Origin of the sequence: Hyphomicrobium sp., from assembly GCF_003987855.1 — a bacterium.
Taxonomy (GTDB): Bacteria; Pseudomonadota; Alphaproteobacteria; order Rhizobiales; family Hyphomicrobiaceae; genus Hyphomicrobium_B.
In genome coordinates this window covers 69,971-112,825 of sequence record NZ_RXIZ01000015.1, presented here as the reverse complement: position 1 = coordinate 112,825, position 42,855 = coordinate 69,971, and the positions used below count along the sequence as shown (strand labels likewise).

Genomic DNA, 42,855 nt, shown 5'->3' with positions numbered 1-42,855 from the left:
GGTGCGCCAACAACGCCTCGGCTGTCGTATGAACGCCCGCCTCGCGCGCAACCCGCGCGATCTGATCGGCGCGGCAATACGGCGTCGACGTCCATCCACCCTGCACATACTGGAAGTTTCCATCGCAGCGCGGCCTGCGCCCCGCTTCAGCCGACGACGCCCAAAGGCCGAGACACGCAGCTAAAACACAGGCGATGGCAAGACGAAGCATGATCGTTTCCAGGCTACCGCGTTCAATCGCAGACTAAACGCGATAGACCATTCGTATAAAGCTTTGATGTTGTCACGGGCACCGACATCAGGTCGCGTGTCACTTCCGGGACTCAGCCAGACGTCCTTGCCAGAAGCGCTTGCCTTCCGAGACATGCCAGGCGAGCAGTCCTGGTACGCCTATGATGACCTCTTTGGCGCGCTTCAGCAGGGAAAGCGCGAGCGCGACGTCCGGACCCAAACCGAACAGCGCTCCGACGACGACATAGCCGCCTTCCTGCACGCCCGCGGCCCAGGGTACGACGAATGCCGCCGTCCGTAATGCGAACACCAGGCTTTCGAGCGACAGAACATCGCCCGCAGACAAACTGTGGCCCATGAACCAGAGCGCGAGCCACGTTTCCAGTGCCCCGGCCAGCCAGCCAGCGACATGAAGGCCGATCGACGCGGCAACCGCACGCTTGTCGCTGTAAATTCCCTGAATAGCGGTATGGATCGTGCCGGTGTCCGACAGCCCTTCCCACGCACGGGTGAAACCCAGTTTGGCTGGAAGCGACTCCAGGAACAGGATGAGCCCGTGCCTCTGAGCGACGAGAAATCCTATCACGGCGATCGTCGCCACGACGAGGCCCCCAGCTGCCCACCAGGCGACGGGTTCGCTCGGATGATAGGCGAAAAGGAAGGCCAGTCCCATGAAGGTGTAAATGAGCTGACTCAGCATCTCGGTCGTCATGTCGACGATGGTGGTTGCCGCCGCGACGTTCATCCGCAGGCCGTGTTTCGTCAGCTCGCGGGCGCCCGCCGCCTCACCGGCTCCGGGCACAATGGCAAGAAGGTTGCCGACGCTATCGCGGATCCAGCGGGCCCAAAGGAACGTAGCGCCCCGGTTTTGCGGGTACTTCTCAATCAAAAGAACACGCCAGCTCCAGGCGCAGAACGATAGCGAAAGAAAATAGGCGCAGAGCACGGCCGCCATTCCACTGAAGCCTGCCGTGGCCATGGCATCCCAAACTTCGGAGATGCCAAAATAGGCAATGAGGCAGACGGCCAGCAGAATGCCCAGGGTCGCGGCAATGAAGAACGCGGTCCGCGACGCTCCCGATTTCGTGTCGACGTCAGCGCTCATCACTTCTCTCCGAGAGAGGTCGCGACGCGGTCGCCGCCGAGTGGGGTGACGTTCCGGCCGTCCGCGATGAGCTTCCGGAATGTCTCATAGGTGAAGATGTTTTTGCCCCATTTCACTTTGTTGCCGAACAGGCCGAATGCCCAAGCAAAAAAGCAGACGCACTCCCGGATTGGAACAAGCCACGGCTGCGCAGGCGTGTTCATCCTGAAGCTCCGGCGGACCTGATAGTGAAGCGCAATTCGGAGAACGATTTCGGTTGCGATGATGCCTAGTCCGACCACTGTCGGCCAGGGAAGCAATAGAACAAGCAGAAGGGGCAGCGGCCACGTGATCACCGACATGAAATGGTCGCCTGGGCGACAGAACCGCTCCATGCGCTGCCATAGGATTTCGTGACGGAAGAGTTCAGAGAAGCTTTTCTCGGCGACGATGGTGTCGCAACAGTATGACGACAGCACCACCTGATAGCCGCGCTGCGCCGTGAGGTTGCCCAGCGCAAAATCGTCGGGAAAGAAGTTCGCGAGGTGATTGAAGCCGCCGAACGATTCGAGCGCCTCGCGGCGAACGCTGCACATCGCGAATACGAAATCGATGCCGCGAAGACCGACGTCGACGAGTACAGATGGCGCGAACCAGTCGCTGATGTTCATGGTGCCGAAGTCGGCGGCAGCGGCTCCCCCGTAGGGCAGACCTTTATAGATCGAGGCCACCGCGCCGACCTTTGGATCGATCAGCGGTGCTGCGAGCGAGGCGATGCAATTGCGATCGACCTTGAGATCAGCGTCCGCAACAATCAGAATGTCGTAACGGGCCGCCCGGTAGATATTTGCAAGATTTGATGCGCGTGGATTTGGGCCGACGAGGCTCGCGTCAACGACGAGACGCAAATCGCGATCCGGAAATTCGCTCATCAGGCGCTTGACGACGGCCACCGCCGGATCACTTTCCGAGTGCGCGCCGAAGATCACTTCGTACTCAGGCCAGTCCTGATCGCAGAAAGTGCGCAGGCATTCGTAGAGGAAGGGTTGCGCACCGTGCACGGGTTTCAGGACGGAAACGGGCGGCCTGAACCCAGCAGCGGGTGTCACCGGCTTCTCGCGGAAGCGCCATGTGAAATAGAGCGCCAGCACCAAATAGGCGAGAGCTGCAAGACCGAGAATGACGCCGGCGATCACGAATGGGTTCAGAACGAAGATTGGCAGATCCATTCGTCAAGTGTCTCCAAGGCAAGTGCGCGAAGGGTGCTGCGGAGGTGGGGCCACAGCGTGACCGGCCTAGCACAAATGTAGCGGCATTCTAGATTTACGTTGCAAATGCGGCTTTGAATGTCAGCGGGTGCAGCCCGAGAGCCTCAACTTTAGCCCGGACTTCGGGGCTGATCAGACCTCGGTATTCCTCAAAGGAAGGATAAGCCGCGGGATCGCTCGCCGCCATGGCCGGGTGCGCGTAAACCTCGGTGATTCCATCGGGAAGATGGTCCAGATAGGCGAGCAGCCGCCCCTCGGTCATGCCTCCCGTATCCGTAACGCCGAAAACCTGATCGTTGAGAGCGAGGCCCGCCGATTCGAGTTTACGGCGCATGCGTTGCGTCAGACCCGCGTAGAACGCCCAGTTGAAAAAGCGCCGGATCGGCTTGTCGGCCCCTGCTCGCCATGACGGACCGAAGGGTTCGACGGGGAATCGCACCGGCGGCGAACCAAATCTCGGCGCCAGCTTGGCGATCGCGTCGGTGACAACGGGATGCATATGAAAATGGTGATGGCCATTAACATGGTCCATCACGAGCCCGGTGCGTGCGAAGCGCTCGAACTGCGCCGTGATCTCGGCTTCGGCCTGGCGGCGCATTTCAGGAGAGAAGAACAGCTTAAATCCGAAAGCTTCCGGATTGTTGGAGAAGTTGCCCTCCGGGTCGACGAGATCCGGTATCTGCTCCGGCGGCAGGACAGGGCGGCTATCCACCAAATGGATGTGAAGGCCGACGCCGAGATCGGGCAATCGCCGCGCCCGGTCCACAGCGTCTTCGAACGCTTCGCCGCCGGTCATAAGGCTCGTCGCCGAAAGAATGCCTTCCGTATGAGAGGCCTCGATGCCCTCATTGACAGGCAGCGACATTCCGAAATCATCAGCCGTCACGATCAGAGATTTCACGCGCCGATCTCCCTCAGAGCTGCGCCTCGACGGTCGACAGGGCGGAGTTTATGGAATCCTCCATGCCCACATAATCCCATAGCCCATAGCGGCCGATGGGATGTATGCCGACCTCATTGAGCCGGGAAAGAATGTCTTCCACAAGCCGGTCACGCTCGGGCGTGTGGTGAACGTAGGCGCAGCGTATCACGTGCGTCACGGAGCAAATGATGTCCTGGCTCTTCACCCATCCGAGCGATTCCAGGGATCGGATTACAGCGGCTTGTGTCTTAGAGACGATGTCGACACTGTCGATCTGCTCGCCCGGTACGCCGACCTCGACATAGACCGCGTTCAATCCGTGCGACGCCATTGCGGAGCTGATGTTCGAGTAGCAGCCGAAGCGGTAGAAAGGAATGTCGCGATCAGGGACGTAAACCCAGTGGGCGTCCTTCAGTGACTCAGGCAGCCTGCCGCGAACGCCGAAGTTGAAGCTGATCGTGGAACTGTGGCTCAGCTTAGATGCTGCATCCAAAAGCTCCGGATCGCCGGACAAACCGCAGAGCGCTTTCAACGGAATGCTGGGAAACATTTTCTCCCAGGCGACGCTCAGTCCCGAGCTGGTGGTCGCGACCCGGTTATGAAGATCGAGCCGAACGATCTCCTCGGTTGTTGCGACGTTTGTCAAACCTTGCGCCAGACCGCGCGTCAGAACGTCTATCCCGCCGCGCTTAGGATACCAAAAGGTCGAGTTGTACTCCGCAAACTGCTCGCCCGTGTTGGCGAAACCGGCACGAATGCGCTTCTCGTCCGGCAATGGGAAGAAGCGCTTGACCGCGCCGATCGACAAGCGCCCAAGCGGCGTCGCCATCGTCTTTTCGTTTTGCGGAATGAGAAAATTGTCGGCTACGACCTGGCCGAAACCTGAAACGATGAAATCACGAAAGCCGGTGACATCCCCATTCGGCGCCGGCCGTTGGTCGTAAGACGCTTCGCAGGCGTTGCGGAGGTCATGCGGCAACTCACCGAGGTGGTATTGGATCGGCGCCGTAATCAAACGGCCGCCGGCGTAGAAGTAGGACTTGCGTTCGACGGTTTCCCAATCGTCGTCGTTCAGATGCGCATACGGCACTTGCCCCGGCGAGGGATAGCGACGGAGATGGAGAAAGTGGCCGGTGTAGTCGAAGCAGAAATCTTCGACTTGGGTCGTCCGAGTTAGGCCGCCAACGGCGGGGCAACGCTCGAGCAGAACATAGTCGCGGCCGCTGGCTTGCAAACACTGGGCGGCGGCCAGTCCAGATATTCCCCCGCCGGCGACCAGCCATTTTCGTGACATTACTGCTCAATCCGGAATTGCCGCGACCCGTTCGCGTCACGACGGCCAAAACCACGCCAAAAGAACCTTCAACTGGCCCGGAAAGACCGCCCAGTGGAGCGATGCTTTAGACATGCATTAACGAATCCGCAAGCACGGGCGCATGCGGCGTAGGGGATGCGAGAACGCGCGATTTTTCAGAACGTTATGTCGATGTTGGTGCGGGCGGAGGGATTTGAACCCCCACGACTTGCGCCGCTGGAACCTAAATCCAGTGCGTCTACCAGTTCCGCCACGCCCGCAGCCATACATGAGCCCGGCTCATCGCCTTGGCTTCGAACCGGATGCGCATGCGCCGCCGGGAGGGCGTGTCATACTGAAAAGCGAAACCGAAAACAACGCGGAAACGATGTCGCCGGAGCCTCCAATCTTGGATCGGCCGTGCATTGCCCTAGAGCCGCAAAAACCCTACTTCAGCTTGCGGGGCCGAGTAGATTTGCCTATGTCCACACCCACCTCCACGAATGTCATTTTCGATAACCTGTAGGACCGTCCTTGCCTGACACCGCCAAAAACTGGATCGTCGAGACAGATTGGCTCGCTGATCACCTGTCATCGCCCGATTTGATAATTCTAGACGGCAGCTGGCATCTTCCGACCGAAAACCGCGACGCCAAGAAGGAGTATCTCGCCGAGCATATCCCCGGCGCGCTGTTCTTCGATATCGACGACCTGTCAGACGAGAAATCGTCCCTTCCCCACATGCTGCCCTCGACCGTGAAATTTGCGTCCCGCATGAAGAAAATGGGCATCGGCGACGGCGCGCGAATCGTCGTTTACGACACCACCGGAATCTTCTCGGCAGCGCGCGTTTGGTGGACATTCCGTGCGATGGGCCACCGGGACGTCGCCGTCTTGAATGGCGGCCTCAAAAAATGGAAGGCCGAAGGGCGGCCAACGGAAGACGGTCCGCCGCCGAAGCGCTCTGAGCGGCACTATACGCCGCTACAGAACACCGAGATCCTCCGCGATCTGGAAGACATGAAGGCCTTGCTCAAAAAGAACGGGGTCCAGATTGTCGATGCTCGACCCGCCGGCCGTTTCGAGGGCAAAGTTCCGGAGCCGCGCCCAGGTCTGAGACAAGGTCACATTCCAGGTTCCAAGAACCTGCCGTCGCAGAAGCTTCTGAACCCGGACGGGACCTATAAGTCAGCCGACGAACTCAAAAAGCTGTTCGCCGATATCGGCATAGACCCATCGAAGCCGGTGGTGACGACCTGCGGCTCGGGCGTAACGGCTTCGATGCTGGCGCTCGCCCTTGCCGTCGTGGGACAGACGAATGCTGCCGTCTATGATGGCAGCTGGGCCGAATGGGGTCAGGAGAACGGGCTTCCTATCGAGACCGGTCCTGCGAAGTAGTTTTGGCGCTCACCGACAAACGAAAGGGCGCGCCGACCGATTGGCGCGCCTTTTTCATTTTGGCCGGGCCAAGTGCCTCTCTATGCGGCAGCGGGCGTGGGTTGCTCGATCGCCTTTTCGATCCACGAGATGATCTCTGTCGACGTTGGCGAAAGCCTAGTCGAGAACGATCGCAGAAGCTGGCCGTCACGACCAACAAGGTATTTGTGGAAGTTCCACGTCGGCGCTCCTCCCGGCCCCACGGCATCAGCTGCCCACTTGTAGAACGGGTGCGCATCAGGCCCGATCACTGGCTGCTTTGAAGCAATCGGGAATGTGACGCCGAAAACGCCCTGGCAGAACGCGCGTATTTCGCCGTCAGCGTCAGGCTCCTGCTCACCAAAATCGTTCGACGGCACGGCGATGACGATGAGCCCCGCGGATTCGTAACGCCGCCAAAGCTCCTGCAAATCTCCGTACTGCTTGGTGAAGCCGCAGAGCGAGGCGGTGTTGACGATCAGAAGAGGACGACCGCGCCACGCTGAAAGTTTCAGCGGCGCGCCGTCAATGCCGGTGAACTCGAAGTCGTGTCCGTTCCCCGTGGGAGGATTGCTCGGCGCCCGGCTCGAAGGTGCCGTCAGCATCGAGAAGAGGTTCACGCCTGAATTCCATAGCTTACGCACTTTCACCTCGCTCCTTCGATGTTTTGCTACGTTGCCATGGAGAACTATACTACTCGGGCAACTTCGTGGTCGAGCACGCCAATTAAGCTTGTTCCACCCGGAACAGCCGGTACCCGGCTCCACATCTACAGTGCCTCCATCAAACACAGAGCGCGATGCTCATCTCAAGGAGGAACTAGAAATGACGAAATTCGCCAACGCCCTGACAGTCGCCGCTGCTTTCGCTGCAATCGCCTTCGGCACTTCCGCTGCCAACGCAGGTGGCGGCGCGAAGGAAGTGTTCATCCAGGACTACCAGTTTGCAAAGCCGATGCATGGCTATTCCGGCCACTCGGGCAACTACTATTGCGATTATCAGCGTCTGCCGAACCGCAAATGCATCATCACGGCGAGCGGCGCGGAAAGCTGCAAGATCGTGGGCTGGACCCTTCGCGAGATGTGCCAGTAGAGAATTAGGAAACACCGTTCGAAGAGGCGATTTCAAAAGCTCCGGGCCCCCGGAGCTTTTTTGTATTTATGCGGATCATTCGCTGTAAGATCTTGCCGCCATCGCCTTTGCGAGCATTTTTCATCACGTTTTTCACCTGTTCCGGCCGAAACAGCAAAGGCGGGTTAAAGTCTCTAATTTCGCTCGTGAAGTTGGTTCGAGATTTCGCTTGGCCAGCAACTGCATCTTTAAGGAGGATAGCAACATGAGCATCGATGAGAACGACCGTCCGCGACGCGGCGGCATCATAGCCAAAACATTTTTCCTGCTTTTGGCCGTAGGCGCGGGCGCTTTTGGCGCGATCGCGCTGACCCACAGCGACTTGCTCGTCGCAAAGGGCAGCGACGACGTCATCAAAAACGAGGTTTACGAGTCGAAGATCGACTGGGCTGCCGCAGCGCCTGGCCGCATCGAACCGAAGTCGGGCCTCGTTCGTGTCGGCGCGCAGTTGCTCGGCCGCATTGCCGAAGTCAACGTCAAGCTCAACGACAAGGTCGAAGAAGGTGAGCTTCTGATCCGTCTCGACGATGAAGAAGCGCGCGCGCGCCTTCAGGCCGCGGAAACGGAAGCTGCTTCACGCAAACGCGAGCGCGATGCTCAGCCGCTGGATAAGGCGCGCGATGAACTTCGTACCGCCGAAGACAACGTCTTCTCCGCTGAGCGCGCTTTGACCAATGCTCGGTTCGGACTCGAGTACGAGCTTCAGGCAGAACGGCAAGGAACCGGCAGCGCGGCTCGCGTTGCAGATGCTCGTGACGATCTCGCCAAAGCGAAGACGAAGCTGCAGAAGGCCCGCGCAACCTACGCCACCGCGCAAGCCAAACCCGATGTTCCTGCGCCAAACCGGCTGGAATCGGCACTTCAGGCGGCGCGTTCCGATGTGGCCGTCGCTGAGGCTTTGCTCGAGAAAACCCGTGTCCGCGCCCCGGTTGCCGGCACTGTTCTGCAGCTCCCCGCAAAGGCAGGCGAAATGGTTTCGCCCTCTCCTGAGCAGTCGCTCGTGGTTCTTGGTGACATGTCGGTCGTGCGCCTGAAGGCTGAAGTCGACGAGATCGACGTCTCGAAGATCAAGGTCGGCGGCAGGGTCAAAGTGAAGAGCAATGCTTATCCCGGCAAGGAGTTCGACGGCACGGTTGCTGATCTCGCTCCGACACTCACTTCACCGCAGTTCGCGCTACGTGGCGCACGCCGGCCGACCGATGTCGAAGTGCTCGAAGTGACCGTCGATCTGGAGGGTAATCCTCCGCTGCTTCCCGGCATGCGAGCAGACGCTTTTTTCAAGTAACGGCGCGACGCGCCGCTCCTCCCGAAGCTCCGCGCCTCACTCGTATCGCGGCGCGGAGCTTGGAGGATTAGTGAAAGCCAGCGGCGGCTCGCTTCCTCCTTAGTGAAGCCGCTGCCGGCCTGAAGGCGGGAGAGATGTGCAATCGGGGCATGCGGCCCGATCGGCACGCCTCTCCCGCCAATTTTTTTTCATGCTGAAAACGCTCCGTACGCATCCTGTTTCGGCCGGAACAGCGAAAGTCCGAAGCCACCGTCATCCTGCAATCATCAGAAACCAAGGCTTATGCGGGAGACAAAGATGTACGGAGAAATCAAGAAATTCCGCGCCGATCTCGGCATCGGCGTTATTCGCGCAGAAGACGGACGCAGCTACCGTTTCGATGGCGGCGAGATCCGCAATCGCCGCGATGATCTCGAAGGTCATGAGGTCCATTTCGAGATCGGCAGCTTCAAAGCTCGCGATATCATTGTGCTTGCCGGATCGCCCTGGGCGGCCTTCGGCGGCATCGCCCTCTAAAGATTGAAGGAGACCGCGCGATGCACAGCACGCTCAATGTAGCCGACGTCCCCACCGTGGACGCGTCCGATATCGCATTCGTTCTGAGGCTGCTGATCGACAGCGGTCGGGGCCTGGCCTTGCTTCGTGGACTGAACGAAGGCGAGATCCGCGAGCTGGAGGAGAAGATCTGGAACGAGTATCAGGGCACCGCCAATTCGCGCGTGGCGATCGCACTTCGCTTTCGCGCGCTCCTCGCAGTGTTCAGCAGCCGCCGCGTCAAGGCGCTGTTTCTCGAGCGTGGTTATCCGGTCTTCGGTGCGCTGGCGCACTGGACTGCCGCGCAGCCGCTAAACATCCGGTTCGGCTTCAACTCTCAGCGGCTGCTGATCGCCTTGGAAGCGATGACCGCCCCAACGCGCCATGCACAGGCCGCAACTGCCGAGATGCGCATCGCAGCCTAACCTACTGAAATCATGATTTAATATTCGGCCGTCCGCCATGTTCCAGCAGGAACAGCGGATCGGCGCGCGGCGGAGCATTGTCGGCTCATGAACCGGGATGGCCCGGACCCAAACAAGTAACCAGTTGCCTGTGGAGGCTACGATGACGAAGACAACAATCGCACTCGCCGCTGTCGTGGCCGCCCTGACGGCAGCCAACACGGCCCATGCCGATGGCGTTCGCGTCGGCTTCGGCTTCCCGCTCGGCTCGTTCGTTGCACATTCGAACGAGAGCTACAGCGCTCGGGATTTCCGTCAGGCCGAGAAGCCCCGTTACGCCCGTAGAGATCTTGAAGACGATGCCCCGGCTCGCAGGGTCGTCAAGGTTAAGAAGCAGCCTCAGCCCCAAGTGGCCGAAGCCGTCATCGAGAAGCCCGTTCTCCAAGAGGCGAAGCGGGAGGACATGCTCACCACCGCGCCGTCAACGCCGGCTGCAGAGAAAACAGTGATCAAGAAAAGCGATGCGGAGGTAACCAAAGCGACGTCCGCTCCGGCCGGGAAAATTTCGACGGCCGAAAACACCGCTGACAACGCGTCCGACGCGGCAAAGAAAGATAGCGGTGAAAACGCTGGCGGAGCAGAAACGAAGCACGTCTGCCGGCGGTATTCACCGGCCATTGCCGCACTCGTCGATGTTCCTTGCGAATGAGAGTAGCCCCAGGGCCAAATGCTATGTGCCCTGGGAAACATCCGCACACAACTATATCCTTTATTGTCCGACCAACGCCTCAGGGAAGGACCAGGTCATGGAACTCGCAGTAACAGCCCAGCCATTCGCTCATCAGCGCGCCGCGCAATCGCAACGTCCAAGGTCGCGCGGCCGGCGGCTGCCGATGGTCTTCAAGCTCGCCTACCGCAATCTTTTCCATGACCGGTTGAGCTTCATCGTCACGATCGTGGGCATCCTCTTTTCGGTTGTTTTGGTCGCCATTCAGTCCGGCATCTATCTGGGATCTGCAAACAAGATTGCGACGATCATCGACGCAGCGCCCGCTGATCTTTGGGTCGTGCCGCTCGGAACGAAGAGCTACGACGATCCGTCGTTCCTGTCGGGACGGGAACGCTACACCGCGTTGTCGGCGCCTGGCGTCGAAGCTTCGGAGGATATGGTCGTTTCCTTCGCTCGCTGGCGTAAGCCGCTCGGTGGCGAAACGACTGTGCTGCTAATCGGTACGGCGGGCGACAGCCCGAAGGCTCTTCCTGCCAACATCATCGAAGGCAGCCGTGGCGCGCTCGAAGCTCCCAACACCGTTGCGATAGACCGCAGCTACTTCAACGATCTTGGAGTGAGCAAACTCGGAGAGAATGCCGAGCTCAACGGAACTGCCGTCAAGCTGGTGGCGATCACGAAGCGCGTGCGCTCATTCACGACGTTGCCGTTCGTCTTCACATCGATCGATGAAGCGCGCAGGCTGTCGGGAGCCAATCAAGAGCAGGCAAGCTATCAGCGCGTGAAGCTTCTTCCCGGTGCGAACATCGAGACGGTGCGCAATGAAATTCAGGCCCGCCTTCCCGACACGGAAGTCCTAACGCAGGCCGAGTTCCGCACCCGCAGTCAGGACTACTGGTTGAAGCAGACCGGCGCGGGTGCCGCGCTCGATGCCGGAAAACTCCTGGGTCTGATCGTCGGCATTGTCATCGTTGCGCAGACACTCTATTCGAGCACAAAAGACCACATCAACGAGTTCGCAACGTTGCGCGCCCTCGGTGCCGGGGCTGGGTACATTGTCAAGGTGATCCTCATTCAAGCCGTACTTTCCGGATTGATCGGTTACGTCTTGGGAATGAGCCTGGCGTTGCTCGCCATTCATCTTGCACAGGATACAAAGCTCACCATCATCATGACGGTGCCGCTGGCCGCACAGCTCTTCGCGATAACAATCGGCATGTGCGTGTTCGCCGCCATCAGCGCCATCATCAAGGTTGTTCGTATCGATCCGGCCGTCGTGTTCAGCCGCTAATCTGAGGGAAGGAATTCTAACATGACGACCGAATCGAAAGTGATTGTCGAAGCTGAAGGCATCGTGAAGGTGCTGGGGGCCGGCGCGAGCGAGAACAAAGTCCTCAAGGGTGTCGACCTCCAATTGCACACCGGTGAGCTGACCTTGATGATGGGTCCCTCCGGTTCCGGCAAGACGACACTCCTGTCCATTCTGGGCTGCATCCTCTCGCCCACCCAGGGCCGCCTGACGATCGGAGGCCTGCAGACGCACACCATGAACAAGGAGCAGCTTGCGAAGCTCCGCCGCAAGCACGTCGGGTTCGTGTTCCAGTCCTACAATCTGGTGCCGACTCTCTCGGCAGTCGAAAACGTGATGCTTGCTCTCGATTTGCGCGATCTGAACGGACCCGACGCTTACGATCAGGCGGCTGACGCTTTGGAAGCCGTCGGGCTCGGCCACCGCATTAAGGCCATGCCGTCGAAAATGTCGGGCGGTGAAAAGCAGCGTGTTTCGATCGCACGCGCGCTTGCTGGGTCTCCGTCGGTGATCCTGGCGGACGAACCCACAGCGGCGCTTGATGCCAAGAACGGGCTGGCGGTCATGGAGCTGCTGGCGAAAGTTGCTCAGGACACCCGCAGGGCCGTTTTGGCGGTGACCCACGATCATCGCACGCTGCCTTATGCCGATCGCATCATCACGATCGATGATGGCCGTATCGCTGGTTCAGAGCGCCCGAAACTGACTGAAAAGGCAGTGGAAATGGCCGCCCACTAACCTTCTCTCCGGCTACGTGGCATCGGCTGAAAATGCCGAATGCCGGGCTTCGGGGCCAATGGCCGCGCAAACTGCCCCTCCGGGCATCTGGACCGGAAGGGGCATTTGTGTAGGATGCGGCCAAACTCACCACCCCAATCGGAATAACCAAGGAAAACAGCGCCCATGGCGGGGCATCAATCGAACACGTCCATCCCCTCAGGTTCTTTAATGGCCGGCAAGCGTGGCCTGATCATGGGAGTCGCGAACAACCGATCGATCGCCTGGGGCATCGCAAAAGCTTGCGCCGCACAAGGGGCCGAAATCGCTTTGACGTATCAGGGGGATGCGCTCAAGAAGCGGGTCGAACCTTTAGCGGCGGAACTTGGTGCGAAATCGGTCTTGCATTGCGATGTGACGGATTCGTCTTCGATCGACAGCGTGTTCGCCGCGTTGGAAAAGACGTGGGGCAATCTCGACTTCCTCGTGCACGCGATCGCCTACTCCGACAAAAACGAACTTGATGGGCGATACGTCGATACGACCGAAAAGAATTTCACGCAGAGCCTCCTCATCTCCTGCTACTCGTTCACGGCGCTCGCTCAACGCGCTGAGAAGCTGATGCCGAACGGCGGCTCGCTGATCACGCTGAGCTACTATGGCGCCGAGAAGGTCATGCCGCATTACAACGTGATGGGCGTGGCGAAAGCCGCTTTGGAGGCGAGCGTGCGCTATCTCGCTGCCGACCTCGGCCGCAACAGCATTCGCGTCAACGCAATCTCCGCAGGGCCCATTAAGACGCTCGCGGCTTCCGGCATCGCCGACTTCCGTTACATCCTGAAGTGGAACGAGTACAATTCGGCTCTGCGCCGCAACGTTACCATCGAAGACGTCGGCAACGCTGGCCTCTATCTTCTTTCAGACCTGTCGCGCGGCGTTACCGGCGAAATCCATCACGTGGATAGCGGCTATCACGTGCAGGGCATGAAGAACGAGGAAGCGCCGGACATTTCGGTCGTCAAGAGCGAGGACGCGTGAACGTCGGAGCGACGGCGACTGTCTGGTTGAAGCCAGGCGTCGCGCTCTACCTCATTCGTCATGGCGAAACCGACTGGAACCGGGAAGCGCGCTACCAAGGCCAGCGGGATATTCCGCTGAATTCGAACGGCCGAGCGCAGGCGCAGCGTCACGGCGGCATCCTCAATGCTTCGATGCCGGAGATCGCTGACTTCGACTTCGTTTCAAGTCCTTTGCAGCGTGCGATCGAGACAATGCAGCTCATCCGAGCGGCACTTGGGCTGGACGCTGACGATTTCCGCCGGGTTCCCGATATCGCTGAGCTGAGTTACGGCCATTGGGAAGGCGAACTTGCAGCCGAATTGCCGGCAAAGGATCCTGAAGGGTTCGCTGGCAAAAATGCGGATCCCTACGGTTGGCGCCCGCGCGATGGCGAAAGCTACCGCGATCTCGAGCAGCGCGTTTCCGCTTGGCTCGCCGGCTTGGAGAAGAGCACAGTCGCTGTCAGCCATGGTGGGGTCAGCAGGGTGGCGCGCGGCGCTTTGCTTGGAATCGACAGGGCCTTGGTGCCGTTCCTCGAAGTGCCGCAGGACAAGATTCTTCGCCTCTCGCATGGAAAAATGCAGTGGCTGTAGCGGTCCGCAGCCTTGCAAACAAAAGAGCCGGAGATGCGGCTCTCCGGCTCCTGGCACTCGATGAGGAGTGCATGCTGAAAGACCCCTCGACCCGGGGCTCAATCCGGGAAGAACGGTCTTTTTCCTGTAGCCGGCATGGAGCTGCTCGAATCGATTGAGACTTGGCTTCCAGCGCGGTCGCTCAGGTGGAGCGACCGGTCCATATTCCCTCGCAACATGCGATCCTTCGATGCACCGCAGGCTGCTGTCAGGCAGCGAATACGGGCTCGGCCGAGTTGCCGGTCGAATACGGACATGCCTGCTTCGTCCCATCGTCAGAGCAACGAACTGCCGACGAACGCGGTACTGAAGCGAGTTAATCTGCGTCGCCCGGGGTTGTCACGCGGGTTTGCCCGACAAGCGCTCTTGCCGCCATTCCCGCAGCCACCTAAGAAAGGCAGTGACGCAGCCCGGCAACAATCGTTGCAGAGCCATCGACGCGCTCGATCGGCCCCAGATCCGCATTTCAGGCAAATGTCTCACAACACCTTCGGCCATCTCTTCCGCGTGACGACCTGGGGCGAAAGCCATGGCCCCGCGATCGGAGCAGTCGTGGACGGCTGTCCCCCTGGCATCGCACTCGATGCTGCGGAGATCCAGGCGTACCTCGACAAGCGCAAGCCGGGACAATCCCGCTTCACCACGCAGCGCCAGGAGGCGGATGCGGTGAAGATCCTGTCCGGCGTCTTTCCCGACGCGTCCGGGAAGCAGGTGGCGACCGGGACGCCGATTGCCCTCGAAATCGAAAATACCGACCAACGATCGAAAGATTATAGCGACATCAAAGACAAGTTCCGGCCTGGCCATGCCGACTTCACCTATGACGCCAAATACGGCATCCGCGACTACCGCGGCGGCGGCCGATCATCGGCGCGCGAGACAGCTTCCCGCGTGGCGGCAGGAGCGGTAGCCCGGAAGGTCATCGCCGGCGTCAAAGTGCGTGGCGCCCTTGTCCAGATCGGACAGATCAAAGTCGATCGCGGCAACTGGGACTGGGAAGAGGTTCAAAACAACCCCTTCTTCTCCCCCGATAAGCAGGCCGCCGAGCATTGGGCCGATTATCTCGATAAGGTCCGCAAGGCCGGTTCATCGGTCGGCGCGATCATTGAGGTGGTCGCTGAAGGTGTACCGGCGGGTTGGGGCGCGCCCCTCTACGGAAAGCTCGACCAGGACCTCGCCAGCGCGATGATGTCCATCAACGCAGTCAAGGGCGTCGAGATCGGGGACGGCATGGCGTCCGCCGAATTGACGGGCGAACAGAACGCCGACGAGCTTCGCATCGGCGCTGATGGCGCGCCGGAGTTTCTGTCGAACCACGCGGGGGGGATTCTCGGTGGGATCTCGACCGGGCAGCCGATCGTCTGCCGATTCGCGGTAAAACCGACCTCGTCGATACTTTCTCCGAGAAGAACGATCGATCGCCAAGGGCACGAGAGCGAAATCATAACAAAAGGCCGGCACGATCCCTGTGTGGGCATTCGTGCGGTACCGGTCGGCGAGGCCATGATGGCGATCGTTCTGGCCGATCACTTTCTACGCCACCGCGGCCAGACGGGCGCATAACGCAACGGGGTCTCTTGATCGCGCGGTATAACAACATCGTCGTCTTGACGGGCGCGGGCCTGTCGGCGGAAAGCGGTGTTCCCACGTTTCGGGACCCCGATGGGATCTGGGCCAAAAACGATTGGCGTGATGTCGCGACGCCCGAAGGATTTCAGCGCGATCCCGCGCTCGTTCTCGACTTCTATAATTCGCGGCGACGTGCGCATGGCGGCATTAAACCCAACGCCGCGCATTTGGCGCTGGCCAAGCTTGAAGCGCACCAAGGAAATTTCACCGTCGTTACGCAGAACATCGACGCGCTTCACGAAGCCGCCGGATCGCACTCGCTGATCCACATGCACGGCGAATTATTTAAGGCACTCTGCACCTTCTGCAAACATCGCTTTGCCTGGCATGATGATCTTCACGTTCATACGTCATGCCCATTTTGCGGATTACCGGGCGGCATGCGGCCGGATGTGGTCTGGTTCGGCGAAATGCCCTATCAAATGGGTAGGATCACAGCTCTGCTCGGAGAAGCTGATCTTTTCATCTCAATCGGTACCAGCGGGCACGTCTACCCGGCCGCAGGCTTCGTAGCGGAGGCGCGTGAGCATGGCGCGCACACGGTCGAGCTAAATCTCGAGCCGTCCGAGGGGGCGAGCTTGTTCGATGAAGCAATCTACGGCCGCGCAACCGAGATCGTGCCCGCATACGTCGATCATATTCTTACCGGGAGCTAACGCCGGAAGACGGCAACGACCTCAACGTGGGCGGAGTATGCAAACTGGTCGATCGGCGTCACGCTGTCGATCTTGAAGCCGCCGTCGACGAGATGACGCGCGTCGCGCGCCAGCGTCGCGGGATTGCATGAGACAGCAATAGCGGTTTTCACCTTTGAGCGCGCGAGGCGCTCCGACTGCGCTTCCGCTCCTGCCCGCGGCGGGTCGAAAACGACGACATCGAATTCGTTGAGTTCGATCGGTGATAATGGGTCGCGAAAAAGATCGCGCACTGTCGCGAGGACCGGCTTCAGACCGGATGTCTTCTTCGCTGCATCGGAAAGCGCAGCGATTGCAGTGCGGCTGCCGTCGAATGCAGCTACGCGCGCTTTCTCCGCGATCGGAAACGTGAAGGCGCCCATGCCGCAGAAAAGATCCGCGACCTTCTTGACCTTACTCAGAGACGCCACGATCCGCCGCGCGATTTCACTTTCCGCCGCTTCTACGGCCTGAACGAACACGCCCGGTGGAAGCACAACGTCGGCCGGGCCAAATCTTAGAAACGGCTGCAAGGTCTCTACGATGATGTCCCCACCGACAACAACACGGGCCAGGCCGAGCGCGCTCGCGGCTGACGCAAGTGCAATGCGCACGTCTGGGGTTAGCTGTCTGCCCGTTCCCTCTATGTCGACGTCGAGACCTGCACTCGTGAGCGTTATCGTCAGCCGCGCCTCGCCACGCTTGGACAGGAGCGGGGCAATTAGATTTCCAATCGATGGCAAGGCCGAGACGATCTTGGGCTCGAGAACCGGGCACTCATTTATCGCGACGAGAGCGTGAGATGCAGCCTCGTGAAAGCCGATCGCGATACCAGCGTCCGAGCGCATAGCCGTAAGCACCGCTCGCCTTCGCTTGCCTTGCGGCCGCTGCAGCGGCTCGACAACCGGATTTAATCCGCGAGCAGAGAACGCCTGGATGACGAGTTCGCGCTTCCAGGCCGCATAGGCATCGACCGCCAGATCCTGCACGCTGCAGCCACCGCACGCTCCGAAATGTTTGCAGATTGGCGTGACGCGATCGCTGCTGGGCTCGATGACGCGCAGCAAACGACCGCGATCGCCTTCGACCTCGGCTTCGATGCTTTCGCCGGGCAGCGCATACGGCACGAAGATATTCTTTGTGTCGACATCGGCAATACCGTCGCCCTGGGCGCCGAGCCGATCGATTCGAAGCTGGCGTATATCAGCCATTGAAACGCGCTCCGAGCAGGAATTCTGCGTTGCCCGAACCGCCCAGGATCGGCGACGGCAAATCGCCAAGGATCGACCAACCCTGCCGGGCTGCGAGGAACTCACGTACGCCATCGAGCGCCATGCGTCGGGCGTCGTCATCGCGAACGATGCCGCCGCTGCCAATGTTCTCGCGGCCGATTTCAAATTGCGGCTTCACAAGCACGACGAGCCAGGCGCCGGGCGCGGCAAACGGAAGAACGGCAGGCAGCACTTTGGTTGCTGAAATGAAGCTCACATCCATCACGATAGCGCCAATGCGTTCCGGTATCTCGACGGCGGTCAATGCGCGGGCATCTGCGTTCTCGATCGAGATCACCCGAGGATCATTCCGCAGCCGTTCGTGGAGTTGGGCGGTCCCAACATCGACGGCATAAACGCGATCGGCGCCGCGTTCCAACAGCACCTGCGTGAACCCACCGGTGGAAGCGCCGACATCGAGGGCGACACGACCGGCAACTTCGAGATCGAAGTGTTCCAGCGCGGCGAGCAGCTTCTCCGCACCTCGGGAAACGTAGCTCGGGGCGTCAGCCGAGATCGCAATGGCGACATCGTCTTTCGCGTCATACGCCGGCTTATCGCAGCGCACGCCTGCTACCGATACGAAGCCGCGTTTGATCAGATCCTGAGCGCGGGAGCGTGATGGCGCCAGTCCGCGCGTGACGAGCATCTGATCAATACGCATGGCCCAACCTGGATGTTTCGCTTCAATCCGGCCGGACAGCGTAGCGGCCCGAACCGTTCGCAAACAGCAAGAGAAAGCCGCCTGCCATGCAAACGTTCTTCATGAAGTTCGTCATCTGCGCCTGGTCGGCGAAGTTGCTGTGGAACACGGCGGCGGAGGCCAGGCAAAATGCAGCCAACGCAAGCCCTGCATAACGCGAGAAGACACCCAGCAGAACGGCGAGGCCGCCAAGCACCTCAAGTCCGATTACCAGAGGGAGCAGTGTGCCGGGGAGACCATGAGATTCCATGTATGCTTGCGTCTGCGCATAGCCCGAGACCTTGCTGATCCCAGCGGAAACAAAAATCGCAGACAAGAGTATTCGTGCAATCAGGCTTACGAGCGCGTGCATTCTCATTCTCTCCGAACTGTGGATGACACCTTCCGGAGGTGTCAGGCCCGCTCGCTTACCACGTCTTCGCGCCCGAGGGCAGAAAAGACAGTCTCCACGATGCCCGAGGCGTTGAGGCGCGCCTCCTCGTACATGACCTCTGGCTTGCCATGGTCAACGAAGACGTCCGGTAAAACTTTCGCGCGCACGCGAAGCCCGCCGTCCAGCAAGCCTTCGTCGGAGAGGAACTGCAGCACGTGGCTGCCGAAGCCGCCGATGGAGCCCTCCTCGACGGTCACCAACACTTCATGATTTGCGGCGAGCTGACGGATGAGGTCGCCGTCGAGGGGTTTGGCGAAGCGCGCGTCCGCGACCGTCGTCGACAAACCACAGCTCGCGAGGTGGTCGGCTGCCTTCAGGCATTCCGCCAGACGCGTGCCGAGCGATAGAAGCGCGACCTTCGAGCCCTCACGAACGATGCGGCCTTTGCCGATCGCGAGCGGTACGCCTTCTTCGGGCAGTTCGACGCCGACACCCTCGCCGCGCGGATAGCGGAGCGCGCTCGGACGATCATCGATCTGGGCTTGGGTCGCGACCATATGGACAAGCTCTGCCTCGTCTGCCGCCGCCATGATGACGAAGTCCGGCAAGCACGCCAGGTAGGCGATATCAAACGAGCCAGCGTGGGTTGCGCCGTCGGCGCCGACGAGACCAGCGCGGTCGATCGCAAACCGCACAGGCAGTTTCTGGATGGCGACGTCGTGCACGACCTGGTCGTAGGCGCGCTGGAGAAACGTCGAATAGATCGCCGCGAACGGCTTGTAGCCTTCGGTCGCCAGCCCTGCAGCGAATGTCACGGCATGCTGCTCGGCAATGCCGACGTCGAACGTCCGGTCAGGAAACTCCTTGCCGAAATGATCTAGCCCCGTTCCGGAGGGCATCGCCGCCGTAATCGCGACAATACGTTTGTCCTTGCGGGCTTCGGCGATGAGACTATCGGCGAACACCTTCGTGTAGTTCGGTGCGTTCGGCTTCGGTTTGACCTGCGCGCCGGTCACGACATTGAACTTGTTGACGCCATGATACTTGTCGTCAGCAGCTTCCGCCGGCGCGTAGCCCTTGCCCTTCTGCGTCACGACGTGGAGCAGGATCGGCCCCTGCTCAAGATCGCGAACGTTTTTGAGAACGGGCAAAAGCTGCTCGAAACTGTGACCGTCGATCGGCCCCACATAGTAGAAGCCAAGTTCTTCGAACCAGGCGCCGCCCTGCCAGAGGTGTCGCGTGTATTCCTCCACGCGCGCAGCGCGGCGTTCCCACTGCTTGGGTAGCATTTTCGCGAGCTGCTTGGCGTAATCGCGCAAGTGGACGTAGGTGCCGCTCGACGTCACGCGCGCAAGGTAGGCCGAAAGCGCGCCGGTCGGAGGGGCGATCGACATATCATTGTCGTTCAGAATGACGATCAGGCGCTCGTTGCGCGCACCGGCATTGTTGATGGCTTCGTAGGCCATACCGGCACTCATCGCGCCGTCGCCGATGACAGCGATGACGTTGTTCGACTTGCCGGCAAGATCGCGCGCTACTGCCATGCCGAGCGCGGCTGAAATCGAAGTGGAGGAGTGGCCCGCGCCGAACGGGTCGTAGACACTCTCTTCGCGGTTCGTGAAACCCGCCAGGCCCCCCGGCTGGCGCAGCGTGCGAATGCGATCGCGTCGTCCCGTCAGGATCTTGTGGGGATAGGCTTGGTGACCGACGTCCCAGATCAGGCGATCGTCGGGCGTATTGAAGACCCAGTGAAGCGCGACTGTGAGCTCTATGACGCCGAGACCGGCGCCGAGATGGCCACCGGTTACCGACACCGCGTCCACCATCTCTTCGCGCAGCTCCGCCGCGAGCTGCGGCAACTGATCTTCCGACAGCTGTCGCAGTTCTTGCGGCGTTGGAATCCGGTCGAGTAGCGGTGTCTTGCTCACTGTGAAACCTTGATAACGAAATCGGCAGTTACGGGAGCGCGCTCGTGTCTACTTCGATCGCTTACCATGCATACCGCCGATCTTCGATCCCCCCAAAAAAGCTTTGAAGCGGCCGCGATGTAATGCGCCCGCGTGCCGCAGATGCAGTTAGAAATGGTGTTTGAGGCCGAAGCTTGATCTGCGCGGCTCGTTCGCGCAGGTCGGTTAAAACGGGGTGTCGCCGTTCTGGTCGAGCGGGGCCGTTCCCGAGGGCTTGCCGTCTGCCCCAAGGGTCAACTTCTCGACCTTCGCTTCGGCGGCCTTCAAGAGCCTATCGCAATGGTCCCGAAGCGCTTCTCCACGCTCGTAGATTTCGATGCTTTCCTCCAAATCGACATCTCCGCGCTCCAGCTTGCCGACAATCGCCTCCAGCTCCTTCAGGGCACGCTCGAAGGTCATCTCCTTGATATCAGCAAAGGTTTTGGCCGGGGCCGAGTTTGTCGTGCTCATAATGTCCTGCTTTCATAGGTCCGCGACAGCAGACGGCGCGGCTCAGCTGCCCGCGTCCATCAGTGCCTTTACGTGGGCGGCCGTCGAGAGGGCAAGCCCCTTGAGGTCGTAGCCACCCTCGAGCATAGAAACGATCCGGCCGTTCGCATGACGCCTGGCGACCTCAGCCAGAGCCTCGGTAGCCCAGGCGAAATCATCCTCGACGAGTTCGAGGCCAGCGAGTGGATCCCGCTGGTGAGCATCAAAGCCCGCTGAGATCAAGACCAAGTCCGGTCCGAAATTGTGAAGCGGTGCTAGGACGCGGCTTTGCAAAGCCTCCTTGAAGACGTCGCCACCGTCCCCTGACCGCAGCGGCGCATTGAATATATTACCGACGCCAGTCTCCTGCAATGAGCCGGTACCGGGGTAGAGCGGCATCTGATGCGTCGAGGCATAGAAGAGATCCTTGTCTGACCAGAAGATCTCCTGTGTTCCATTGCCGTGATGGACATCGAAATCGACGACGGCGATGCGTTCGGCTCCGTGCTTTGCCCGAGCATAGAGAGCTGCGATGGCAATGTTGTTGAAAAAGCAAAACCCCATCGCGCGATTGCTTTCGGCGTGATGGCCCGGCGGCCGTACTTGGCAGAATGCGTTCGAGACTTTGCCGCCCATGACGAGATCGACGGCGTCGAGACCGGCGCCCACCGCGCGCCGCGCAGCCTCCCAAGTTCCGGACGAAGCAACCGTATCTGGATAAACCTGCTTGGGCTCGCCGACGATATGTTGGACCACGGCGCCGACGTTCGCCAAATGCGCCGGTCCATGCGCCATCGCCATGTATGTGATGTCGTCGTCCCGCAGCGGAGCTTCGCGGGAGAAGAGCTCATCGAACACGCCCGCCGACAACGCCTTGTCGATGGCGCGCATCCGGTCCGGACGCTCGGGGTGATGCTCGCCCGTATCGTGATTGAGAAAGGCGGGATGCGTGATCAGAACGGTCGACATGTCGCGCGATCGAAGGGCTTTGCAGTCAAGACGTCAACTCCGACAGTCGAGCGATTTTCACGCCGGGCGGCGGCTTGCTTTCAGCGGGAACGAAGAAGTCGGGCGCTAGCGGCATCGACGGGTCAACACGGTAACTTTCAAAGTCATTTACTCCGCCGGTTTCATACAGAAACGAATCGTCGATCAAGAAGTGCCCGGTGAACGACTTGGCGGGCTGCTGAAATATGAGATGCGCCGCATCGGCAACGATGCCTGGAGTTCGGCTCATGCGCATGAGTTTATCGCCGCCGAGGATGTTTTTCACCGCTGCAGTTGCGATCGTCGTTCGTGGCCACAGTGCGTTCACTGCGATACCATCCGGCTTCAGCTCGTCGGCCAGACCCAGGACGCAAAGGCTCATGCCATATTTCGCAATCGAATAGGCGACGTGTCCGGAAAACCATTTCGGGTGCATGTCCAGCGGTGGCGATAGGACGAGAATATGCGGATTCTCTGAACGCTTCAGGTGCGGCAGACATGTTTTCGAGGTGAGGAACGTGCCGCGAGTGTTGACACCGAACATAAGGTCGAAGCGCTTGAGTTCGGTTTTCTCGATCGGCGTTAGCGACAGCGCGCTGGCGTTGTTGACGCAAATATCGATACCGCCGAAACGCTCGACAGTTCGCGCGACGGCGCGCTGAACGTCCTCCTCATTTCTGATGTCGCATTCCAAAGCGAGTGCGGTTCCGCCCGCGGCCTCAATCTCCTTCGCCGCCGAGTGGATCGTGCCTTCGAGTTTGGGGTTAGGATCAACGGTCTTGGCCGCGACTGCAATGTTGGCGCCATCGCTAGCGGCCCGCTTGGCAATCGCCAGTCCGATGCCTCGGCTGCCTCCCGTAATGAAGAGGGTCTTGCCCTTGAGTGCCGCCATTACCCTATTCTCATTCGAATGCCAGGCAGTCAGCCTAGTCGCGTCGCATCGGCATCGTAAAGAGGAACAACAGTGTCATTATTCGGAAAGAGGAGCCGATCCACGAGAAACGGAGTTGAGGACAGCCCGGCAAGCCGCAACCACCAAACGCCCTATCTACTCGGAAGAGGCGAAGTTCGGGGTGCGCTTCTCCAAGAACGCGGTGAATGCCTCAATGGCCTCGGGCGAACGCAATCGCTCACGAAAAGCCGCGATTTCCTCGTCCATGCGCGCCAGGATCTCGGCGGGATCGCCGCGCATCAGCCGGCGAGCGGTCGCCATCGCCTGCGGCGGCTTTTTGGCAAGTCGCCGCGCGGCTTCCACGGCAGTTCCCTCGATGTTGTTGGCTGGGATGACGGCATTCACGAATCCGGCTGCCACTGCATCATCGGCTGAGAGCGGATCGCCAAGGACCAGCATCGCGAATGCGCGCGCGTAGCCCATCCGGCGAGGCATCAACAGGCTCGACGCCGCTTCTGGCACAACTCCGAGATCGAGAAACGGCGTGGCGAACGTTGCATCCGGCGCGGCGTAAACAAGGTCGCAGTGAAAGAGCATGGTCGTGCCGATGCCAATCGCGTTGCCGTCAACGGCGGCGATCAGAGGCTTCTTCAGTGCGGGCAACAATCGAATGAAACGCACCACGTTGTTGTCCAGGCCGCCAGTGCCGCGGGCAGTCGCGAGAAAATCTGCGATGTCATTGCCTGCCGTGAACAACCCGTTCGAGCCGGTTATGATGTGCGCTGCGATAGACGGATCGCTTTCGGCTCGCTCCAGCGCGTCAGATAACGCGGCGTACATCTCCCCCGTCAAAGCGTTCTTCTTCTCGGGCCGGACGATGCGGAGAATCTGCACGCCTTGATCAACTTCGACTGCGATGTTCGGCGTCATGCGAAAACGGCTCCATGCGGATCGACAAGGACCGAATCCGGCCCGAATTGTATGGTGTCCGCCAGCCCGCCACACTCGGTCAGCAGATTTTCGGCGAAGAAGCGTGCGATCGCGACGTGCGGTGATGCGGCGTCTTTGGAGAACGCTCCCTTCGCGAGATAGGCGCCGCCCGCGACAAGGCTCATCAGCCGCAAATAAGGGGTTGCGGATGCTAGCGCCTTCTCCTGATGACCAGGAAGCGACTGCGCCATCCACAAGGTCGCTGACTGTAAGGCGTTCAACGCGTCAGACAATCGTTCTGCCATGTGCCCGAATTCGCTGCGCTTCGCGGCCCGCAAGACGTTGACGATCGATCCGAGTTCACCAAGGAAGCTCGTTACCGCAGCCCCGCCTTCTAGAGTGAGCTTGCGGGTCACAAGATCGATCGCTTGAATGCCGTTGGTGCCTTCGTAGATCGGTAGTATCCGCGCATCACGCAGGAATTGCGCCGCGCCCGCCTCTTCGACGAAGCCCATGCCGCCGTGCACCTGCACGCCCAAAGAGGCCACCTCGTTGGCGACGTCCGTCGCGAATGCTTTGGCCAAGGGCGTCAGCAGGGCCGCGCGATTGCGGGCAATGCTCTGCGCGCTTGCATCCTCGGCGCGATAGGAAATGTCGAGTTCCTTCGCTGTCGCGTAGCAAATCATGCGCGCTGCATGCGTCAGCGATTTCATCGTGAGCAGCATGCGCCGCACGTCAGCGTGTTCGATGATCGGCCGCATTCCGATATCGCCATTGGCCGTGAAGCTCTTGCCTTGGTGCCGTTCCTTCGCATAGGCGACGGCTTTCTGGGTGGCGCGTTCGGCCACTCCAACGCCTTGCGCGCCCACGCCCAACCGGGCCGCATTCATCATCACGAACATAGTCGCAAGGCCGCGATTTTCCTCGCCGACCAAATATCCGACCGCGCCCCCCTTCTCGCCGAACTTCATCACGCAGGTTGGGCTCGCCATGATACCGAGCTTGTGCTCGATACCGGCGCAGATCACGTCATTGCGCGCACCGAGCGTGCCATCCTCGTTGACCAGAAACTTGGGGACGAGAAAAAGAGAAATGCCACGTGTGCCGGCCGGTGCATCCGGCAACCGTGCGAGCACAAGATGAATGATGTTCTCAGCCATCTCGTGTTCGCCCCACGTGATGAAGATCTTTGTTCCCGTGATGCGATAGGTGCCGTCCCCCATGCGCTCGGCACGAGTCGACAGCGGACCGAGATCGGAACCGGCGTGCGGCTCCGTCAAATTCATCGTTCCGGTCCATTGACCGGCTACCATTTTCGGGAGGTACTTCGCTTTCAATGCGTCGCTACCGCCGGCTTCGATGGCGTGAATTGCGCCCTGCGTTAAGAGCGGACACAGCCCAAAGGACACGTTCGCCGCGTTCCAGATTTCGCCAACGGGCGTGGCAACGATTTCAGGGAGGTTCTGGCCACCATAGGCCTCGGCGCAGGGCAGCATGCTCCATCCGCCGTCGACGAACGCCCTATAAGCCTCTTTGAAGCCGGGCGGCGTTGTTACTTTCCCGTCGAGGAGCTTTGAACCAACTCGGTCGCCTAACGCGTTTAAAGGTGCTAGGACCTCGGCGCCGAAGTTACCAGCCTCCTGGATCACGGCAATGACGGTCTCGGAGTCGAGCCCCGGATAGCAATTGCTCGAGGCTAAATCGTTGAGGCCTCCCACGGTTTCGAGGGCAAAGACGATATCGTCTATTGGAGCCTGATAGGTCATGGAGTGTCTCGTGATGTCGTTCCGTCGGCATCTGGACACTATGCCGAACGGAAGCACAAGCAAACCCGATGACACATCAAATGCAGAGCCGGATCGTCCCGGCCAACAGCGAGTGGATCGCCGAAGCGGGACAAATGCTTCGGGGAGGGGCGCTCGTCGCGTTTCCCACCGAAACCGTCTATGGCCTCGGCGCCGATGCGACCAACGGAGAGGCTGTCGCGCGCATTTTCGAGGCCAAAGGGCGACCGGTATTCAATCCCTTGATCGTGCACGTGTTGGGATTGGAGCAGGCCCTCATCATCGGCTCGCTTTCGGCGCTGGCGCGGCGCCTCACGGAAGCATTCTGGCCTGGCCCCCTCACGCTCGTGGCGTCACGCACGGCAAACACCGACATCAGCCCGCTCGTGTCGGCGGGGCTTCCGACAGTCGCGCTACGGGCTCCCGACCATCCGGTTGCGCGCGAGCTTTTGGCCGCCGCGCATCGTCCACTCGCAGCACCCTCTGCAAATCGCTCGGGACATGTGAGCGCAACTCGCGCCGAGCACGTCGCGGCCGATATTGGAGGCAAGGCAGCGCTGATCCTCGATGGCGGCTCGACGATGCATGGCCTCGAGTCGACAGTGTTGAGCGTCATCGATGATGCGCCGGTGCTCCTTCGCCCCGGCGCCATCACTGCCGAAGCGATTGAAGATGTCATCGGAGGTCGCCTTGCACGACGCGAAGAAGCGGTGGGCCACCTCACCTCGCCAGGGCAGCTGGCTAGTCATTACGCGCCGAATGCCCGGCTGCGTCTAAACGCCTACGACTGGCAGCCTGACGAAGCTGTGCTTGCATTCGGACCGGTTGCGGAAAAACGCGCGCACGCGTTCATCAATCTCAGCGAAAGTGGCGATCTGATCGAGGCCGCAGCCAATCTTTTTGCGGCATTGCGCGCGCTAGATGCATCCGGGGCTGCTTCGATCGCCGCGACGCCCGTGCCGCCGACCGGTCTTGGGGAAGCGATCAACGATCGGCTGCGCCGAGCAGCGGCACCGCGCGGATAAGGAAGCCTAGATCGCGCTGATCAGCAGTACGACCTTGTTGATGATGGGTCCAAGGATCGGACTTTGCATGACGAACCCATCGCAGAAGTCACGCGCGGTTTGGACCAAGTGCCCTGTCGATGGGGTCGCCGCGTAAATACCCCCGTAAAGCAACGCCGTAGTCGTTCCATTGACGAGTAGATACCGACGCAACATCACCGCCCCCTACGCGTGCTTAACTCTTCGTTAAGGAAGCACGGGAGCGCGGGCGAGCTCAAGATCTTTCGTTAAGAGTTGGTGAACGCTGCCGGGGAAGCCGAAGTCATGCCTCGGCTTTGCCGACTTCCTGCAGGCGTTGATGTTCGGCATCGATCGCTGCGCGGGCAGAAGGCCAACTTGCGCTCATCCAATCGTCGGTGCCGAAGAGCCAGTACATGAAGCGATGACGACGGTGATAGCGCTCGATGATGAAGCGGTTCATCGCGTCCATGTGGCTGTTCAAAGCACTCAGCGTTTCGGCGGGTATCGCGTTGTTACGATCGAGGGCGCCGAGGCGGTTGAGGATGGATGCGACATCGCCCGCAGATTCCGTTCGCCATTGGTCCATGGAACCCGCGAGCGTGTGCTGGTTTTGATTGACCTTCAGCAACGCTTCATGAACCTCGGTCAGATCGTGTGTGTAGGCCTGGTGTTTCGCCGCTGACGTTTCGATTTCGGCCGCAACTGCACGTTCGGCGGCACCGACGCGTTCCGTCAAATTGGCGATGATGTCGCTCAGTGAGCCAAAGTGCGTGTCGATTTTCCCAGTGAGGCCGTCGAAGTTCGCGGCCAGAGTCTCAAGCCCGCCGGATGAGCCTTCCGTCTGCCCTTCACCGCCCGGCGTGGCAATGGCCTGCCCGATGATGTCCTCCAAGCGGGACAAGCGGTCACCGATATCGACGAAGCCACTCTGATCCCGATTGTTACCAAGAACCGCCTCCTCGATAACGTCGAGGCGATCGGCGATGGGTTTCAAATCGAAAGACAGCCCGCCGTCGACCGACGCCAAGCCGGCGACGCCCTCGGCTGGCAGGGCGCGCTCGCGGATCGAGTTCTCAAGTTCCTGCAGACGGGACGAGAGAATGGCCCACGACTGAGACATCTCCTGCAAACGAAGTTCAAGCCCAGCTTCGATATCGCCCAGCTTGGCGATGAGCGGGGCAGGGTCGCTGATTGATCCGGCGCTCCCGCCGCGTCCGTCGCGAAAGGCTGTTTCCAAGGCGGCGAGACGGTCGAGAAGAAGGCCTTGCGACCGACCTTGATCATCCTGATGGGCAACCGTGTCTCGCGCCAGATCGCGGATCAGTCCCGCGATGGCATGACGCTCGTTCGAAAGATCCTGACCCAGCGCCCGGACCGTTTGTTCCAGCGATTCAATCCGCGAATTCTGCAAGGCATCGGTCGGAGTACCGAGATACTCCTGCCGATATGAGGACCGGGAATACTCGGCGGGATAACGGTACGGGCTCGGCGCATAGCGGGGCTCGGACCGCGTCAGCGGCGGCAACGGCTCGGGAGCGCGGGGCGCAAAGCGCAAGAGCAGGTCGGAGGCTCCGAATTCGCTCCTGTGCTCGAAGAGAACCTGCAAGATGTCCTCGATCGTCACCGCCGCGTTGCGGCGCGAGGCAAATGCAGCCGCATATTTCAAAACATCTGCGACCTCTTCCGATCGCCGGGGCGAGACCGGCCCGCTTCCCGGTACGGCAGGAATATCGCCGGCGATAATAGTCGCCGTCTCTCGTTTCAACGCGAGCACCCGGATGCCGTGGCCTTCGAGCGCGACGGCCGACGCGTCGAGGCGCGTCATGGCATTGAGCAGATGCTCGATCCGCACCTCGCCAGCACGATGGGCTGAGGCGATGTCATAGGCCTGGTTGAAGCAAGCGAGGACGGCATCATCAACGAGCACGGGGCCCTGCTGCATCGAACCGCGCTTGCCATTGGCGGAGACATGATCGCCCGAGGCGACCGCGTCGACGGGCGCGGATCCCCAGGTCTGCGGCGTTCTGAGATCCAAATCCTCGCCGTGATACGCCATGATACTTTCTCCCCTTACTATCCTCGCGCCCTCGCCCGGCTTCCCTCTCGGCGATCGCCCCCGACACGCGTGAGCGGAATGGCTGCAAGCCCCTGCTGAGGTTAGCGCTTATTTGCCCTGGCCGCGAGTGGCATACCCGTATCAGGGGGCAGCCTTATAGCAGGAGCGGAGATGCGGCCGGCTCGTGAATGCCTGGACCTTCGGCTCTCGGATCGTTCACCCGCGACGTCACAGGCATGGCCCGAAGGCTTCCGTCTGGCAACGGCCGCAACAGATCCAGAATATCGTCAAAAGATCCCGACCGGCAGTCGAGCCAACGTTCAAAATCCTGCTTCGCGATGATCACGGGCATCCGGTCGTGCAGATGAGAAACATCCCCGTTCGCGGCGGTCGTCAGAATGCTCATCGTTTCGATTTCGCTGCCGTCGGCGCCGAGCCAGCATTCCCAGATGCCCGCGAGAGCGAAAAGATCATAATCTTTCAAGCAGATCAGATGCGGCTGGCGAGCCGTTTTCTTCCCCGTCCACTCGTAAAATCCGGTCGTTGGAATAAGACAGCGCCGGTGCCGTAGGGCGCCCCGAAAAGCGGGCTTCTCCGCGGCTGTTTCGGCCCGAGCGTTGACCAGCGTCGACCGAAGCGCTCGAGGGTCCCTCACCCACGATGGGATGAGTCCCCATCGCACCAACTGCAGCTCGGGAGAGCCAAGGACATCGTTTCGGGCGATGAGTACGGGTTGCGACGGGGCGATGTTGTAACGCGGCGGGAAATCATCCACGCGCGGTGCATGGAAGAAGGCACGCACCGCCTCGGGGGGAGATGTCAGGCTGTACCTCGTGCACACGCGCGCGCCGTCCTTTTGATGACGTATGAATCCGGAATATAAGCTCTGATGGATTCGGTGCCAGAACATGCTTCAGCGGCATGTTCTCGATGGGGCGAGATGCAAAGTTTGAAACGCTACGGGTGCAATGGTTGGCTGCTGCCACTCAGCCTTCTCCTGGTCATGTCCACGTCTTGGCCGACCTTTGCGGCGCCGGAGGGCAAGCCATACGACGACCGACTGCTTCGGTTGTCGGAGATCCTCGGTGCCATTCACTATCTGCGCGAACTCTGCGGGGCCAACGAGGGTCAATACTGGCGCGACCGGATGCGCGACCTCATGGACGCCGAGGGATCGAGCGCCCTCCGCCGCGCGAAACTGACGCGTGCGTTCAACCAGGGGTATCGGAGCTACAGCCGCACCTATAACACCTGCAGTCCTTCGGCGCAGACGGCGATCACGCGCTTTCTGTCTGAGGGTTCGGAGCTTTCCGAGGGCATGCTGAAGTCTTTCCCAAACTGACGCTTGGGGAAAACTGGCTTAACGGGTGGTGACCATTTCTGCTTGGTTTACTGTGAATAGTGGCAGCTACGACCTATCGCAAAAGAGCATGCTAGTTGAGAATGCACGGGGGCGGTCCCCACAGGACAGCCAAGGGACGAGGGAAGGATTGTAGCCGGTATGCAGTGTTTTGAGGACCTCGACACAAAGAATCCGACGCTGAAGGCGCTCGATCTCATTCTCGCTGCATGGGACGAAGGCGTAGATACGGGCGTGGAGCCGCAGCAGATGGCGTACGCCGCCCTGTTCACAGCGCTCACGGATCTCGTTGCCATTTACGGAGAAGACGCGGTCATCCACCTTACGCGCGGATTGGAGAAACGCGTGGTCGAGGGTGAGTTCACGTTAGCGCGCCGCGACCAGTAACTCATCTATCGCCGAGATATTTGGAGGCGCCAAGAGACCGGCGCCTCAGAAGTGGCCGGCTTTCCAAATGACTTCTGCGATCAGGACGGCGCCAAACAACGCCAGCAGAAGTCCCGCGATGCGATTGACCATATTCAGCATGCGCAGATCAATCCGGTGGCGATAACGGCCAATTAAATTCGACAGCGCAACCCACCACAGCATGCTGCCGCCAGCAATCGCGGCCACCAAGAGCAGCACGTCGACGGTCGAATGAACTTCGACGAATGTGCTGACGCCGCCGAAGACCGCGAACAGCCCCAGGACCGCGCCAGGATTCGTAATGGTCAGGAAAAATGTCTGAGGGATGTCCCAGACGAAATCCTTCAAGCCAGCGCGCGATGCGGCCGGGTCCATCGACAGTTTCGGCTCGCTGAAAAAGAGCCGCAGGCCAAACGCGACCAACGCGATGCCGCCGATCACCTGAATGACCGCCCGGTGCGTCTCGACCACGCCTGAGATCGAACCGACGCCAAGCCCAGCGCACAGCGCAATCAGGGCGTCTCCCGCTACCGATCCGATCCCGGCCGCAACGCCTCCCCAAAATCCGCGTTCTATGGCCCGCTGGATGCAGAGCACGTTGACAGGCCCCACCGGGGCCGCGATGAGCATGCCGACGATCAAACCGATCGGGATTATGAGCGGGTTGGGAATGTAACTCAGCAAGGGGCGGGTGCTCGATGTCGGGGATGGGAATGGACGATGCCGAGCGGCAAGTGAACGTTCTCCACCGCACCATGGGTGAGCAGAACGCGCAACAACAAAAGCGGTTGCCTATTCCCCCGGCGTGGAAAAGACTTCAGCAGTCGCTTCAACCCCCATCAATCGTGAAAATTGCCCTCGTTCTGCTAGTGGTAGTGGCGGCTCGCGGGCTTGTCCATGTTTCATCGGCGCACGGTGATGACGCATATCTTGGCCCGAAGATTCCGCCGCATGTTCTTGACCTTCGTGACGTCATCCTGACCGCCGCGCACTCCGGCAATATCGAGGAGCTGAAGTCGGCTTTCGACGTCAGCGGCTCGGTCCCGGACCTTGGCATCTCGCCGCGTTCCGATCCGATCAAAGCGCTCAAGGATCGTTCGGCCGATCCTAACGGTCGCGATACGCTCGCTGCGCTGGTCCAGGCACTCGAGATGCCACCCGCTGCCCTGCCGCTCGGCAACGACATCGAGAATAATCTGATCTATGTCTGGCCGGGTTTGTCGACACGTCCGCTCGACAAGCTCACGCCTTCAGAGCAGGTCGATCTCTACCGTCTCGTCTCGCCGGAGCTCGCAGCGGACATGCGAGCGAAAAAACGTTGGCTCTGGTGGCGCGTCATCATAGGCGCCGACGGCACATGGACCCTGTTCAGGAAGTCGAATTGAGCGCGTAGTTCGATTTTCGCGCCGCGATCGACTTGCATATCCGCCAATTGCCGCAGAGGGGTGGTCAGCGCCGGAGCTTGACTGTATTCCGCTCGTCACACTTCACGTGAAGAGCGAGGTTTAGTTCAATGGCGCATTTGAGGCTTTTTGCAGCGGTCATGTTGTCGTGTGCACTGGCAGGACCGGCATACGCCTTCCATCCCGCCGATGAAACCTATGGGTATGTCCCGCCGAAAAAGTTCGATCGCGGCCATCGCACGGCGAGCGATGCGGACACGCAATCACTTTTCGGCTGGGGATGGGATAGCCCGCAGAAAAAACGCGACGAATCTGAGGACTCGCGGGCGGGCGACAAGCAGTCCCTGACGGGTGGAGGTCAGCCGCGTATTTCGGCGAAGGCGCCGCCCAAAGTTTCCTTCCGCAGCGGCTATGCTCCGGGATCCATCGTCATCGATACGGCGGGACGTCACCTCTATTACGTGCTCTCTTCCAACGCAGCCTATCGATATCCGATCGCGGTCGGCAAGCAGGGCTTCGCGTGGAGCGGTACGGAGAAAATCTCCAAGAAGGTCGCTTGGCCCGACTGGATTCCGCCGGCGGAGATGCGCGCACGCAAGCCTGAACTTCCCGTGAGAATGTCGGGCGGTGTCCGCAATCCTCTCGGCGCGATGGCTCTCTACCTTGGAAACACGCTTTACCGCATCCACGGGACGAACGACGCCTCGTCGATCGGGACGGCCGCATCATCCGGCTGCATCCGCATGACGAACGCCAACGTCATGCACCTTGCCGGTCTCGCGGACGTCGGGACGACAGTCTACGTGCTGAAGAAGCTGCCAGCTGATCTGTCGCGCGTCGCCGATCGCGACGGCTGACAAGATCAACCGGCGTAGCCTTCGAGGAAAGCGACGGGCTCGCCGTGGGCGGGCCCGATGATTTCTCCCTCCCACATAACCTTGCGGCCGCGGACGAACGTTCCGACCGGCCAGCCCTTCACCTTGACGCCATCATAGGGCGTCCAGCCGGCGAGGCTCTCTATCCAGCGATTGGTGATCGTCTCCGTTCGCTTCAAGTCGATGACCGTCAGATCGGCGTCATAACCGACCGCAATGCGGCCCTTCCCGCGAATGCCGAACAAGCGTTGCGGCCCATGACTCGTGAGATCGACAAAGCGTTGCAGGGACAGACGCCCGGCGTTGACGTGATCGAGCATGATCGGCACGAGGGTTTGAACGCCGGTCATGCCGGAATGCGTGTCCGGATAGACGTGGTCCTTCTCTTCGCGCGTGTGGGGGGCGTGATCGGAACCCAGCACGTCGACGACACCGGACTGAAGTGCCGCCCAAATCGCCGAGCGATGGCGCGCATCACGAACGGGTGGGTTCATCTGGACGTACGCGCCCAGACGCTCGTAGCAATCCGGAGCCTCTAGCGTAAGATGATGAGGCGTGACTTCAACAGTCGCATATTGCTTGTGATCTTTGAGGAACTCCATCTCCTCGGCCGTCGAGATGTGGAGCACGTGGACGCGCTTGCCATGCTTCTCCGCAAGATCAACCAGTTTCTTCGTGGCGATGAGGGCCGCTTCCGGATCGCGCCATTCGGGGTGCGATGACGGATCGCCCTTGCGCCGCAGATGCATCCGGGATTTGAGGCGCGCTTCGTCTTCGGCATGAAAAGACGCACGCCGTGAAATCGTTGCGATGATCTTGTCCAGCGACACCTCGTCATCGACCAGCAAGTCGCCGGTCGAAGATCCCATGAAAACCTTGATGCCAGCGGAACCTTCGAGCTTCTCCAAACGGGGGATATCGGTGACGTTTTCTCGCGTGCCGCCAACGAAGAATGCGAAGTCACAGAACATGCGGTGACGCGCGCGGCCGACCTTGTCCGCCAGCATTTCGGCACTGGTGGTCAGCGGCTTGGTGTTGGGCATCTCAAAAACGGCCGTGACACCTCCGGCTACGGCGGCGCGGCTGCCCGTCTCCAAATTTTCCTTGTGCTCGAGACCGGGCTCGCGGAAGTGGACCTGAGTGTCCATTACGCCGGGCAGAATATGCAGGCCGTCCGCCTCGATAATTTCAGGCGCGGAGGCTTCCCTTAGATCGCCCAAAGCTGCGATGCGTCCGCCAGATACCGCGATATCGCGGACGATCTTGCCATCATGGTTGACGACGGTCGCGCCACGGATCACGAGGTCGAACGTCTGCGCCATGTACCGACACTCCCTGGGCTTGCCATCGCATTGAACCCCGCATACGTAACTCTCTCCTCCTTTGCAACCGAGGCGTGAGCGCATGTCTGCTGCAAACATCGCGCGACTTCAGAATCGCGGCGTCGTCAGCGTGACCGGACAGGACAGCGAAAAGCTGCTTCAGGGGCTCGTGACGAACGATATCGAATGCCTCGCCAAGGGGGAAGCCCGGCACGCGGGGTTGCTATCGCCGCAAGGGAAGATCCTGTTCGACTTCTTCGTCGTGAAGCACGGGGCGGGCTATCTGCTTGTCATCGCACGGACCAAGGCGGCGGAACTCGTCAAGCGGCTGACCATGTATAAATTGCGCGCGGACGTCGCGCTGGCCGATGTCTCGGATGCGTTCGAGGTGTCTGCGGTATGGGGGGCGGACGCAGACGTCTCAGGAGAGGGCAACGTCGTCGCGTTTAGGGATCCTCGCCATCCTTCGATGGGTCTAGTGCTTTTGTCCAATGCGGCCGTCGAGGAGCGACGCGCCGAGGCCGCGGATGATTCGGTCAACGACTATGATGCGCACCGTGTGGAGCTCGGCGTACCGGAAGGCGGGAAGGATTACGAATTTGGCGATGCGTATCCGCACGAAGCCAATTTCGATCTGCTCCACGGCGTATCATTTTCGAAAGGGTGCTACGTCGGCCAGGAGATCGTCGCGCGGATGCAAAACAAGACCGTTGTTCGGAAGCGTGCCGTGAAGATTTCCGGCGACGCTCCTCTCACTTCCGGGTCTGACATTCTTCTCGGAGATATTCCGGTTGGTCGGATCGGTACCATTGCCGGAAATAGAGCTCTCGCGATGCTGCGTCTCGATCGTGCCGTCGAAGCCGAGCAGAAAAATCTTCCTCTAACCGCAGACGGCATTCTCGTGACGGCGGATCACGAAGCCATTGATCGCTATCGCGCCTCCGCCGCACGGGTTCAAACCATTCTCCCATAGACATGACAGCCGCAAAGACCATCACACGCTGCACCTGGGCGGGCTCCGACGCAGACTACATCCGCTATCACGATGAAGAATGGGGTGTGCCGATGACCGACGATCGCGCCCTATTCGAAAAGCTGACGCTCGAAGGCTTCCAGGCTGGACTCTCGTGGATTACGATACTGCGCAAGCGCGAAAACTTTCGACAAGCGTTTCACAACTTCGATGCCGAGCGAATTGCGCGATACTCCGCGCGCGACATCGAACGCCTCATGAATAATGAAGGTATCATTCGCAATCGCGCAAAGATCGAAGCGGCGATTTCCAACGCGAAGGCTTATCTCGCCATTCGCGAGCGCGTGCCATTTGCCCAGTATTTATGGGGTTTTCTCGATGGCAGACCGGTTATCAATGCCGTAGAATCCTCAAAAGAAATCCTAACCGAGACAGATGCGTCCAAGAGCATCAGCAAGGGCCTGAAGGCTGATGGATTTCGCTTCGTTGGATCAACGACGCTCTATGCCTTCATGCAGTCGACCGGGATGGTGAATGATCACCTCGTTTCCTGCTTTCGTCACGCGCCATGCGCGAAACTTCAAAAGAAACTAAAAATCGCCGGGCTATGACTCAATCAAAGAATCCTTCTGCGCGCGCTTGGCAGCGCATGCTGTCGGGCCGCCGCCTAGACCTGCTCTCTCCCGATCCGAAAGACATCGAGATTGAAGACATCGCGCATGGACTGGCGCGTGTGGCGCGATGGAATGGACAGACCAAAGGCGAGCACGCATTTTCAGTGGCGCAACATTGTCTCGTCGTAACCGACATCGTTGCTGCGCTTCATCCCGAATTCTCCGCGAACGAATTGCTCGCAGCATTGCTGCACGATGCGCCGGAGTATGTCATCGGCGATCTGATCAGTCCTTTCAAAACGGCGATCGGCCTGGACTACAAGGCGTTCGAGCTCAAGCTCCTCCATGCGATCTATTGCCGGTTTCATATCCGCGAACTAAGCGTTGTCGCATCGGCTGCGATCAAGGAGGCGGACACGATCGCGGCGTACTACGAGGCGACCGGCCTTGCCGGTTTTACATCGTCAGAGGCGGAACGTTTTTTCGGCAATCCGCATTTACCCAGGGAACTTCATAGCGTCCTGGCCGTACTACAGCCTGCGTCGGTTCACGACGCCCAAGAACTCTTCATTGCTAGGTTCGCGGAATTGTCGCCGCGCTGACAATCAGGCGTTTTTGGGGCTGTTTCGCGGTTTTCGGCCAGAGCGTTATCTGAAAATCGCCATGATCGGCGAATAGCTCGCCTCATGGGGAGCACGGGGAAGATACACATGAACATGGAACTTTCAGGCCGGAGAAAGCCGACGCCCGATAGGTCTCAACGAGCTCCTGATGACGAGCACGATTTTGAGCCTCATGTCGGCATAGGCCTCAATGCGGCGATCGTCGCCGTGTCTGACAACGAGCCTGTCGCGCTTGTCGTTCGTGGCGAGCCCGATAGCATTGGTGCCACAGATGTGTTGCCGTACGGACCCTTCAATCCGCGCGAGCATCGTACGCTCGAAAGCGGATTGAGGTCTTGGGTCCAGGATCAAACTGGCCTTGAACTCGGCTATGCCGAGCAGCTGTATACATTCGCTGATCGCGGCCGGCACACGGATACGAACGACGTGTCTCCGCATGTCGTTTCGATTGGCTATTTGGCTTTGACGCAGGCTGTCGGACATCATGGGCTGACGAACGGCCTGTGGCGTAGCTGGTACCAATACTTCCCGTGGGAAGATTGGCGCCGAGGCCGGCCGGAGATCATCTCGCGTGAGATCGAGCCGCGCCTCAAGGCTTGGGCCGAAAGGTCTGCGGGTACCAATGGCACGCATTCAATCGCTCGCGCAGATCGCGCGCGCATTTGTTTCGGCCTTGATGGTACGGCCTGGGACGAAGAAAAAGTTCTCGAGCGTTTCGAACTTCTCTACGAAGCGGGCCTCGCGGATGAAGCAGCCCGCGACGGCCGGCAAGCCGCTCGCGAATGGACCGATCGGCCGAAGCTTGGCCTTCCCATGCAGGCGGACCATCGGCGCATTCTCGCTACGGCGATCAGCCGTACGCGCGCCAAGATCAAATATCGTCCGGTGGTGTTCGAGTTGATGCCGGACGAATTCACGCTTTACGAGCTGCAGAAAACCGTGGAGGCCATCCTTGGTCCTCACCTGCACAAGCAGAACTTCCGTCGTTTGGTCGAAGGCGCGGGCCTTGTCGAGCCAACGGGCGATGTGAAGACACGGACCGGCGGACGTCCAGCCAAGCTGTTCCGCTTCAGGAAGGAAGTGCTGCTCGAGCGCCCTGCTCCTGGTGTGAGAGTTTCAGCACCGCCGAGCCGCGCCTAAAAGCGACGCAAAGAATATTCCAGGGTGGGGACCGCCACCCTGGAAATTCGCGACCAAGTCTATTAAGTTAAAGCAGTTCAAGAGTGCTCACATCGAGCATTCTTGAGTACGGGTTGGATGGCGAGGTCGCCGCCGCATTTCGTAAGCTAAATATGCTCCAATGGAGCATATCAGGAGGCAGGCAGATGGTTTCAACAGCTTCGACTTTGGCTCCCGCACCGAAGGCGCGCGCCGAGGCCAAGGCACCTCTTGCCTATGCGTGGTCGCCGGCTCTGGAAAAGGAGATGGCGCCGCTTTACGCGCGGGTGAAGAACGTCATTACGCCCATGGAGTGGCCGTACTACGCGCCACTCATCAAGTCGATCAACGAGCTGAAGGCGCAACGTGACGCCGTCATTCTCGCGCACAACTACATGACGCCTGAGATCTTCCACTGCGTCTCGGATTTTCGCGGCGACTCGCTGCAACTCGCAAAGGAAGCGGCGCGCGTCGATGCAAAAGTGATTGTGCAGGCTGGTGTGCACTTCATGGCGGAGACCTCGAAGCTGCTCTCCCCAGAAAAAACCGTCCTCATACCTGATATGCGCGCAGGGTGTTCCTTGGCGTCTTCCATCACGCCTGAGGACGTCCGGATGCTTCGCGAGGCGTACCCCGGCGTACCGATCGTTACCTACGTCAACACCTCGGCCGCGGTGAAGGCCGAATGCGATATCACGTGCACGTCGGCCAATGCGGTGAAGGTCGTCGAAAGCCTCGGCGCGCCGCGGGTGCTCTGCATTCCCGATCAGTATCTCGCAAAATGGGTTCAGTCTCAGACGAAGGTCGAGGTGATCGCCTGGAAGGGCGCCTGCGAAGTGCACGAGCGATTCACGGGCGAAGAACTCGAGCGCATGCGTGCCGACGAACCCGGCCTCAAGATAATCGCGCACCCTGAGTGCCCGCCTGATGTCATCGCCGCGGCGGACTTCACCGGATCCACGTCCGGCATGATCAAGTGGGTAAAGGACTCGCATCCGCGCAAAGTCATGCTCGTCACGGAATGCTCGATGGCGTCCAACGTTGCGGTGGAAGCGCCGGACGTCGAATTTATCCGTCCGTGCAATCTCTGCCCGCACATGAAGCGCATCAGCTTGGAAAATATTTACGACAGCCTCGTACATTTGCGCCACGAGGTCACTGTGGATCCCGACGTCGCCGTGCGTGCGCGCCGCGCTGTCGAGCGCATGGTCAATCTAACGAATTGAGCAACGCAACAGGCGCCGGGTCTACATCGCCCCAGGAGGGCAGTCATATGGCCGCACAAAAGAAGCGCTATCTCACCAAGTCGTTCGAAGGCTTCACAGGCGAGCCTGGTCCTGGCGACGTCGTCATCATAGGCGCCGGGCTCGCCGGCCTGTTCACCGCGCTGAAACTCGCGCCGTTTCCCGTGACGGTTATCGCTGCGGCGCCGCTCGGCGAGGGCGCGTCGAGCATGTGGGCGCAGGGCGGCATCGCGGCGGCGGTCGGCGAAGGCGATAGCACGGCCAAGCACGCGGCGGACACGATCGAAGCCGGCGCAGGGATTGTCGACGTCGACGTGGCTCGACTCGTTGCGGACGAAGGACCAGATCGCATTCGCGACCTTCTCGAGTACGGCGTGCCGTTCGATCGCGATCTGGAGGGCCACTACGTTCTTTCGAAGGAAGCGGCGCATTCCGAGAAGCGCGTGGTTCGTGTCTCTGGCGATAAGGCGGGTGCAGCGATCATGCAGGCCCTTATCGCGGCTGTTCGCTCGACCCCATCAATCCGCGTGCTAGAGGGCTATGAAGCCGACGATCTCATCGTTGCGAACGAGCGTGTGGAAGGCGTCAGGCTGATCCGTCCGACGGCGCTTGGTAATGGTCGCTACGCATTCGTTCCGGCCTCCGCGGTCATCTTGGCGACAGGCGGCGTTGGCGCTCTCTTCGCTTTGACGACGAATCCCTCCTACGCAAAGGGTGAAGCGCTCGCGATGGCGGCCCGCGCCGGCGCCGTCATCGCCGACCCAGAATTCGTGCAATTCCATCCGACCGCAATCGATGCCGGTATTGACCCGGCGCCTCTTGCTACGGAAGCGCTTCGCGGCGAAGGCGCCACTCTCGTCAACTCCGATGGTGAGCGCTTCATGCTCGCGATAGATCCGCGAGGCGAACTTGCTCCTCGCGACGTGGTCGCGCGCGCCGTGTACAGTGAGCTGAGCGCTGGACGTGGCGTGTTCCTCGATTGCCGCACCGCCATCGGCGCGCACTTCGCACAAGAATTCCCGACAGTTTGGGGCCACTGCCAGCGCGCTGGCATCGATCCCGCAAAAGATCTCATCCCGGTCGCCCCTGCCGAGCACTATCACATGGGCGGCATCGCCACCGATGTACGGGGCCGGACAAGCGTCACCGGGCTTTGGGCGGTCGGCGAAGTTGCATCCACCGGTTTGCATGGCGCAAACAGGCTCGCCTCGAATTCGCTGTTGGAAGCCGTTGTATTCGGAGCCCGCGTCGCCAACGATATTCGAAATATGCTGCCGCTGGACCGGGTCGGACACTTTGTGGTTCCGCATCGTATTCCGGGGAGCGGACGCGCAGCCGATACGGCTTCTCGCCTCCATTCGTTGAACACCCTTCGCTCCGTCATGACGAAGTACGTCGGGGTGCAACGATCGGGCAAAGGTTTGCGGAAGGCGCTTGCGGAACTCGCCGCCTTGAGTGCGTCCACTTCCAATGATCGTGTACTTTCGAACATGCTGCTAGCGGCGAGATTGATCACCGCGGCTGCGCTCCTGCGCAAGGAAAGCCGCGGCGGCCATTATCGCACCGATTATCCTAAAACAGATCCGTCGCTCGCCCGCCGCACCTTCATTACGCTTGCCGATCTCGAGGCTACCGAGAAGGTTTCCCTAGCTCGTAGCGAGACGGCAGTTGCCGTCTATCCCTAGTGCAATTCGAAGCAATGACCCTCCCAAACACCCTCGTACTCGCCGCCGTTCGCAGCGCGCTCGCGGAAGATCTCGGTCTTAGCGGAGACATAACGACCGAAGCGACGATCGCCTCCGACGCGCGCTCGGAAGCCCTTGTCGTTGCGCGCCAACCGGGCGTGGTTTCAGGTCTCGCGCTTGCGGAAGCGGCGTTTCGCGAGCTCGATCCAAGCTGCTCGTTTGAAGTTGCGATCGATGATGGAGAACCGGTGTTTGGCGGCGCCACCGCTGCGCGCATCAGCGGAAATGCCCGCGCAATTTTGAGCGCGGAGCGTGTCGCGCTCAACTTTATGGGACGGATGTGCGGGATCGCCACGCTGACGCGGCGCTACGTCGACACTGTCGCGGGAACGCGTGCAAAGATCGTCGATACACGCAAGACGACGCCCGGATTGCGGGTGTTTGAGAAATATGCGGTGCGATGCGGAGGCGGCTACAATCATCGCTTCGGGTTGTTCGACGCCATTCTGATCAAAGACAATCACATCGTCGCTTCGGGAGGCATTGCCGAGGCGATCACGGCGGCCAAGGCAGCCGCCGGCCACATGACCAAAATCGAGGTCGAGGTCGATACGCTCGCTCAGCTCGAAATCGTCTTACACGCGAAGGTAGACTGCGTGCTCCTCGACAACATGCGACCTGCCGACCTGCGCAAGGCCGTGACGATGGTCGGCGGTCGCTTCCTGACCGAAGCCTCCGGCGGCGTTAACCTCGATACCGTCAGGGAAATCGCCGAGACTGGCGTAGATCTCATTTCGGTTGGCGCGCTCACCCACTCCGCACCCGTCCTCGATCTCGGACTCGATTTCGTCACACAGCCGAAAAAGAGTTAAGCCAGCACTGCTTGAATTTGCCATAGTCGGCTCGCATCTGGCGGTCTGTGGTAGGAATCTGAGTCTCTTGCCCATTCGGAGGGTCGGGATTTTCATGGCGATGCAGTGGATCGTGCTATGGGGCGCTACCGCCATCGCGGCGTCAATTGTCGCGGCCGTGCTGGCGGGCGTCAAAAACCGTGACTATTCCTACTGGATGGCGTGGAGCTTCCTGGTGCCCCCATTCGTGATTTGGCTGCTGCTCCTGCCCCGGATCAAGGGACCGCGGCCCCGGCAACCAACGCTCGACGAAATCGACCGCCGAGAAAACGGACCGCATTAGGATCGCTTCTGCTCGCGCTGTTTTCTGCGGACCACGGCCTGCGCCGCCGACAAGCGGGCGATCGGCACGCGATAGGGCGAGCAGGAGATGTAATCGAGATCGACCGTCTCAAAAAAGTAGATCGATCGCGGGTCGCCGCCGTGTTCGCCGCAAATTCCTGTTTTTAGCGTGGGCTTTACCGAGCGGCCGCGTTCAACCCCAATCTTCACCAATTCACCGACGCCAGGCTGATCGATCGAAACGAACGGGTCGGTGGTAATGACTTCGTGCTCCAGGTAATTGGATAAGATCGGGGCAGCATCATCGCGGGACAACCCGAGTACCGTCTGGGTCATGTCGTTCGTTCCGAACGAGAAGAAGTCGGCGCCGTCGGAGCCCGCTGCGATGTCGGCCGCGCGTAATGCGGCTCGGGGCAGCTCGATCATCGTTCCGACGTCGTAGGCAACGGTGACGCCCGTCTCCGCCTCCACTGCCTTTGCCGTTTCCGTGATGACATCGCGCAGGATGTCGAATTCCCGTCGATAGGCGATGAACGGGATCATAATTTCGGGATGCACCGCTTCTCCCGTCTTGCGCTGCGCATTCACAGCTGCCTCAAAGATAGCGCGCGTCTGCATACGGGTAATTTCAGGGAACTTGATACCGAGCCGGCATCCGCGAAAGCCGAGCATAGGATTGAATTCCTCGAGCTCTGCCACGCGCGCCTTGAGACGCATGAGATCCATTCCCAACGCCGCAGCCACCTGTGCCGCCTCACGATCCTCGTGCGGCAGGAACTCATGCAAGGGCGGATCGAGCAGACGGATCGTTACCGGCAAGCCAGCCATAATCTCGAACAACTCTTCGAAGTCTTCTCGCTGGACGGGAAGAAGCTTGTCGAGCGCCTGCTGACGTCCCTCCTCGTCTTCCGCGCAAATCATCTCGCGTACGGCGAGGATGCGCTTTTCCTCGAAGAACATGTGCTCGGTCCGGCAAAGACCAATACCCTCCGCCCCGAAGGAACGCGCTTGGCGGGCGTCTCGCGGCGTATCGGCGTTGGTACGCACCTTCATGCGACGCGTCTTGTCGGCCCATTCCATCACGGTCGCGAATGTTCCTGAAAGCTGGGGCGGCAGCATCTTAGCTTTGCCGGCGTAGACGCGGCCGGAGCCGCCGTCGATCGAGATGATGTCGCCCGACTTGAACGTACGCGTACCCGCGCGCATGGTGCCGGCATTGGCG

45 protein-coding genes, 1 tRNA gene and 1 pseudogene are annotated in these 42,855 nt (G+C 60.3%); 25 read left to right on the top strand and 22 right to left on the bottom strand.

The genetic code is table 11. The features are described from left to right. The 6 genes and pseudogenes from EKK30_RS13515 to EKK30_RS13490 all read right to left on the bottom strand — a co-directional run. Positions 1 to 211: pseudogene (locus EKK30_RS13515) on the bottom strand (hypothetical protein); the annotation flags it as partial. Between the two features lie 99 nt (positions 212 to 310). Further along, positions 311 to 1,336, bottom strand: coding sequence for a lysylphosphatidylglycerol synthase domain-containing protein (locus tag EKK30_RS13510; RefSeq protein ID WP_290985980.1), 1,026 nt, complete (start codon positions 1,334 to 1,336; stop codon positions 311 to 313). Further along, positions 1,336 to 2,544, bottom strand: coding sequence for a bacteriohopanetetrol glucosamine biosynthesis glycosyltransferase HpnI (hpnI, locus tag EKK30_RS13505; RefSeq protein WP_290985978.1), 1,209 nt, complete (start codon positions 2,542 to 2,544; stop codon positions 1,336 to 1,338). Before hpnI ends, EKK30_RS13510 begins: the two co-directional genes overlap by 1 nt. Positions 2,545 to 2,638: 94 nt before the next feature. Next, positions 2,639 to 3,484 carry a hopanoid biosynthesis-associated protein HpnK gene (gene hpnK / locus EKK30_RS13500; protein WP_290985977.1) on the bottom strand — a complete coding sequence of 282 codons (846 nt, stop codon included), beginning with the start codon at positions 3,482 to 3,484 and terminating at the stop codon, positions 2,639 to 2,641. A 13-nt stretch (positions 3,485 to 3,497) separates the two neighbouring features. Continuing rightward, positions 3,498 to 4,799: an NAD(P)-binding protein gene (locus EKK30_RS13495; protein ID WP_290985976.1), complete on the bottom strand. Its 1,302-nt coding sequence runs from the start codon at positions 4,797 to 4,799 to the stop codon at positions 3,498 to 3,500. A 196-nt stretch (positions 4,800 to 4,995) separates the two neighbouring features. After that, positions 4,996 to 5,080, bottom strand: a tRNA-Leu gene (locus EKK30_RS13490). A 253-nt stretch (positions 5,081 to 5,333) separates the two neighbouring features. Between EKK30_RS13490 and sseA the strand changes: the two genes are divergently transcribed. Continuing rightward, a complete protein-coding gene (sseA, locus tag EKK30_RS13485; RefSeq protein WP_290985975.1) occupies positions 5,334 to 6,197 on the top strand; it encodes a 3-mercaptopyruvate sulfurtransferase in 864 nt (287 codons plus the stop codon). 80 nt (positions 6,198 to 6,277) lie between these two features. Here the strand turns inward: sseA and EKK30_RS13480 are convergent, their stop codons facing one another. Next, positions 6,278 to 6,859, bottom strand: coding sequence for a glutathione peroxidase (locus EKK30_RS13480; RefSeq protein ID WP_290985974.1), 582 nt, complete (start codon positions 6,857 to 6,859; stop codon positions 6,278 to 6,280). Between the two features lie 181 nt (positions 6,860 to 7,040). Here EKK30_RS13480 and EKK30_RS13475 point away from each other — a divergent pair, with 181 nt between their 5' ends. The 11 genes from EKK30_RS13475 to EKK30_RS13425 all read left to right on the top strand — a co-directional run bounded on the left by EKK30_RS13475 (position 7,041) and on the right by EKK30_RS13425 (position 16,301). Then, entirely contained in the window at positions 7,041 to 7,307 is a 267-nt protein-coding gene (locus EKK30_RS13475; protein ID WP_290985973.1) for a hypothetical protein, read from the top strand. 244 nt (positions 7,308 to 7,551) lie between these two features. Continuing rightward, complete coding sequence (locus tag EKK30_RS13470) at positions 7,552 to 8,631, top strand: efflux RND transporter periplasmic adaptor subunit (RefSeq protein WP_290985971.1); 1,080 nt, start codon at positions 7,552 to 7,554, stop codon at positions 8,629 to 8,631. Positions 8,632 to 8,928: 297 nt separating this feature from the next. After that, the gene (locus tag EKK30_RS13465) at positions 8,929 to 9,147 is read left to right on the top strand and encodes a hypothetical protein (protein ID WP_290985970.1); all 219 of its coding nucleotides are present in this window, start codon (positions 8,929 to 8,931) and stop codon (positions 9,145 to 9,147) included. 20 nt (positions 9,148 to 9,167) lie between these two features. After that, the gene (locus EKK30_RS13460) at positions 9,168 to 9,590 is read left to right on the top strand and encodes a hypothetical protein (protein ID WP_290985969.1); all 423 of its coding nucleotides are present in this window, start codon (positions 9,168 to 9,170) and stop codon (positions 9,588 to 9,590) included. A gap of 142 nt (positions 9,591 to 9,732) precedes the next feature. Continuing rightward, complete coding sequence (locus EKK30_RS13455) at positions 9,733 to 10,278, top strand: hypothetical protein (protein ID WP_290985968.1); 546 nt, start codon at positions 9,733 to 9,735, stop codon at positions 10,276 to 10,278. A 97-nt stretch (positions 10,279 to 10,375) separates the two neighbouring features. Further along, positions 10,376 to 11,590 (top strand): ABC transporter permease, encoded by a 1,215-nt coding sequence (locus EKK30_RS13450; protein ID WP_290985967.1) that lies wholly within the window; start codon positions 10,376 to 10,378, stop codon positions 11,588 to 11,590. 21 nt (positions 11,591 to 11,611) lie between these two features. Continuing rightward, a complete protein-coding gene (locus tag EKK30_RS13445; protein ID WP_290985965.1) occupies positions 11,612 to 12,346 on the top strand; it encodes an ABC transporter ATP-binding protein in 735 nt (244 codons plus the stop codon). Between the two features lie 165 nt (positions 12,347 to 12,511). After that, entirely contained in the window at positions 12,512 to 13,363 is an 852-nt protein-coding gene (gene fabI, locus EKK30_RS13440; RefSeq protein WP_290985964.1) for an enoyl-ACP reductase FabI, read from the top strand. Continuing rightward, positions 13,360 to 13,977: a histidine phosphatase family protein gene (locus EKK30_RS13435; RefSeq protein ID WP_290985963.1), complete on the top strand. Its 618-nt coding sequence runs from the start codon at positions 13,360 to 13,362 to the stop codon at positions 13,975 to 13,977. Before fabI ends, EKK30_RS13435 begins: the two co-directional genes overlap by 4 nt. Before the next feature lie 513 nt (positions 13,978 to 14,490). After that, a complete protein-coding gene (gene aroC / locus EKK30_RS13430) occupies positions 14,491 to 15,579 on the top strand; it encodes a chorismate synthase (RefSeq protein ID WP_290985962.1) in 1,089 nt (362 codons plus the stop codon). A gap of 17 nt (positions 15,580 to 15,596) precedes the next feature. Continuing rightward, positions 15,597 to 16,301 carry an NAD-dependent deacylase gene (locus EKK30_RS13425; RefSeq protein ID WP_290986524.1) on the top strand — a complete coding sequence of 235 codons (705 nt, stop codon included), beginning with the start codon at positions 15,597 to 15,599 and terminating at the stop codon, positions 16,299 to 16,301. On the opposite strand, the gene EKK30_RS13420 is transcribed toward EKK30_RS13425, so the two are convergent. The 9 genes from EKK30_RS13420 to EKK30_RS13380 form a co-directional block, all read right to left on the bottom strand. After that, a complete protein-coding gene (locus tag EKK30_RS13420) occupies positions 16,298 to 17,530 on the bottom strand; it encodes a class I SAM-dependent RNA methyltransferase (RefSeq protein WP_290985961.1) in 1,233 nt (410 codons plus the stop codon). The genes EKK30_RS13425 and EKK30_RS13420 overlap by 4 nt on opposite strands. After that, positions 17,523 to 18,254 carry a TlyA family RNA methyltransferase gene (locus tag EKK30_RS13415; RefSeq protein WP_290985959.1) on the bottom strand — a complete coding sequence of 244 codons (732 nt, stop codon included), beginning with the start codon at positions 18,252 to 18,254 and terminating at the stop codon, positions 17,523 to 17,525. Before EKK30_RS13415 ends, EKK30_RS13420 begins: the two co-directional genes overlap by 8 nt. Before the next feature lie 22 nt (positions 18,255 to 18,276). Then, positions 18,277 to 18,645, bottom strand: a complete 369-nt coding sequence (locus EKK30_RS13410; RefSeq protein ID WP_290985958.1) for a DoxX family protein — start codon at positions 18,643 to 18,645, stop codon at positions 18,277 to 18,279. A gap of 41 nt (positions 18,646 to 18,686) precedes the next feature. Then, complete coding sequence (dxs, locus tag EKK30_RS13405; protein ID WP_290985956.1) at positions 18,687 to 20,594, bottom strand: 1-deoxy-D-xylulose-5-phosphate synthase; 1,908 nt, start codon at positions 20,592 to 20,594, stop codon at positions 18,687 to 18,689. Between the two features lie 204 nt (positions 20,595 to 20,798). Then, entirely contained in the window at positions 20,799 to 21,083 is a 285-nt protein-coding gene (locus EKK30_RS13400) for an exodeoxyribonuclease VII small subunit (RefSeq protein WP_290985954.1), read from the bottom strand. A gap of 42 nt (positions 21,084 to 21,125) precedes the next feature. Further along, positions 21,126 to 22,070 (bottom strand): histone deacetylase family protein, encoded by a 945-nt coding sequence (locus EKK30_RS13395; protein WP_290985953.1) that lies wholly within the window; start codon positions 22,068 to 22,070, stop codon positions 21,126 to 21,128. A gap of 25 nt (positions 22,071 to 22,095) precedes the next feature. Then, entirely contained in the window at positions 22,096 to 22,980 is an 885-nt protein-coding gene (locus tag EKK30_RS13390) for an NAD(P)-dependent oxidoreductase (RefSeq protein ID WP_290985951.1), read from the bottom strand. 156 nt (positions 22,981 to 23,136) lie between these two features. Continuing rightward, positions 23,137 to 23,910, bottom strand: coding sequence for a crotonase/enoyl-CoA hydratase family protein (locus EKK30_RS13385; RefSeq protein ID WP_290985950.1), 774 nt, complete (start codon positions 23,908 to 23,910; stop codon positions 23,137 to 23,139). Continuing rightward, positions 23,907 to 25,676 (bottom strand): acyl-CoA dehydrogenase, encoded by a 1,770-nt coding sequence (locus tag EKK30_RS13380; protein ID WP_290985949.1) that lies wholly within the window; start codon positions 25,674 to 25,676, stop codon positions 23,907 to 23,909. The genes EKK30_RS13385 and EKK30_RS13380 overlap by 4 nt, the downstream gene beginning before the upstream one ends. Before the next feature lie 68 nt (positions 25,677 to 25,744). On the opposite strand from EKK30_RS13380, the gene EKK30_RS13375 reads away from it, so the two are divergent. Next, complete coding sequence (locus EKK30_RS13375) at positions 25,745 to 26,719, top strand: L-threonylcarbamoyladenylate synthase (protein WP_290985947.1); 975 nt, start codon at positions 25,745 to 25,747, stop codon at positions 26,717 to 26,719. Between the two features lie 6 nt (positions 26,720 to 26,725). Here the strand turns inward: EKK30_RS13375 and EKK30_RS13370 are convergent, their stop codons facing one another. The 3 genes from EKK30_RS13370 to EKK30_RS13360 form a co-directional block, all read right to left on the bottom strand. Continuing rightward, the gene (locus EKK30_RS13370) at positions 26,726 to 26,914 is read right to left on the bottom strand and encodes a hypothetical protein (protein WP_290985945.1); all 189 of its coding nucleotides are present in this window, start codon (positions 26,912 to 26,914) and stop codon (positions 26,726 to 26,728) included. A 106-nt stretch (positions 26,915 to 27,020) separates the two neighbouring features. Beyond that, entirely contained in the window at positions 27,021 to 28,775 is a 1,755-nt protein-coding gene (locus EKK30_RS13365; RefSeq protein ID WP_290985943.1) for a Clp protease, read from the bottom strand. Between the two features lie 154 nt (positions 28,776 to 28,929). After that, entirely contained in the window at positions 28,930 to 29,685 is a 756-nt protein-coding gene (locus EKK30_RS13360) for an SOS response-associated peptidase (RefSeq protein ID WP_290985941.1), read from the bottom strand. Between the two features lie 30 nt (positions 29,686 to 29,715). On the opposite strand from EKK30_RS13360, the gene EKK30_RS13355 reads away from it, so the two are divergent. Together EKK30_RS13355 and EKK30_RS13350 are read left to right on the top strand one after the other, a co-directional pair. Further along, entirely contained in the window at positions 29,716 to 30,117 is a 402-nt protein-coding gene (locus tag EKK30_RS13355; RefSeq protein WP_290985940.1) for a TIGR02301 family protein, read from the top strand. A gap of 159 nt (positions 30,118 to 30,276) precedes the next feature. Beyond that, on the top strand, positions 30,277 to 30,522 hold the full coding sequence (locus EKK30_RS13350) for a hypothetical protein (RefSeq protein ID WP_013948581.1): 246 nt from the start codon (positions 30,277 to 30,279) through the stop codon (positions 30,520 to 30,522). Between the two features lie 45 nt (positions 30,523 to 30,567). Here the strand turns inward: EKK30_RS13350 and EKK30_RS13345 are convergent, their stop codons facing one another. Then, entirely contained in the window at positions 30,568 to 31,227 is a 660-nt protein-coding gene (locus tag EKK30_RS13345) for a LysE family transporter (protein WP_290985935.1), read from the bottom strand. A gap of 14 nt (positions 31,228 to 31,241) precedes the next feature. On the opposite strand from EKK30_RS13345, the gene EKK30_RS13340 reads away from it, so the two are divergent. After that, positions 31,242 to 31,928: a hypothetical protein gene (locus EKK30_RS13340; protein WP_290985933.1), complete on the top strand. Its 687-nt coding sequence runs from the start codon at positions 31,242 to 31,244 to the stop codon at positions 31,926 to 31,928. 128 nt (positions 31,929 to 32,056) lie between these two features. After that, a complete protein-coding gene (locus EKK30_RS13335) occupies positions 32,057 to 32,803 on the top strand; it encodes a L,D-transpeptidase (protein ID WP_290985931.1) in 747 nt (248 codons plus the stop codon). 5 nt (positions 32,804 to 32,808) lie between these two features. On the opposite strand, the gene EKK30_RS13330 is transcribed toward EKK30_RS13335, so the two are convergent. Continuing rightward, a complete protein-coding gene (locus EKK30_RS13330) occupies positions 32,809 to 34,143 on the bottom strand; it encodes a dihydroorotase (RefSeq protein ID WP_290985929.1) in 1,335 nt (444 codons plus the stop codon). An 82-nt stretch (positions 34,144 to 34,225) separates the two neighbouring features. Here EKK30_RS13330 and EKK30_RS13325 point away from each other — a divergent pair, with 82 nt between their 5' ends. From EKK30_RS13325 to EKK30_RS13290, 8 genes are all read left to right on the top strand, one after another. Beyond that, on the top strand, positions 34,226 to 35,116 hold the full coding sequence (locus EKK30_RS13325; RefSeq protein ID WP_290985927.1) for a folate-binding protein: 891 nt from the start codon (positions 34,226 to 34,228) through the stop codon (positions 35,114 to 35,116). Positions 35,117 to 35,118: 2 nt separating this feature from the next. Further along, entirely contained in the window at positions 35,119 to 35,727 is a 609-nt protein-coding gene (locus EKK30_RS13320) for a DNA-3-methyladenine glycosylase I (protein ID WP_290985926.1), read from the top strand. Further along, positions 35,724 to 36,332 (top strand): hydrolase, encoded by a 609-nt coding sequence (locus tag EKK30_RS13315; protein WP_290985924.1) that lies wholly within the window; start codon positions 35,724 to 35,726, stop codon positions 36,330 to 36,332. The genes EKK30_RS13320 and EKK30_RS13315 overlap by 4 nt, the downstream gene beginning before the upstream one ends. 108 nt (positions 36,333 to 36,440) lie before the next feature. Beyond that, the gene (locus EKK30_RS13310; RefSeq protein WP_290985923.1) at positions 36,441 to 37,493 is read left to right on the top strand and encodes an NAD regulator; all 1,053 of its coding nucleotides are present in this window, start codon (positions 36,441 to 36,443) and stop codon (positions 37,491 to 37,493) included. Positions 37,494 to 37,678: 185 nt separating this feature from the next. Then, positions 37,679 to 38,737, top strand: coding sequence for a quinolinate synthase NadA (gene nadA / locus EKK30_RS13305; protein WP_290985922.1), 1,059 nt, complete (start codon positions 37,679 to 37,681; stop codon positions 38,735 to 38,737). A 47-nt stretch (positions 38,738 to 38,784) separates the two neighbouring features. Beyond that, positions 38,785 to 40,440 carry an L-aspartate oxidase gene (locus EKK30_RS13300; RefSeq protein ID WP_290985920.1) on the top strand — a complete coding sequence of 552 codons (1,656 nt, stop codon included), beginning with the start codon at positions 38,785 to 38,787 and terminating at the stop codon, positions 40,438 to 40,440. 14 nt (positions 40,441 to 40,454) lie between these two features. Continuing rightward, positions 40,455 to 41,312 carry a carboxylating nicotinate-nucleotide diphosphorylase gene (gene nadC, locus EKK30_RS13295; RefSeq protein ID WP_290985918.1) on the top strand — a complete coding sequence of 286 codons (858 nt, stop codon included), beginning with the start codon at positions 40,455 to 40,457 and terminating at the stop codon, positions 41,310 to 41,312. A 100-nt stretch (positions 41,313 to 41,412) separates the two neighbouring features. Further along, complete coding sequence (locus EKK30_RS13290) at positions 41,413 to 41,634, top strand: hypothetical protein (protein ID WP_290985917.1); 222 nt, start codon at positions 41,413 to 41,415, stop codon at positions 41,632 to 41,634. Here the strand turns inward: EKK30_RS13290 and EKK30_RS13285 are convergent. Further along, positions 41,631 to 42,855 (bottom strand): putative PEP-binding protein (locus EKK30_RS13285; protein WP_366927343.1); only part of this gene is annotated, 1,225 nt, incomplete at its 5' end. The genes EKK30_RS13290 and EKK30_RS13285 overlap by 4 nt on opposite strands.

What these genes read in the sequence shown, in the direction of transcription:
- EKK30_RS13510 (WP_290985980.1), bottom strand. Translation starts at nt 1,336, where the DNA reads ATGAGCGCTGACGTCGACACGAAATCGGGAGCGTCGCGGACCGCGTTC.
- hpnI (WP_290985978.1), bottom strand. Translation starts at nt 2,544, where the DNA reads ATGGATCTGCCAATCTTCGTTCTGAACCCATTCGTGATCGCCGGCGTC.
- EKK30_RS13495 (WP_290985976.1), bottom strand. Translation starts at nt 4,799, where the DNA reads ATGTCACGAAAATGGCTGGTCGCCGGCGGGGGAATATCTGGACTGGCC.
- EKK30_RS13475 (WP_290985973.1), top strand. Translation starts at nt 7,041, where the DNA reads ATGACGAAATTCGCCAACGCCCTGACAGTCGCCGCTGCTTTCGCTGCA.
- EKK30_RS13470 (WP_290985971.1), top strand. Translation starts at nt 7,552, where the DNA reads ATGAGCATCGATGAGAACGACCGTCCGCGACGCGGCGGCATCATAGCC.
- EKK30_RS13465 (WP_290985970.1), top strand. Translation starts at nt 8,929, where the DNA reads ATGTACGGAGAAATCAAGAAATTCCGCGCCGATCTCGGCATCGGCGTT.
- EKK30_RS13460 (WP_290985969.1), top strand. Translation starts at nt 9,168, where the DNA reads ATGCACAGCACGCTCAATGTAGCCGACGTCCCCACCGTGGACGCGTCC.
- EKK30_RS13455 (WP_290985968.1), top strand. Translation starts at nt 9,733, where the DNA reads ATGACGAAGACAACAATCGCACTCGCCGCTGTCGTGGCCGCCCTGACG.
- EKK30_RS13450 (WP_290985967.1), top strand. Translation starts at nt 10,376, where the DNA reads ATGGAACTCGCAGTAACAGCCCAGCCATTCGCTCATCAGCGCGCCGCG.
- EKK30_RS13445 (WP_290985965.1), top strand. Translation starts at nt 11,612, where the DNA reads ATGACGACCGAATCGAAAGTGATTGTCGAAGCTGAAGGCATCGTGAAG.
- fabI (WP_290985964.1), top strand. Translation starts at nt 12,512, where the DNA reads ATGGCGGGGCATCAATCGAACACGTCCATCCCCTCAGGTTCTTTAATG.
- aroC (WP_290985962.1), top strand. Translation starts at nt 14,491, where the DNA reads ATGTCTCACAACACCTTCGGCCATCTCTTCCGCGTGACGACCTGGGGC.
- EKK30_RS13420 (WP_290985961.1), bottom strand. Translation starts at nt 17,530, where the DNA reads ATGGCTGATATACGCCAGCTTCGAATCGATCGGCTCGGCGCCCAGGGC.
- EKK30_RS13415 (WP_290985959.1), bottom strand. Translation starts at nt 18,254, where the DNA reads ATGCGTATTGATCAGATGCTCGTCACGCGCGGACTGGCGCCATCACGC.
- EKK30_RS13410 (WP_290985958.1), bottom strand. Translation starts at nt 18,645, where the DNA reads ATGCACGCGCTCGTAAGCCTGATTGCACGAATACTCTTGTCTGCGATT.
- EKK30_RS13400 (WP_290985954.1), bottom strand. Translation starts at nt 21,083, where the DNA reads ATGAGCACGACAAACTCGGCCCCGGCCAAAACCTTTGCTGATATCAAG.
- EKK30_RS13395 (WP_290985953.1), bottom strand. Translation starts at nt 22,070, where the DNA reads ATGTCGACCGTTCTGATCACGCATCCCGCCTTTCTCAATCACGATACG.
- EKK30_RS13390 (WP_290985951.1), bottom strand. Translation starts at nt 22,980, where the DNA reads ATGGCGGCACTCAAGGGCAAGACCCTCTTCATTACGGGAGGCAGCCGA.
- EKK30_RS13385 (WP_290985950.1), bottom strand. Translation starts at nt 23,910, where the DNA reads ATGACGCCGAACATCGCAGTCGAAGTTGATCAAGGCGTGCAGATTCTC.
- EKK30_RS13380 (WP_290985949.1), bottom strand. Translation starts at nt 25,676, where the DNA reads ATGACCTATCAGGCTCCAATAGACGATATCGTCTTTGCCCTCGAAACC.
- EKK30_RS13375 (WP_290985947.1), top strand. Translation starts at nt 25,745, where the DNA reads ATGACACATCAAATGCAGAGCCGGATCGTCCCGGCCAACAGCGAGTGG.
- EKK30_RS13370 (WP_290985945.1), bottom strand. Translation starts at nt 26,914, where the DNA reads ATGTTGCGTCGGTATCTACTCGTCAATGGAACGACTACGGCGTTGCTT.
- EKK30_RS13365 (WP_290985943.1), bottom strand. Translation starts at nt 28,775, where the DNA reads ATGGCGTATCACGGCGAGGATTTGGATCTCAGAACGCCGCAGACCTGG.
- EKK30_RS13360 (WP_290985941.1), bottom strand. Translation starts at nt 29,685, where the DNA reads ATGTTCTGGCACCGAATCCATCAGAGCTTATATTCCGGATTCATACGT.
- EKK30_RS13355 (WP_290985940.1), top strand. Translation starts at nt 29,716, where the DNA reads ATGCAAAGTTTGAAACGCTACGGGTGCAATGGTTGGCTGCTGCCACTC.
- EKK30_RS13350 (WP_013948581.1), top strand. Translation starts at nt 30,277, where the DNA reads ATGCAGTGTTTTGAGGACCTCGACACAAAGAATCCGACGCTGAAGGCG.
- EKK30_RS13340 (WP_290985933.1), top strand. Translation starts at nt 31,242, where the DNA reads ATGTCGGGGATGGGAATGGACGATGCCGAGCGGCAAGTGAACGTTCTC.
- EKK30_RS13335 (WP_290985931.1), top strand. Translation starts at nt 32,057, where the DNA reads ATGGCGCATTTGAGGCTTTTTGCAGCGGTCATGTTGTCGTGTGCACTG.
- EKK30_RS13330 (WP_290985929.1), bottom strand. Translation starts at nt 34,143, where the DNA reads ATGGCGCAGACGTTCGACCTCGTGATCCGTGGCGCGACCGTCGTCAAC.
- EKK30_RS13325 (WP_290985927.1), top strand. Translation starts at nt 34,226, where the DNA reads ATGTCTGCTGCAAACATCGCGCGACTTCAGAATCGCGGCGTCGTCAGC.
- EKK30_RS13320 (WP_290985926.1), top strand. Translation starts at nt 35,119, where the DNA reads ATGACAGCCGCAAAGACCATCACACGCTGCACCTGGGCGGGCTCCGAC.
- EKK30_RS13315 (WP_290985924.1), top strand. Translation starts at nt 35,724, where the DNA reads ATGACTCAATCAAAGAATCCTTCTGCGCGCGCTTGGCAGCGCATGCTG.
- EKK30_RS13310 (WP_290985923.1), top strand. Translation starts at nt 36,441, where the DNA reads ATGAACATGGAACTTTCAGGCCGGAGAAAGCCGACGCCCGATAGGTCT.
- nadA (WP_290985922.1), top strand. Translation starts at nt 37,679, where the DNA reads ATGGTTTCAACAGCTTCGACTTTGGCTCCCGCACCGAAGGCGCGCGCC.
- EKK30_RS13300 (WP_290985920.1), top strand. Translation starts at nt 38,785, where the DNA reads ATGGCCGCACAAAAGAAGCGCTATCTCACCAAGTCGTTCGAAGGCTTC.
- nadC (WP_290985918.1), top strand. Translation starts at nt 40,455, where the DNA reads ATGACCCTCCCAAACACCCTCGTACTCGCCGCCGTTCGCAGCGCGCTC.
- EKK30_RS13290 (WP_290985917.1), top strand. Translation starts at nt 41,413, where the DNA reads ATGCAGTGGATCGTGCTATGGGGCGCTACCGCCATCGCGGCGTCAATT.